The organism is Streptomyces sp. NPDC032940, assembly GCF_040636935.1.
In the GTDB taxonomy this organism is placed as follows: domain Bacteria; phylum Actinomycetota; class Actinomycetes; order Streptomycetales; family Streptomycetaceae; genus Streptomyces.
The window spans coordinates 1-56,692 of sequence record NZ_JBEZVJ010000026.1 but is presented as its reverse complement, the minus strand read 5'-3'; the positions used below and the strand labels follow the sequence as shown (position 1 = coordinate 56,692).

At 73.2% G+C, this 56,692-nt stretch carries 48 protein-coding genes and 1 pseudogene (1 of these 49 cut by a window edge); 25 read left to right on the top strand and 24 right to left on the bottom strand.

Annotation, left to right across the window (positions count from 1 at the left end):
* A protein-coding gene (locus tag AB0E77_RS26365; RefSeq protein ID WP_361574760.1) for a GPP34 family phosphoprotein crosses the window boundary here: on the bottom strand, nt 1-190 show its 5' end (the start). The gene continues 485 nt to the left of window position 1, outside the view; the window shows 190 of its 675 coding nt (coding positions 1-190); its start codon is at nt 188-190; its stop codon lies off the left edge, out of view.
* 324 nt (nt 191-514) lie between these two features.
* On the opposite strand from AB0E77_RS26365, the gene AB0E77_RS26360 reads away from it, so the two are divergent.
* A complete protein-coding gene (locus AB0E77_RS26360) occupies nt 515-2,158 on the top strand; it encodes an ATP-binding cassette domain-containing protein (RefSeq protein WP_361574757.1) in 1,644 nt (547 codons plus the stop codon).
* A gap of 201 nt (nt 2,159-2,359) precedes the next feature.
* Nucleotides 2,360-3,334 (top strand): acyl-ACP desaturase, encoded by a 975-nt coding sequence (locus AB0E77_RS26355; RefSeq protein WP_361574754.1) that lies wholly within the window; start codon nt 2,360-2,362, stop codon nt 3,332-3,334.
* Nucleotides 3,335-3,375: 41 nt separating this feature from the next.
* Here AB0E77_RS26355 and AB0E77_RS26350 read toward each other — a convergent pair whose 3' ends face one another.
* Nucleotides 3,376-3,621: a WhiB family transcriptional regulator gene (locus tag AB0E77_RS26350; protein ID WP_361574751.1), complete on the bottom strand. Its 246-nt coding sequence runs from the start codon at nt 3,619-3,621 to the stop codon at nt 3,376-3,378.
* Nucleotides 3,622-3,804: 183 nt separating this feature from the next.
* On the opposite strand from AB0E77_RS26350, the gene AB0E77_RS26345 reads away from it, so the two are divergent.
* Nucleotides 3,805-4,593, top strand: coding sequence for a VOC family protein (locus tag AB0E77_RS26345; RefSeq protein ID WP_361574912.1), 789 nt, complete (start codon nt 3,805-3,807; stop codon nt 4,591-4,593).
* A gap of 22 nt (nt 4,594-4,615) precedes the next feature.
* Here the strand turns inward: AB0E77_RS26345 and AB0E77_RS26340 are convergent, their stop codons facing one another.
* Both AB0E77_RS26340 and AB0E77_RS26335 read right to left on the bottom strand, forming a co-directional pair.
* Nucleotides 4,616-5,698, bottom strand: a complete 1,083-nt coding sequence (locus AB0E77_RS26340; RefSeq protein WP_361574748.1) for a LacI family DNA-binding transcriptional regulator — start codon at nt 5,696-5,698, stop codon at nt 4,616-4,618.
* Nucleotides 5,699-5,758: 60 nt separating this feature from the next.
* Nucleotides 5,759-6,757, bottom strand: coding sequence for a multicopper oxidase domain-containing protein (locus tag AB0E77_RS26335; RefSeq protein ID WP_361574745.1), 999 nt, complete (start codon nt 6,755-6,757; stop codon nt 5,759-5,761).
* 331 nt (nt 6,758-7,088) lie between these two features.
* On the opposite strand from AB0E77_RS26335, the gene AB0E77_RS26330 reads away from it, so the two are divergent.
* Nucleotides 7,089-9,434: a ThuA domain-containing protein gene (locus tag AB0E77_RS26330; protein ID WP_361574742.1), complete on the top strand. Its 2,346-nt coding sequence runs from the start codon at nt 7,089-7,091 to the stop codon at nt 9,432-9,434.
* 14 nt (nt 9,435-9,448) lie between these two features.
* A complete protein-coding gene (locus AB0E77_RS26325; RefSeq protein ID WP_361574739.1) occupies nt 9,449-11,641 on the top strand; it encodes a family 16 glycoside hydrolase in 2,193 nt (730 codons plus the stop codon).
* An 18-nt stretch (nt 11,642-11,659) separates the two neighbouring features.
* Here the strand turns inward: AB0E77_RS26325 and ligD are convergent, their stop codons facing one another.
* A complete protein-coding gene (ligD, locus tag AB0E77_RS26320) occupies nt 11,660-12,685 on the bottom strand; it encodes a non-homologous end-joining DNA ligase (RefSeq protein WP_361574736.1) in 1,026 nt (341 codons plus the stop codon).
* Nucleotides 12,686-12,759: 74 nt separating this feature from the next.
* Here ligD and AB0E77_RS26315 point away from each other — a divergent pair, with 74 nt between their 5' ends.
* Entirely contained in the window at nt 12,760-13,827 is a 1,068-nt protein-coding gene (locus AB0E77_RS26315) for an ATP-dependent DNA ligase (RefSeq protein ID WP_361574733.1), read from the top strand.
* 12 nt (nt 13,828-13,839) lie between these two features.
* Here the strand turns inward: AB0E77_RS26315 and AB0E77_RS26310 are convergent, their stop codons facing one another.
* Complete coding sequence (locus AB0E77_RS26310; protein ID WP_361574730.1) at nt 13,840-15,030, bottom strand: zinc-dependent alcohol dehydrogenase; 1,191 nt, start codon at nt 15,028-15,030, stop codon at nt 13,840-13,842.
* Nucleotides 15,031-15,239: 209 nt separating this feature from the next.
* Here AB0E77_RS26310 and AB0E77_RS26305 point away from each other — a divergent pair, with 209 nt between their 5' ends.
* A complete protein-coding gene (locus AB0E77_RS26305; protein ID WP_361574909.1) occupies nt 15,240-16,226 on the top strand; it encodes a DUF3048 domain-containing protein in 987 nt (328 codons plus the stop codon).
* Here the strand turns inward: AB0E77_RS26305 and AB0E77_RS26300 are convergent, their stop codons facing one another.
* Nucleotides 16,227-16,691 (bottom strand): MarR family transcriptional regulator, encoded by a 465-nt coding sequence (locus AB0E77_RS26300; RefSeq protein WP_361574727.1) that lies wholly within the window; start codon nt 16,689-16,691, stop codon nt 16,227-16,229.
* A gap of 260 nt (nt 16,692-16,951) precedes the next feature.
* Here AB0E77_RS26300 and AB0E77_RS26295 point away from each other — a divergent pair, with 260 nt between their 5' ends.
* Genes AB0E77_RS26295 through pcaD form a run of 7 tightly spaced genes read left to right on the top strand, consistent with a single transcriptional unit; the run spans nt 16,952 to nt 23,403 of the window.
* Nucleotides 16,952-17,707, top strand: a complete 756-nt coding sequence (locus tag AB0E77_RS26295) for a CoA transferase subunit A (RefSeq protein ID WP_361574724.1) — start codon at nt 16,952-16,954, stop codon at nt 17,705-17,707.
* Nucleotides 17,707-18,351: a CoA transferase subunit B gene (locus AB0E77_RS26290; RefSeq protein ID WP_361574721.1), complete on the top strand. Its 645-nt coding sequence runs from the start codon at nt 17,707-17,709 to the stop codon at nt 18,349-18,351. Before AB0E77_RS26295 ends, AB0E77_RS26290 begins: the two co-directional genes overlap by 1 nt.
* Entirely contained in the window at nt 18,348-19,550 is a 1,203-nt protein-coding gene (locus AB0E77_RS26285; RefSeq protein WP_361574718.1) for a thiolase family protein, read from the top strand. The genes AB0E77_RS26290 and AB0E77_RS26285 overlap by 4 nt, the downstream gene beginning before the upstream one ends.
* A gap of 25 nt (nt 19,551-19,575) precedes the next feature.
* The gene (pcaH, locus tag AB0E77_RS26280) at nt 19,576-20,349 is read left to right on the top strand and encodes a protocatechuate 3,4-dioxygenase subunit beta (RefSeq protein ID WP_361574715.1); all 774 of its coding nucleotides are present in this window, start codon (nt 19,576-19,578) and stop codon (nt 20,347-20,349) included.
* 5 nt (nt 20,350-20,354) lie between these two features.
* Nucleotides 20,355-20,960 (top strand): protocatechuate 3,4-dioxygenase subunit alpha, encoded by a 606-nt coding sequence (gene pcaG / locus AB0E77_RS26275; protein WP_361574712.1) that lies wholly within the window; start codon nt 20,355-20,357, stop codon nt 20,958-20,960.
* Entirely contained in the window at nt 20,957-22,285 is a 1,329-nt protein-coding gene (gene pcaB / locus AB0E77_RS26270) for a 3-carboxy-cis,cis-muconate cycloisomerase (protein ID WP_361574709.1), read from the top strand. The genes pcaG and pcaB overlap by 4 nt, the downstream gene beginning before the upstream one ends.
* A gap of 2 nt (nt 22,286-22,287) precedes the next feature.
* A complete protein-coding gene (gene pcaD / locus AB0E77_RS26265; protein WP_361574706.1) occupies nt 22,288-23,403 on the top strand; it encodes a 3-oxoadipate enol-lactonase in 1,116 nt (371 codons plus the stop codon).
* 9 nt (nt 23,404-23,412) lie between these two features.
* On the opposite strand, the gene AB0E77_RS26260 is transcribed toward pcaD, so the two are convergent.
* A complete protein-coding gene (locus AB0E77_RS26260) occupies nt 23,413-26,070 on the bottom strand; it encodes an AAA family ATPase (protein ID WP_361574703.1) in 2,658 nt (885 codons plus the stop codon).
* Nucleotides 26,071-26,310: 240 nt separating this feature from the next.
* On the opposite strand from AB0E77_RS26260, the gene AB0E77_RS26255 reads away from it, so the two are divergent.
* On the top strand, nt 26,311-27,450 hold the full coding sequence (locus AB0E77_RS26255; RefSeq protein WP_361574700.1) for a DUF2510 domain-containing protein: 1,140 nt from the start codon (nt 26,311-26,313) through the stop codon (nt 27,448-27,450).
* 145 nt (nt 27,451-27,595) lie between these two features.
* Here the strand turns inward: AB0E77_RS26255 and AB0E77_RS26250 are convergent, their stop codons facing one another.
* Nucleotides 27,596-28,207, bottom strand: a complete 612-nt coding sequence (locus tag AB0E77_RS26250) for a TetR/AcrR family transcriptional regulator (protein WP_361574697.1) — start codon at nt 28,205-28,207, stop codon at nt 27,596-27,598.
* A gap of 252 nt (nt 28,208-28,459) precedes the next feature.
* Here AB0E77_RS26250 and AB0E77_RS26245 point away from each other — a divergent pair, with 252 nt between their 5' ends.
* Together AB0E77_RS26245 and AB0E77_RS26240 are read left to right on the top strand one after the other, a co-directional pair.
* On the top strand, nt 28,460-29,326 hold the full coding sequence (locus AB0E77_RS26245; protein ID WP_361574694.1) for a phosphatase PAP2 family protein: 867 nt from the start codon (nt 28,460-28,462) through the stop codon (nt 29,324-29,326).
* Entirely contained in the window at nt 29,323-30,285 is a 963-nt protein-coding gene (locus AB0E77_RS26240) for a hypothetical protein (RefSeq protein WP_361574692.1), read from the top strand. Before AB0E77_RS26245 ends, AB0E77_RS26240 begins: the two co-directional genes overlap by 4 nt.
* A gap of 21 nt (nt 30,286-30,306) precedes the next feature.
* Here AB0E77_RS26240 and AB0E77_RS26235 read toward each other — a convergent pair whose 3' ends face one another.
* The gene (locus tag AB0E77_RS26235) at nt 30,307-32,361 is read right to left on the bottom strand and encodes a phosphocholine-specific phospholipase C (protein WP_361574689.1); all 2,055 of its coding nucleotides are present in this window, start codon (nt 32,359-32,361) and stop codon (nt 30,307-30,309) included.
* A 173-nt stretch (nt 32,362-32,534) separates the two neighbouring features.
* Here AB0E77_RS26235 and AB0E77_RS26230 point away from each other — a divergent pair, with 173 nt between their 5' ends.
* Complete coding sequence (locus AB0E77_RS26230; protein WP_361574687.1) at nt 32,535-33,830, top strand: MFS transporter; 1,296 nt, start codon at nt 32,535-32,537, stop codon at nt 33,828-33,830.
* Between the two features lie 31 nt (nt 33,831-33,861).
* Here AB0E77_RS26230 and AB0E77_RS26225 read toward each other — a convergent pair whose 3' ends face one another.
* The 10 genes from AB0E77_RS26225 to AB0E77_RS26180 form a co-directional block, all read right to left on the bottom strand.
* Entirely contained in the window at nt 33,862-35,205 is a 1,344-nt protein-coding gene (locus tag AB0E77_RS26225) for a hypothetical protein (protein ID WP_361574684.1), read from the bottom strand.
* A 1,014-nt stretch (nt 35,206-36,219) separates the two neighbouring features.
* A complete protein-coding gene (locus tag AB0E77_RS26220) occupies nt 36,220-37,089 on the bottom strand; it encodes a DUF4132 domain-containing protein (protein WP_361574682.1) in 870 nt (289 codons plus the stop codon).
* A gap of 165 nt (nt 37,090-37,254) precedes the next feature.
* The gene (locus tag AB0E77_RS26215; RefSeq protein WP_361574679.1) at nt 37,255-38,250 is read right to left on the bottom strand and encodes a LacI family DNA-binding transcriptional regulator; all 996 of its coding nucleotides are present in this window, start codon (nt 38,248-38,250) and stop codon (nt 37,255-37,257) included.
* Nucleotides 38,251-38,296: 46 nt separating this feature from the next.
* Nucleotides 38,297-38,977 carry a GntR family transcriptional regulator gene (locus AB0E77_RS26210; RefSeq protein ID WP_361574676.1) on the bottom strand — a complete coding sequence of 227 codons (681 nt, stop codon included), beginning with the start codon at nt 38,975-38,977 and terminating at the stop codon, nt 38,297-38,299.
* Nucleotides 38,974-39,975 (bottom strand): proline racemase family protein, encoded by a 1,002-nt coding sequence (locus AB0E77_RS26205; RefSeq protein ID WP_361574673.1) that lies wholly within the window; start codon nt 39,973-39,975, stop codon nt 38,974-38,976. Before AB0E77_RS26205 ends, AB0E77_RS26210 begins: the two co-directional genes overlap by 4 nt.
* A gap of 9 nt (nt 39,976-39,984) precedes the next feature.
* Complete coding sequence (locus AB0E77_RS26200; protein WP_361574670.1) at nt 39,985-40,875, bottom strand: dihydrodipicolinate synthase family protein; 891 nt, start codon at nt 40,873-40,875, stop codon at nt 39,985-39,987.
* On the bottom strand, nt 40,872-42,254 hold the full coding sequence (locus tag AB0E77_RS26195) for an FAD-dependent oxidoreductase (protein WP_361574668.1): 1,383 nt from the start codon (nt 42,252-42,254) through the stop codon (nt 40,872-40,874). Before AB0E77_RS26195 ends, AB0E77_RS26200 begins: the two co-directional genes overlap by 4 nt.
* Complete coding sequence (locus tag AB0E77_RS26190; protein WP_361574665.1) at nt 42,244-42,567, bottom strand: (2Fe-2S)-binding protein; 324 nt, start codon at nt 42,565-42,567, stop codon at nt 42,244-42,246. Before AB0E77_RS26190 ends, AB0E77_RS26195 begins: the two co-directional genes overlap by 11 nt.
* Nucleotides 42,564-43,715 carry an FAD-binding oxidoreductase gene (locus tag AB0E77_RS26185; RefSeq protein ID WP_361574662.1) on the bottom strand — a complete coding sequence of 384 codons (1,152 nt, stop codon included), beginning with the start codon at nt 43,713-43,715 and terminating at the stop codon, nt 42,564-42,566. The genes AB0E77_RS26190 and AB0E77_RS26185 overlap by 4 nt, the downstream gene beginning before the upstream one ends.
* Nucleotides 43,716-43,800: 85 nt before the next feature.
* Nucleotides 43,801-44,460 carry a hypothetical protein gene (locus AB0E77_RS26180; protein ID WP_361574659.1) on the bottom strand — a complete coding sequence of 220 codons (660 nt, stop codon included), beginning with the start codon at nt 44,458-44,460 and terminating at the stop codon, nt 43,801-43,803.
* 229 nt (nt 44,461-44,689) lie between these two features.
* Between AB0E77_RS26180 and AB0E77_RS26175 the strand changes: the two genes are divergently transcribed.
* Together AB0E77_RS26175 and AB0E77_RS26170 are read left to right on the top strand one after the other, a co-directional pair.
* Nucleotides 44,690-45,346, top strand: a complete 657-nt coding sequence (locus AB0E77_RS26175; protein ID WP_361574656.1) for a helix-turn-helix transcriptional regulator — start codon at nt 44,690-44,692, stop codon at nt 45,344-45,346.
* 213 nt (nt 45,347-45,559) lie between these two features.
* A complete protein-coding gene (locus AB0E77_RS26170; RefSeq protein ID WP_361574653.1) occupies nt 45,560-45,781 on the top strand; it encodes a hypothetical protein in 222 nt (73 codons plus the stop codon).
* A gap of 67 nt (nt 45,782-45,848) precedes the next feature.
* On the opposite strand, the gene AB0E77_RS26165 is transcribed toward AB0E77_RS26170, so the two are convergent.
* From AB0E77_RS26165 to AB0E77_RS26150, 4 genes are all read right to left on the bottom strand, one after another.
* Nucleotides 45,849-46,532 (bottom strand): 4'-phosphopantetheinyl transferase superfamily protein, encoded by a 684-nt coding sequence (locus AB0E77_RS26165; protein ID WP_361574650.1) that lies wholly within the window; start codon nt 46,530-46,532, stop codon nt 45,849-45,851.
* Entirely contained in the window at nt 46,529-47,389 is an 861-nt protein-coding gene (locus tag AB0E77_RS26160; protein ID WP_361574647.1) for a metallophosphoesterase, read from the bottom strand. The genes AB0E77_RS26165 and AB0E77_RS26160 overlap by 4 nt, the downstream gene beginning before the upstream one ends.
* Nucleotides 47,390-47,516: 127 nt before the next feature.
* Complete coding sequence (locus tag AB0E77_RS26155) at nt 47,517-48,854, bottom strand: 6-phospho-beta-glucosidase (RefSeq protein WP_361574644.1); 1,338 nt, start codon at nt 48,852-48,854, stop codon at nt 47,517-47,519.
* Between the two features lie 488 nt (nt 48,855-49,342).
* Nucleotides 49,343-50,257, bottom strand: coding sequence for an AraC family transcriptional regulator (locus tag AB0E77_RS26150; RefSeq protein ID WP_361574641.1), 915 nt, complete (start codon nt 50,255-50,257; stop codon nt 49,343-49,345).
* Nucleotides 50,258-50,414: 157 nt separating this feature from the next.
* On the opposite strand from AB0E77_RS26150, the gene tkt reads away from it, so the two are divergent.
* The 5 genes and pseudogenes from tkt to AB0E77_RS26125 all read left to right on the top strand — a co-directional run.
* On the top strand, nt 50,415-52,490 hold the full coding sequence (gene tkt / locus AB0E77_RS26145; RefSeq protein ID WP_361574638.1) for a transketolase: 2,076 nt from the start codon (nt 50,415-50,417) through the stop codon (nt 52,488-52,490).
* 42 nt (nt 52,491-52,532) lie between these two features.
* The gene (gene tal, locus AB0E77_RS26140; protein ID WP_361574635.1) at nt 52,533-53,678 is read left to right on the top strand and encodes a transaldolase; all 1,146 of its coding nucleotides are present in this window, start codon (nt 52,533-52,535) and stop codon (nt 53,676-53,678) included.
* On the top strand, nt 53,675-55,453 hold the full coding sequence (gene zwf / locus AB0E77_RS26135; protein ID WP_361574632.1) for a glucose-6-phosphate dehydrogenase: 1,779 nt from the start codon (nt 53,675-53,677) through the stop codon (nt 55,451-55,453). The genes tal and zwf overlap by 4 nt, the downstream gene beginning before the upstream one ends.
* Nucleotides 55,450-56,385: a glucose-6-phosphate dehydrogenase assembly protein OpcA gene (opcA, locus tag AB0E77_RS26130; protein WP_361574629.1), complete on the top strand. Its 936-nt coding sequence runs from the start codon at nt 55,450-55,452 to the stop codon at nt 56,383-56,385. Before zwf ends, opcA begins: the two co-directional genes overlap by 4 nt.
* Nucleotides 56,378-56,692, top strand: a pseudogene (locus AB0E77_RS26125) (glucose-6-phosphate isomerase); the annotation flags it as partial. The gene opcA and the pseudogene AB0E77_RS26125, both read left to right, overlap by 8 nt.

Below are 56,692 nucleotides of genomic sequence, written 5' to 3'. Positions count from 1 at the left end.
GGGAGTCCAGGTCGGCGGGCGTGGCGATGCCGTCGTCGTCGGTGAGCAGTCCGCGCCGGGCGAGTTCGGTGAGGGCGCCGGCGCGCACCAGGTGGTGCAGCCGCGCGGTGTCGGCGCCGCCGCCGGGGCGTTCGGAGTCCCAGGCCAGCAGGCAGAGCCGGGCCGGCAGGGAGAGTGAGCCGTCGGGCACGGGGCCTCCTCGGGGGCCTGTGAGCAGATGCGGGAAAAGGCGTTGACGCCCGGACCGGTCGTTCCTACCGTGTACAACGCTTCTGTTGCCGCCGATCGGAGAAGGACGTTGCTCGTCTGAGGTTCTGAGACACCGCGTCGCCCGCCCTGCGTGGGTGTACGTCGCGTGCGACCTCGGCGTTCGAGCCGTCCCGTGCGGAGCAGGGCCTTCCCCGCGCCCCGCACTCCGCGGACTCCTCCTTCCCCCGCCCGACGGCGGTCGCCGCTCCCGGTGTCTCGATACGCGTTTGCCCCTGACCGCATCAAGCAACCGCGGAGACCCCGTATGTCTGCATCCATCACCTGTACGGCCCTCTCCTTCGCCTGGGCCGACGGCACCACCGTCTTCGAGGACCTGGACACCGCGTTCGGTCCCGGCCGGACCGGGCTCGTCGGGGCCAACGGGTCGGGAAAGTCCACCCTGTTGAAGCTGCTCGCCGGGCAGCTCGCCCCCGCCGACGGCACCGTCCGCGTGGCCGGCGAGATCGGCCACCTTCCGCAGAACGTCACGCTCGACACCGGTCTGCGGGTCGACGAGGCGCTCGGCATCGCCGCGCAGCGGGCCGCGCTGCACGCCATCGAGGCCGGCGACGTGGCCGAGGAGCACTTCGAGACCGTCGGCGACGACTGGGACGTCGAGGAGCGCGCCCTCGCCACGCTCGGCGAGCTCGGCCTCGGCCACGTCGACCTCGACCGGACCATCGGCGAGGTGTCCGGCGGCGAGTCCGTCCTGCTCCGGCTGGCGGCCCTGCTGCTGCGCCGGCCGGACGTCCTGCTGCTGGACGAGCCGACCAACAACCTCGACCTGTACGCCCGCCGCCGGCTGTACGCGGCCGTCGCCTCCTGGCCGGGGGTGATGATCGTGGTCAGCCACGACCGTGAGCTGCTCGACCTCGTCGACCAGATCGCCGACCTGCGGTCCGGCACGATCACCCGGTACGGCGGCAACTTCTCGGCGTACGAGGAGGCACTGGCCGTGGAGCAGGAGGCGGCCGAGCGCATGGTGCGCGTCGCCGAGGCCGATCTGCGCCGGCAGAAGCGCGAACTGTCCGACGCCCACGCCGTCCTGGCCCGGCGCAGGCGGTACGGCCAGAAGATGTACGACACCAAGCGCGAGCCCCGGGCGGTGATGAAGATGCGCAAGCGCACCGCCCAGGAGTCCGCCGGAAAGTACCGGATCATGCACGAGGAGAAGCTCGCCGAGGCGAAGGAGCGGCTCGACGACGCGGTGGAGGCCGTGCGGGACGACGACGAGATCCGCGTCGACCTGCCGTACACGGCCGTCCCGCCGGGCCGGTCCGTGCTCACGCTGCGGGACCTGGAGCTGGCGCACGGTGCGCGGGTGGCGGGCGGTCTGGATCTGCACGGTCCCGAGCGGATCGCGCTGACCGGGCGCAACGGCGCGGGCAAGACCACGCTGCTGCGCACGATCGCCGGGGAGCTGGAGCCGGTCTCGGGCGAGGCGACGGCGCACGTCCCGCTGCGCTTCCTGCCCCAGCGCCTGGACGTCCTCGACGACGGGCTGACCGTCGCCGAGAACGTGGCGCGGTTCTCGCCCGGCGTGACCGACAACCGGATCCGGGCGCGGCTGGCCCGCTTCCTGTTCCGGGGCGCCCGGGCCGACCGGCGGGCGGCGACGCTGTCCGGGGGCGAACGCTTCCGGGCCGCCCTGGCCGCGCTGATGCTGGCCGAGCCCGCACCGCAGCTGCTCATGCTGGACGAGCCGACGAACAACCTGGACATGGCGAGCGTCCGGCAGCTCACCACGGCCCTGGAGTCGTACGAGGGCGCGCTGATCGTGGCCAGCCACGACATGGCGTTCCTGGACTCGATCGGCGTCACGCGCCGGCTGCTGCTGGAGGGAGGGGAGCTCAAGGACGTCACGGGGGACACCGGCCCGGCCACGGGAGCGCGGGCCCGCACCGCATGAGGGACGACCGGCGCCCGTCCGGCCCGTGACCTGGGGTCCGGGCCGGGCCCCGCCCCGGCGGACGGCGGCTGATCAGCGGCCTTTACAGTGCGTTTAACCTACGGTCTCGTAACCTACGGTTTCGTAGCCTACGATCCCGTAGGTTCCCGGCACCGCTCGCCGGTTCGCATTCCGCTCAGTCGCACGTCCCCTGGAGTACCCGTGACGATCACTTCCCCGCACCTCGGCACTTCCGCCGCTTGGACCGACGCCCGGCTGCTGTACGCCCTGGAGGAAGTGGTCGAGAAGGAACTCAACCGGCATCTGAAGGTCGCCAAGGACTGGATGCCGCACGAGTACGTGCCGTGGAGCGACGGCCGCAACTTCCCGGGCTTCTTCGAGGACGGCGAGGCCTGGGAGAAGGAGCAGTCCAAGGTCACGGAGATCGGCCGGATCGCCCTCGTGGTGAACCTGCTGACCGAGGACAACCTTCCCAGCTACCACCACGAGATCGCCAGCCTCTTCGGCCGCGACGGCGCCTGGGGCACCTGGGTGCACCGCTGGACCGCCGAGGAGGGCCGGCACGGCATCGTGATGCGCGACTATCTGCTCGCCTCGCGCGCCGTGGACCCGGACAAGCTGGAGCAGTTCCGCATGGCCCACATGAGCGAGGGCTTCGAGTCGGACAACCGGCACTCGATGCTGCACTCGGTGGCGTACGTCGCCTTCCAGGAGCTGGCCACCCGCATCTCGCACCGCAACACCGGCCACCAGTCCGGCGACCCGGTCTGCGACCGCATGCTGGCCCGCATCGCGACCGACGAGAACCTGCACATGATCTTCTACCGGAACCTGCTCAAGGCCGCCTTCGACCTCGCGCCCGACCTGACGATGCAGGCGGTGCGGGACGTGGTCGTGAACTTCCGGATGCCCGGCCACGGCATGCCCGGCTTCGAGCGGGCCGCCGCGCAGATGGCGATCGGCGAGGTCTACAACCTGCGCATCCACCACGACGACGTGATCCAGCCCGTGCTGCGCTTCCTGAAGATCATGGAGATCGACGGCCTCGGCCCGGAGGGCCGGCAGGCCCAGGAGGAGCTCGGGCTGTACATGGGCGGGCTGGACGCCGAGGCGTCCAAGTTCGACGAGAAGCTGGCGGCGCGCAAGGCGCGGATGGCGGCCCGCGCGGCGGGCTGAGCGCGGGCGCCGCGGTGCGTACGAAGTGTCGGCCCCCGGGCTCAGTACGTGCCGCGGCGCAGCGCCTGCCGCTCCTTCTCCGACAGCCCGCCCCAGACGCCGAAGCGCTCGTCGTGGGCCAGTGCGTACTCCAGGCAGGCCGGGCGGATCGGGCACAGGGCGCAGATCCGCTTCGCGTCCCGCACGGAGCTTCCGGGCTCGGGGAAGAAGAAGTCCGCCCCGGTCTGTGCGCACAACGCCTCCTGCTGCCAGGCCAGGTCGGGCGTCGCGATCGTGTCGATGTGCATGCGCAGGATCGTGCCGGGCGGTGAAAAACGTTCGATCAACGCCGGATCAACGCCGCCCGGCGGGGCCCGTCCATGGTCCCTCCGACACGGGCGGGTGCGCACGGCGGCGCGCGGGAGCGAAGGCCGGTGGTCGGTGGAAGACTCGGCAGGGCAGGCAACGGGACCCTTCCGAGGAGGGCGATGATGCTCACCACCCGTTTCGTCACCGGCGCCCCGAACTGGCTCGACGTCGGCACCGCCGACATCGACGGCGCCACGTCCTTCTACGGCGGCCTCTTCGGCTGGCGGTTCCGGTCGGCGGGACCCGAGGCCGGGGGCTACGGCTTCTTCGAACTGGACGGCCGGATCGTGGCCGGGGGCATGCGGACCACGCCGGAGCAGGGACCGCCGTCCTGGACGGTGTACTTCCAGACCCCCGACGCGGAGGCCACGGCCACGGCCTCGGAGGAGGCCCACGGCGGTGTGCTGATGCGGCCGACGGACGTCATGGGCCAGGGCACCATGGCGATCCTCGCCGACCGGGCCGGGGTGCCGTTCGGCGTCTGGCAGCCGGGGCGGCTGGGCGGCCTGGGCGTGGCCGGTGAACCCGGTGCGCTGTGCTGGGTCGAGCTGTACACGCCGGACGTCGCGGCCGCCGCCGCGTACTACCGGGCGACGCTGGGGCTGGAGACCTCCGCCGTGGCGTTCCCCGGCGCCGGGACGTACACGTGCGTGAATCCGGCCGGTGAGGGCGAGGAGGGCATGTTCGGCGGCGTCGTCCCGCTCGCCGACGACCCGTTGGAGACGGACGCCCACTGGCTGCCGTACTTCGCGGTCGCCGACGCGGACGACGTGGTCGCGCGGGCCGGTGGGCTGGGCGGCACGGTGCGGATGCCGCCGACGGACATCGAGGGCGTCGGACGCCTCGCCCGGCTCGCGGACCCGTACGGCGCCCGCTTCGCCGTGCTCAGGCCGGCGCCGCGGGAGGCGTGAGCGCCGCGGCGGTCCGGCCCGCTCAGGCGGAGGCGCGGCGGACCAGGGTGGTCGGTAGGATCAAGCCCGACTTCGCGTCCGGCACGGCTCCCGCGCCGTGCTCCCGGGCCACCGCGTCCGCGTCCCCGCCCTCCGCCCCGTCCGGCCCACGGTCCAGGCCGCGCAGCAGCAGGCGGGCCATCAGCCGGCCCATTCCCTCGATGTCCTGACGGACCGTGGTGAGCGGGGGGTCGGTCTGCTCGGCGACGGACAGCATGTCGTCGAAGCCGACCACGGCCACGTCGTCCGGCACCCGCCGGCCACGCTCGCGCAGCACCCGCAGGGCGCCCGCCGCGGTGAGGTCGTTCGCCGCGAACACGGCGTCCAGGTCCGGGCACCGGTCCAGCAGCTCGCGCATCGCCCGCTCGCCGCCGCCCGGCGTGAAGTCGCCGTGCGCGACCGGCGCCGCACCGGCGTCCGTCCGGACGTCCCGGAAGCCGGCGAGCCGGTCGACGGCGGACGTCTGGTCGAGCGGGCCCGCGATGTGCGCGACGCGGGTGCGGCCGAGGGCGGCCAGATGGCGCACGGCCTCGCGGGCGCCGCCCCGGTTGTCGCTGTCCACGTAGACCACGTCGTCGCGGTCGTCGTCCCAGTGGGGCCGTCCGCCGAACACGGTCGGCACCCCGGCGCGGCGGACGAGGCCGGGCAGCGGGTCGTCGAGGTGGAGGGAGAAGACGAGGGCGCCGTCGACGTGCCCGCCGGCCAGATAGCGGCCGACGCGGGCGTGGTCCTCGCGGCCCTCGGTGAGCAGCAGCACGAGCTGGCTGTCGTGGGCGGTCAGCTCCTTGCTGATGCCGCGGAGCTGCTGGGCGAAGTACGGGTCGGTGAAGACCCGGGTCTCCGGTTCGGCGGCGACGACGGCGACCGCGTCGTGGCGCCTCGTCACCAGGCTGCGGGCGGCCTGGTTGGGGACGTAGCCGAGCTCGTCCACGGCGCGCCGGACCCGCTCGGCCAGTTCCTCCCGCACCCCGTGGGCCCCGTTGACCACGCGGGACACGGTGGCCCGGGAGACCCCGGCCCGCGCGGCCACGGCCTCCAGCGTGGGACGCTGCGCGGTCTCGGTCACGGGCTCCTCCTCGGCGGCTGCCGCTCAGGATAGCGGCAGGCCGTCGGGCGGGAGCCGTCGTCAGTGGCGGTGCTCGGGGGCCGCCTCCTCGGACGTCGCGCCGTGCTCGTGCGGTTCGTACCCGGGGATGGTGCCGTCCGTCTTCTTCACCAGGAAGAGCCCCACCATCCCCATGTCGGAGTGGCTCTGCACATGGCAGTGGTACATCCACGCCCCGGCGCCGACCCCCTCCCCCGCGATCACCTGGAAGCCGAAGGAGTCCGCCGGGCCGGTGATCTTGTTGTCGATGATCTGGCTCGGGTCGTCGGGGCCGGTGAGCATGCCGGTGCGGTTGTCGGCCCAGCGGTGCCCGTGCATGTGGAAGGTGTGGTAGTACTCGCCGTGCGTGATCATGACGATCTCGACCCGGTCGCCCACGGTGGCCTCGAAGTTCGGACCGGTGTGCGGGGCCTGGTTGTTGATGGTCATGTCGTTGAAGACGATGGTGTGCGTGGCATCCGGCAGGATGTCTCCCTTGCGGCGCACGATCACCGGGCCGTAGAGACCCTTGCGGATGCCTCCGGTGCCGTGCTCTGTGCCGACGACGTGGTCGTGGTAGTGCCAGTAACCGGCGCTTCCCGCGCGCCAGGTGCCGTCCGCGCGGCGCCCCGGGGCGTGGGTGCGCCAGGTGTAGGTACGGGTGCCGCCGGGCTCGACGTCGCTCTTGTTCATGGCGGTGCCGTCGCTGGAGATCTCGTAGTCCAGGCCGTGGACGTGCAGACTGGCCCGCACGTCCGTCGTGTTCGTGAACTCGATGTGCAGTGTGTCGCCCTCGTTCAGCTCGATCAGCGGGCCGGGGATCGACGCCTTGCCCTTCTCGAAGCCGTAGCCCATCTGTCCGTCGGGCAGTTTCTCGGCGAACATGGTGATGTGCCTGACGGTGCCCCCCGCCGGTGCCGTCCGCGCGGTGACGCCCTTGGCCTCGGCGGTGGCACCCGCGGTCTCCGGTGCGACGGACAACGATGTCGCGACGGCCGCGCCGCCCAGCAGTACCCGTCGGTTGAAGCCTCGCCTGTCCATGCCGAACTCCCCACGCTGATACGGAAGATGCGAAGACGCAGAGCTGATGGGCCGTGATGAACCTGTGGGACCGTACCGGTTGCCGCCGCGTTTATCCACACTCAGGACAAAGTTTGTTGGATCCCGGTCATACCTATTGGCGAACCATGCAAAGAGGTCTAGCTTCCTTGGCGCTGCTGCCGTGACCGAGGAGGTGCCCATGCCCTTGAGAGGGTCGAGTGCGAGAAGAAGAGGCTGGGCGGCGTGTGCCACCGCCGCCTTCGTCGCCGCGGGACTGCTGGCCGGCCCCACCGCCAGCGCACGTCCGGCGCCGGACCCATCCCTGACAACGATGTCGATCAAGTCGCCACCGGGCGGCGCGAACGTACGGGTGCTGATCTTCTACGGCTCCGCCGCGGCCGGCGAGGAGTCCCCGGTGGTGAACGCCGGTATCGCGGCCATCGAGCGGATCGGCCAGACGGGACCGCAGAACCAGCGCTTCACGATCGAGGCCACGGACAACGCCTCGGTCTTCACCAACGAGAAGAAGCTCGGCCGTTTCAACGCCATCGTGTTCCTGACCGGGGGCGGCGACGTCCTCGATCCGGACCAGGAGGCGGGCCTGGAGGCGTACATGGAGGCCGGCGGCGGTTTCGTCGGCGTCCACGACGCGGCGCGTGCGGAGCCGTACTCGGACTGGTTCACCGGTCTGGTCGGCGCCCGCCCGGCGGCCGGCGCCCCGGCCAAGGTCCAGCGCGCCACCGTGGAGGTCGGCGACCGGCGTCATCCGGCCACCAAGGATCTGCCGCTGGAGTGGAAGCGCCCCGACGAGTGGCTGAACTGGCAGAAGAACCCGTCCGGCGACGTCCACACCGTGGCCCGGGTGCGCGAGTCGACGTACGCGCCCGGCGCGGGTGCCAACGGCGCGGACCACCCGGTCAGCTGGTGCCGTGACTACGACGGCGGCCGTTCCTTCTACACCGGGATGGGCGGCACGGTCTCGTCCTACGACGAGACCGACTTCCGGGCCCATCTGCGCGGCGCCCTGCTGTGGACGACACGTCTGGTGCAGGCCGACTGCAAGGCGACCATCACCGGAAACTACAAGGCCGAGCGGCTCACCCAGCCCAACCAGCCCGGCCAGAACGACCAGATCGGCGAACCGCACGGCCTGGTCACCGCCCCCGACGGCCGGGTGTTCTACATCGGCCGGGGCGGTGCCGACTCGTCGCAGCCCGTGATCACGGACTGGAACAACCCCGACATCGGCAAGGGCAAGGGCCAGATCCACGTCTGGGACCCGAAGACCGAGAAGGTCACGCTCGCCGGTGAGCTGACCGTCTTCGGCAACAAGGGCGGCGGCGACGAGCTGGTCAAGGTCGAGGAGGGCCTGCTCGGCATCGAACTGGACCCGGGGTTCGAGGAGAACGGGTGGGTGTATCTGCACTACACCCCGCACTCGCAGATCAACCGCGACACGCACATGGCCGAACGGCGGGTCTCCCGCTTCACGTTCGACCGGGCGACGAACAAGCTGGACCTGTCCAGCGAGAAGGTGCTGCTGAAGTGGCCGGTGCAGATCCACAGCTGCTGCCACGCGGGCGGCGGGATGGCCTGGGACTCCAGGGGCAACCTGTACATCGCGACCGGTGACAACAACTCCAGCCAGTTCAGCGACGGTTACTCGGGCAACAACCCGCAGCCCAACTTCAAGGGCGTGTCCTTCGCGGACGCGCGCCGCACCGCGGGCAACACCAACAACCTCAACGGCAAGATCCTGCGCATCCACCCGGAGCCGGACGGGACGTACACGCTCCCCGAGGGCAACCTGTTCACCGGCAAGGAGACCGCCGAGGGCGGCGGCAAGACACGCGGCGAGATCTACGTGATGGGCGTCCGCAACCCGGCGCGCATCTCCGTCGACAAGGCCACCGACACCCTCTACGCGGGCTGGGTCGGCCCCGACGCCGGCGCCCCGTCCACGACGTGGGGTCCGGCCAAGTACGACACGTTCGCCGTGATCACCAAGGCGAGCAACCGGGGCTGGCCGTACTGCATGGGCAACAAGCAGCCGTACCGGGACCGGAACCTGCCGGACCCGACCAAGCCGCTGGGCTGGTACGACTGCGACCACCCCAAGAACGAGTCGCCGAACAACGACGGCCTGGTCAACCTGCCGCCGGTGACCGGCAACAACATCTGGTACTCGCCGCAGGGCGGTGGCCCGGACTTCCCGCGCGACGCGAACGGCATCCCGTCGTACAAGGAGAGCGAGTCCGTGTACCGGCTGCCCTGGCTCAAGGGCGGCGGCCAGGCCGCGATGGACGGCCCGGTGTACCGCTACGACGCGGACAACGCCAGCGACACCAAGTGGCCGGCGTACTGGGACGGCAAGTGGTTCGTCGGGGACTTCTACGACTCCGACCAGCCGCGCAACGCGGTGCTGATGGACCCGAAGACGCAGGGTGACGGCGGTCTGCCGGTGCACTCGGAGTCGCTGAAGAAGATCGTGCCGGTCGGCAACGACGGCATCAAGAACCTGATGGACTGGAAGTTCGGTCCGGACGGCGCGCTGTACGCCCTCGACTACGGCCGCGGCTTCTTCACCTCGGACTCCAAGTCGGCCCTGTGGCGGGTCACCTACACGGGCGGCGGGCCGACCCCGGCCGCCGCACAGCTGGCGAGGGGGAGCGAGTGATACGTCAACGGAGAATGTGGGCCGCCCTGCTGGCCGGCCTGCTGATGCTGCTCGGCCTCCAGGCGACGTCCGCCTCCGGCCAGCCGGCCTCCGCGCCGGCCGAGGCCGCCGCCGAGCAGCAGGTGCTGACCTGGACCGCGGGCGACGACATCACCAAGTACGCGTCGGCGCCCGAGACGGCGGTGGCCGGTCCGGCCACGATCGTCTTCGAGAACAGTGAGGCGACCGGCAACACCACCGGCATGCCGCACACGCTGACCTTCATGACCAGCGACCCGGAGTACAACTCCGACGTGCAGCTGAACATCCTGGCCAATCCGGCCGACGACCAGGGCGGCAGGCACACCGCCGAGGTCACCCTCAGCCCCGGCCGCTACATGTACCACTGCACGATCCCGGGCCACGGCCAGATGACGGGCGTGCTCACGGTGACCGAGGGCGGGGGCGGCGACGACACCACCGCGCCGGCCACCTCGGCGAAGGTGGACGGCACGCGGAACGCCGACGGCGCCTACGTCGGTTCCGCGGCCGTGACGATCACCGCCACCGACGAGGGCGGCTCCGGTGTGGACCGCGTCGAGTACGCGATCGGCGCGGACGGTGCCTGGCAGCCGTACACCACGCCGGTCGTCGTCGACCAGGTCGGTGAACACACCGTGCGCTACCGGGCGTTCGACAAGGCGGGCAACGCCGCCGAGGAGAAGAGCGTCACGTTCGCCGTGGCCGCCCCGGACACCGACGACACGACCGCGCCGGAGACCTCGGCGACGGTCAGCGGCGAGAAGAACGGGGACGGCGCCTACGTCGACATGGCGACGGTGACCGTCACCGCCTCCGACACGGGTTCCGGCGTCAACACCATCGAGTACGCGGTCGGTGACGGCGCCTGGCAGGCGTACACCGCGCCGGTGATGGTGCACGCGGCCGGTGAGCACACGGTGCGCTACCGGGCCACCGACAAGGCGGGCAACGTCGCGGCGGAGAAGAGCGTCGCCTTCACCGTCGTCGCCGCTCCCCCGCAGGACACCACCCCGCCGGTGGCCGGCGCGACCGTGGAGGGCTCGAAGAACTCCGACGGCGCCTACGTCGGCAACGCCAAGGTGACGGTGAACGCCACCGACGAGGGCGGCTCCGGTGTCGCCGGGATCGAGTACTCGCTCGACGCCGGTCCCTATCTCGCGTACACCGCGCCCGTGGTCGTGGACCGGGCGGGCCGGCACACGGTGGCCTACCGGGCGAGCGACAAGGCCGGGAACACCTCCGAGCCGGTGTCCCTGAGCTTCACGGTCGTGGCCGGCGGGGTGCCGGCGCCGCCCTGCCCGGAGTACGACGAGCGGCTGACGGTGATCGTCGGCACGGTCGACTCGGGCGTGCCGAACCGGGTCACCAACAACCGGTGCCGGATCAACGAGCTGATCGAGGACGAGAAGGAGTGGACGTCCCAGGCGCTCTTCCTCAAGCACGTCGGGAACGTCCTGGACGCGCTGCGGGCCGAGGGGGTCGTCGACAAGCGCGAGGTCAAGGCGATCAACAGGGCCGCCAAGCAGTCGAAGATCGGGCTGCCCGGCCAGACCGAGGGCTACCGCTCGATCATGGACGGCACCCAGGACTCCTTCGCCAAGTGGGAGCAGGTCGGCGGTGGTTCGTTCGGGCTGAACGAGGACGGGTCGATCACGTCGAGCACCAGCACGCCCGGCATGGGCATGCTGTGGTTCCCGGAGCGCAAGTACGGCGACTTCTCCCTGAAGCTCCAGTGGCGTGACGACGCACCGGGCACCGGCAACGCCAACGGCGGTGTGTTCGTGCGCTTCCCGTGGGTCCACGACCACCCGGAGGAGTCCCGGCCGGAGTGGGTCGCCATCAAGTACGGGCACGAGGTGCAGGTGCTCGACAGCCCCACCGGCGACATGTACAAGACCGGCTCGCTCTACGGCTTCGACCGGGTCGGCCTCGCCGGCGCGGGCGTCACCGAGAAGGGCACCTGGAACGACTACGAGATCCGCGTGGTGGACCAGCACTACTCGGTCTACCGCAACGGTGTGCTGATCAACGAGTTCGACAACATCGGCGGTCAGGACTTCTATCCCGCGCGCTCGGACGACCCGGGCACCGACGGGCGGCGGTTCTCCTCGGGCTACATCGGGCTCCAGGTGCACAGCACGACGGACGTGGTCTCGTACCGGGACGTCCGGATCAAGGAGCTGTAAGGACAGGGGAGGCGCAGCTCAGCTCTTCTGCGGGCGCGGCTTCCTCGCACGGCTCGGCTGTACCCGGCTGGGTTCCCCCGGCATCTTCGGATACTCGGGCGGGTACGGCAGATCGCCGAGTCCGTGATCGCGCTCGTCCTTCGACGCCAGCTCCAGCAGGGCGTCGAGGGAGTACCGCACCTCGTCCATGCCCGCGTGCACGTCGCCGAGTTCGGCGAAGCGCGCGGGCATGGTCGTGATGTCGAAGTCCTGCGGGTGGGCGACCCCGACCTCCTCCCAGGTCAGCGGCGCGGAGACCGGCGCGTTCGGGCGGGGGCGCACGGAGTAGGCGGAGGCGATGGTGCGGTCGCGGGCGGTCTGGTTGTAGTCGAGGAAGATGCGCTCGCCGCGCTCCTCCTTCCACCACTTGATGGTCACCCGCTCGGGCATCCGCCGTTCCATCTCGCGGCCGACCGCGATGGCGGCCCGCCGCACCTGGGTGAAGGTCCAGCGCGGCTCGATCGGCACGAAGACGTGGATGCCGCGGCCGCCGGAGGTCTTGGGCCAGCCGCGCAGTCCGCCGAACTCCTCCAGGACACCCCGCAGTTCGTGGGCGGCGCGGGCGGCGTCGTCGTAGTCCGTGCCGGGCTGCGGGTCGAGGTCGATGCGGAGTTCGTCGGGATGGTCCACGTCGTCGCGGCGCACCGGCCAGGGGTGGAAGGTGAGCGTCCCGTACTGGGCGGCCCACACCACCGCGGCCTCCTCGGTCGGGCACATCTCGTCGGCGCTGCGCCCGCTGGGGAAGGTGATGTGCGCGGTCGGGATCCAGTCGGGCATGCCTTTGGGCGCCCGCTTCTGGTAGAACCACTCCCCCTCGATCCCGTCCGGGTACCGCTGGAGCGTGGTGGGCCGGTTCCGCAGGGCGCGCAGGATGCCGGGCGCGACGGCCTGGTAGTACCGGGCCACGTCGAGCTTGGTGTAGCCCCGCTCGGGGAAGAACACCTTTCCCGGGCTGGACAGCCGCACGGCCCGCCCGCCCACCTCCAGCTCCACCGCATCCGCCATGCGAGCCACGGTAGGCGCAGGGCGCGCGACGCGCATATCAGGCATCCGGGAGGATTCACGCGCAGAATCGGGGCATGGATCTTCCCGTCATGCCGCCCGTGAAGCCGATGCTCGCCAAGTCCGTGGCGAAGATCCCGCCGGGGATGCACTACGAGGCGAAGTGGGACGGGTTCCGGGCGATCGTGTTCCGGGACGGGGCCGAGGTGGAGTTCGGCAGCCGCACGGGCAAGCCGCTGACCAGGTACTTCCCCGAGCTGGTGGAGGCCGTGCGGGAGCTGCTGCCGGCGCGCTGCGTGGTGGACGGGGAGATCGTGATCGCGCGCGAGGGGCATCTGGACTTCGACGCGCTGACCGAGCGGATCCATCCGGCACAGTCACGGGTGCGGACGCTGGCGGAGCGGACGCCGGCGTCGCTGGTGGTGTTCGACCTGCTGGCGCTGGACGACGAGTCGCTGCTCGACGTGCCGCTCGCCGACCGGCGGGCGCTGCTGGTCCGGGCGCTGTCGGGGGTCACGCCTCCGGTGCACGTGGCGCCGGCGACGGACGACATCGAGGTGGCGCGGCACTGGTTCGAGCAGTACGAGGGGGCGGGTCTGGACGGCGTCGTCGCCAAGCCGCCCGATCTGCGCTACCGGCCGGACGAGCGGGCCATGTTCAAGATCAAGCACGAGCGCACGGCGGACGTCGTGGTGGCCGGCTACCGCCTCCACAAGAGCGGACCCGTGGTCGGTTCGCTGCTGCTCGGCCTGTACGACGACCACGGCCGGCTCCAGCACGTCGGAGTGAGCGCCGCCTTCACCATGAAGCGGCGCGCCGAGCTGGTGGAGGAGCTGGAGCCGCTGCGCATGGAGGACGTCCGGGGCCATCCGTGGGCGGCCTGGGCCGAGGAGGCGGCGCACGAGTCGGCGCGGCTGCCGGGGGCGCCCAGCCGCTGGTCGGGCAAGAAGGACCTGTCGTGGGTGCCGCTCAGGCCCGAGCGGGTCGCCGAGGTGGCGTACGACCACATGGAGAACGGGGCGCGCTTCCGGCACACGGCCCGGTTCCGCCGCTGGCGCCCGGACCGCACGCCGGAGAGCTGCACCTACGCCCAGCTGGAGGAGCCGGTCCGCTACGACCTGGCGGAGATCCTGGGCGGCCCCTGAGCCTCCGAGGCTCTACGGCTTCATGAGGACCTTGACGGCGCCGTCCTGCTTCTTCTGGAACATCTCGTACGCGTGCGGCGCATCGGTGAGCGGCACGCGGTGGGTGGCGAAGTCGTCAACGCCGAGCGGGTCCTCGTCGGTGAGGAAGGGGATGATCTCGTCGCTCCAGCGGCGCACGTTGGCCTGCCCCATCCGCATCTGGATCTGCTTGTCGAACAGGGTGAGCAGCGGCATCGGGTCGGCCATACCGCCGTAGACGCCGATGAGCGAGATGGTGCCGCCGCGCCGCACCAGGTCGATGGCGGTGTACAGGGCCGCGAGCCGGTCGACGCTGAAGCGCTCGGCGAGCGGGCCGCCGATGGACCGGGGCATCATGGCCGCGGACTGCTGGACCAGCTTGGCCACCATGCCGCCGTGCGCCTCGGTGCCGACCGCGTCGATGACGGCGTCGGGGCCCCGGCCGCCGGTCTCGTCCTGGATCGCGGCGACCAGCTCCTTCTCGTTGTCGAAGGCCCGCAGGTCGTACGTCTCCACGCCCCGTGCGCGGGCCCGCTCCAGCCGTTCCGGCACCAGGTCCACGCCGAACACGCGTCCGGCGCCCTTGGCCAGGGCGACCCGGCAGGCCATGTCGCCGATGGGGCCGAGCCCGAGCACGGCGACGCTGCCGCCCTGCGGGACGGCGGCGTACTCGACGGCCTGCCATGCGGTGGGCAGGACGTCGGAGAGGTAGACGAAGCGGTCGTCGGCGGGTCCCTCGGGCACCTTGATGGGCCCGAACTGGGCCTGCGGGACGCGCAGGTACTCGGCCTGGGCGCCGGGCACCGCGCCGTACAGGCGGGTGTAGCCGAACAGCGGGGCCCCCATGCCCTCGCCGGTGACCTGCGTCGTCTCGCACTGGGTCGGCAGCCCGGTGTCGCACATGTAGCAGTGCCCGCAGGCGATCTGGAACGGCACCACCACCCGGTCGCCGGGTTTGAGGTTCGCCACCTCGGAGCCGACCTCCTCCACGATGCCCATGGGTTCGTGGCCGAGGATGTCGCCCGGTGTCATGAACGGTGTCAGCACCTCGTACAGGTGCAGGTCGGAGCCGCACAGTCCGCTGGACGTGATGCGGATGACCGCGTCGGTCGGCTCCTGGATCCTCGGGTCGGGCACGTCCTCGACCCGCACGTCCCGCTTGCCCTGCCAGACCACTGCCTTCATCGTCTCGCGCTCCCTCCGTCGCCCGTGCGCGTCCTGTCCTGCGTCGCGGCCGAGTACCCCGGGGCGTCCCGGCCCAACCGGCGCCGGTTCGGCCGAACAGCGGATTGCGGGTGCGTTATCAGAATCAGTCGGGTATGGGCATAAACACCTCAATAAGGGGACAATCGGTGAACGAAGTGGGTGGGCGGGTGGTCGGGATGCGACACGGGATGCGCAAGCGGGTCCGCGGCGTGCGGCGCGGCACACGGGCCGGTGCCGTGCCGGTGCTGCTGGCGGCGGCGGTGACGGCCGCGCTGGCGGCCGGCTGCACGTCACCGGGCAAGGAGGACGACGGCCGGGCACCCCACCTGGAGCGGTCGCACACGCAGCCCCCGCACCCCGCGGGTCCCGTCCTCGCCGTCAAGGTCGACAACGCCCCCGAGGCCCGGCCGCAGCGAGGCCTGGACGCCGCGGACGTCGTCTACGTGGAACCGGTGGAGGGCGGGCTGAGCCGCCTCATGGCGGTCTACGCCACCAGGCTGCCGGAAGCGGTCGGACCGGTGCGCAGCGCCCGGGAGTCCGACCTGGAGCTGCTGCGCCAGTTCGACCGGCCGGTGCTCGCGTTCTCCGGCGCGCAGAGCAAGCTGCTCCCGCTGATCGACGCGGCACCCCTGCGGGCCGAGCCGCCGGCGACGGCGCCCGACGCCTATGTCCGCGACGACGGCCGCGCCGCGCCGCACAACCTCCTCCTGCGGCCGGACCGGCTGCTGCCGTCGCCCTCGGGCGCCGCCGCGCTGACCACGGGCTACCGCTACGGCGAGGCCCCCGGGGGCGGCCGGCCCGTAAGCTCGCGCACGGTGCGCTATCCCGCGGCGAGCTTCACCTTCACCTGGTCGGCGGAGCGCGGCCGCTGGCTGATCGCCATGGACGGCGGTCCGGTCCCGGCGGCCGGCGGCGGACGTCCGGAGCCGGCGACGGTCGTCGTCCAGCACGTGACGGTGCGCAAGTCGGCCTTCCGCGACTTCCTCGGCAGCAACTCGCCGTACGTGGAATCGGTGGGCTCCGGCCGGGCGGAGGTGCTGCGCGACGGCCGCTCCTACGAGGCGACGTGGAAGCGCGGGGCGGCCGAGGAGGGCACGGCCTTCACCGCCGGGGACGGCACGCCCGTGAACTTCGCCGAGGGCCCGGTGTGGGTGGTGTTCGCCGGGACGCCCTGATCAGCCGGGTGTCACCACGGGCTCGGACGGGTTGCGGAGCCCCTCGGCGGCGTCCGCGACCCGTTGGACGAGGTCGAAGAACACGGCCTGTTCGGCGGCGGAGAGCGGGGCGAGGAAGACCTGGTTCATCCGGGCCGTCCGCACGCTCAGCCTGCGGTGGACGCGCTGCCCCTCGTCCGTCAGGCGCAGCAGGAAGCGGCGGCCGTCCTGCGGATCGCGGACCTTGTCGAGCAGTCCGCGGCGGCCGAGCCGGCTGATCACCTCGGCGATGGTGGACCGGTCGAGCCCCACCCGCTCCCCCACCGTGCGCTGGTCGAGGCCCGGTTCGGCGACGAGCGCGTTGAGGACCGCGAACTGCGGCGAGGTGGTCTCCTCCGAGACCATCGTGTTCCACAGCAGGTAGTGCGCCTGCTGCAGCCGCCGGGCCAGATGCCCGGGGTGGGTGGTCAGGTCGACCGCGGCCATGTGCGCTCCCCTGGAGGCGAGATTCGTCCTGCACGATTCGTGAGTGCACTGACGATACAACGGCCGGGCTGAGAACACCCCCAGCCCCACCAGGCGATCCACCTCGTCCTTTTCGAGGTCTTGACGCCCCGACCGTGCGGTGGCAGCGTGTGGGCCATCTCGCTGAAATACTCAGTGCCCTGATTAATTCAGGACCCACGGATCTCCACGGAGCCGCGGATCCGGATCGCGGGGCGCTCGGAAGAGACGGGGCTTCTCGGATGGACAAGGTGGTGGCCACAGCCGCCGAGGCGGTGGCCGACGTACCGGACGGCGCATCGCTCGCCGTGGGCGGTTTCGGGCTCAGCGGCGTGCCGAACGTGCTGATCGAGGCGCTCCACGAGCGCGGCGTCGGCGGGCTGTCGGTCGTCTCCAACAACTGCGGCGCGATGGAGTCGGGGCTGGCCGTCCTGCTGGCCGCGGGGCGCATCGCCCGGGTGACCGGGTCCTACATCGGTGCGAACAAGGAGTTCGCGCGCCAGTACCTCGGCGGTGAGCTGGAGGTGGAGATGATCCCGCAGGGCACGCTGGCCGAGCGGCTGCGGGCCGGCGGCGCGGGCATCCCGGCCTTCTACACGCCGGCGGGCGTCGGCACGCAGGTCGCCGAGGGCGGGCTGCCGTGGCGCTACGACGGCTCCGGCGGGGTCGCGCTGGCCTCGCCGCCGAAGGAGGTCCGTGAGTTCGACGGCGCGCAGTACGTCCTCGAGCGCGGCATCCGCACCGACTTCGCGCTGGTCAGGGCGGCCAAGGGCGACCGGCACGGCAATCTGGTGTTCGCGAAGTCGTCGCGGAACTTCAATCCGCTGGCGGCCATGGCGGGCAGGGTCACCGTCGCCGAGGTGGAGGAGCTGGTGGAGCCCGGCGAGATCGACCCGGACGCCGTGCACCTGCCGGGCATCTTCGTGCAGCGGGTGGTCGCGCTGACGGCCGGGCAGGCGGCGGACAAGAAGATCGAGCGGCGGACGGTGAGTTCCTGATGGCCTGGACGCGTGAACAGATGGCCGCGCGGGCCGCGCGCGAGCTGGAGGACGGGCAGTACGTCAACCTCGGCATAGGTCTGCCGACGCTGATCCCGAACTACCTGCCCGAGGGCGTGGAGGTGACCCTGGAGTCCGAGAACGGCATCCTGGGCACCGGCCCGTACCCCACGGACGACCAGGTCGACCCCGATCTGATCAACGCCGGCAAGGAGACCGTGACGGTCCTGCCGGGTGCCTCCTTCTTCGACTCGGCGCTGTCCTTCTCGATGATCCGCGGGGGTCACATCGACGTCGCGGTGCTGGGGGCCATGCAGGTCTCGGCGCGGGGTGACCTGGCGAACTGGGCGATCCCGGGGAAGATGATCACCGGCATCGGCGGGGCGATGGACCTGGTCCACGGCGCCCGCACCGTCATCGTCGTGATGACCCACACCGCCAAGGACGGCTCCCCGAAGATCCTCGCGGAGTGCGCGCTGCCGCTGACCGGCAAGGCCTGTGTGAACCGGATCATCACCGATCTCGGTGTCCTCGACGTCACCGGCGACGGCCTGGTCCTGGTGGAGACCGCACCGGGCGTGGCCGCCGACGAGGTCGTCGCCAAGACGGACGCCGAACTCGTCGTCGCGGAGGGCCTGAAGTGAAGGACGTCTACGTCGTCGACGCGGTGCGCACCCCGTTCGGCAGGTACAACGGCTCCCTGGCCGGCGTGCGCCCGGACGACCTGGCCGCGCACGCCGTCCGCGAGCTCCTCGCCCGCACCCCCGCTCTGGACCCGTCCCGGATCGAGGACGTGTACTTCGGCAACGCCAACGGCGCCGGCGAGGAGAACCGCAACGTCGCGCGCATGGCCGCCCTGCTGGCCGGGCTGCCCACCTCGGTGCCCGGCGTGACCGTGAACCGGCTGTGCGCCTCCGGTCTGGAGGCGGTGATCCAGGCCGCCCGTGCCGTCGCGGCCGGGGACGCCTCGGTCGTGCTCGCGGGCGGCGTGGAGTCCATGACCCGGGCGCCCTATGTGCTGCCCAAGTCCGACCGGCCGTTCCCGGCCGGACACGCGGAGCTGTACTCCACCACCCTGGGCTGGCGCATGGTCAACCCGAGGATGGACCCGCAGTGGACCATCCCTCTCGGGGAGTCGGCCGAACTGATCGCGGACAGACACAGGATCGGGCGGGACCAGCAGGACGAGTTCGCCCTCGCCTCCCACCGCAAGGCCGCACGGGCGCGGGCCGACGGCCTGTTCGACGTCGAACTCGCGCCGGTGCCGGTGCCGCGGCGCAAGGGCGACCCGGTCGACTTCGCCGCCGACGAGTGCGTACGTCCGGACACGTCCCTGGAAGCGATGGCGAAGCTCGAGCCGGCCTTCCGCACGAGCGACGGCACCGTGACCGCCGGAAACGCCTCACCGCTCAACGACGGTGCCGCGGCGCTGCTGCTGGCCGACGAGGAGGGACTGAGGGCCACCGGCCGCGAGCCGCTGGCCCGGATCTCGGCCACCGGTGTCTCGGCCAACGACCCGCAGTACTTCGGGCTCGCCCCCGTCGAGGCGGTGAACCGCGCCCTCGCCAGGGCCGGCCGGACCTTCGCCGACCTGGACGTCCTGGAACTCAACGAGGCCTTCGCCGCCCAGGTGCTGGGCTGCGTCGCCGAGTGGCCCGAGTTCGACCCGGCGGTCCTCAACCCGCAGGGCGGCGCCATCGCCCTCGGCCATCCCCTCGGCGCCTCCGGCGCCCGCCTCGCCGGCACCGTCGCGCACCAGCTGGCCCGCAAGGGATCCGGCACCGGTGTCGCCACCCTGTGCATCGGCGTCGGCCAGGGCCTCGCCCTCGTCCTCGAACGCTAACCCCCTGTCACCCACGGGAACTCCCATGACTCTCACCCAGCACGACATCGACGCGGAGATCGCGGCCGAGCGCGCCGCGTACGTGAAGCGGGTCGCCGACGGCGCGCCCGTCGAGCACCACCCGCGCCGCGACTACGCCCCGTACCGGTCCTCGGTGCTGCGTCACCCCCTGCAGCCGCCGGTCGGCATCGACGTCACCAAGGACCCGGAGCTGGTGGAGCTGTCCTCCCCCGCCTTCGGGGAGCGGGACATCACCGAGATCGACAACGATCTGACCCGGCAGCACACCGGTGAGCCGGTCGGCGAGCGCATCACCGTCTCCGGGCGCCTCCTCGACCGCGACGGCCGGCCGGTGCGCGGTCAGCTCGTGGAGATCTGGCAGGCCAACTCGGCCGGCCGCTACGCCCACCAGCGCGAGCAGCACGACGCCCCGCTGGACCCGAACTTCACCGGCGTGGGCCGCACCCTCTCCGACGACGACGGCTTCTACCGCTTCACCACCATTCAGCCCGGCCCCTACCCGTGGCGCAACCACGTCAACGCCTGGCGCCCGGCCCACATCCACTTCTCGGTGTTCGGCTCCGCGTTCACCCAGCGGCTCGTGACCCAGATGTACTTCCCGAACGACCCGCTGTTCCCGTACGACCCGATCCTCCAGTCGGTGACGGACGACGCCGCCCGGCAGCGGCTGGTCGCGACGTACGACCACAGCCTGTCGGTGCCCGAGTTCTCCCTCGGCTACCACTGGGACATCGTGCTCGACGGGCCGGACGCCACCTGGATCGAAGAAGGACGCTGACCGCCATGACCAAGATCGACACCAGTAGCCCGGAGAACGTCCTGCCCACCCCGTCGCACACGGTCGGCCCGTTCTACGGCTACGCGCTGCCCTTCCGCGGCGGCGAGGACGTCGCGCCCCTCGGGCATCCTGACACCGTCACCGTGCACGGGTACGTGTACGACGGCGAGGGCCGGCCGCTGCCCGACGCCCTGCTGGAGGTGTGGGGTCCGGGCCCGGACGGCGAGCTCCCCACCGCCGACGGCTCGATGCGGCGCGACCCCGCCTCGGGCGGCTTCCTGGGCCGCAACGGCGTGGAGTTCACCGGCTTCGGACGCATCCAGACGGACGCCGACGGGCACTGGTACGTGCGGACCCTGCGCCCCGGGGCGCGCGGGCGGAACGCGCCCTACCTCAGCGTGTGCGTGTTCGCCCGCGGTCTGCTCGTGCACCTGTTCACCCGGATCTATCTGCCGGGCGACGACGCCGCGCTGGCCGCCGACCCGCTGCTGTCCCGGGTGGACGCGGAGCGCCGCGACACGCTGGTCGCCGGGGACGAGGGCCACGGCACGTACCGTTTCGACATCCGCCTTCAGGGCGAAGGCGAGACGGTCTTCCTGGAGTTCCAGTGACATCAGCTCCCGACGCCGGCCTGCTCGCCCCCGGCTGGGCGGGCTCGCCCGCGGCCGACGCGACCGACGACCGCGCCTGGCTGCGCGCGCTGCTCGACGCGGAGGCGGCGCTGACCCGGGCCCAGGCCGGGCTGGGGCTCGCCCCCGCCGAGGCGGCGGCCGCGGTGACCGAGGCCGCCGACCCGGCCCGCTTCGACGTGCGCTCCCTGGCCGAGCGGGCCCGCGGCGGCGGCAACCCGGTGATCCCGCTGGTCGCGGACCTGACGGCGGCGGTCGGCACGGAGTACGGGCCGTATGTGCACCGGGGCGCGACCAGCCAGGACATCATGGACACGGCGACGATGCTGGTCGCCGCCCGCACCCTCGGTCTGCTGCTGGCCGACCTCGCCCGCACGGAGCGGGCGCTGGCCCGGCTGGCGGCCGAGCACCGGGACACGGCGATGCCGGGCCGGACCCTGACCCAGCACGCCGTGCCGACCACCTTCGGTCTGAAGGCCGCCGGTTGGCGCGCGCTGGTGCTGGACGCGCGGGACCGGATCACGGCCGTGCGCGGCGCGCTGCCCGCCCAGCTCGGCGGCGCGGCGGGCACGCTGGCCGCCTTCGGGACGTACGGTGCCGAGGACCCGACCGCGCTGCCCGGGGCGTACGCCCGTGAACTGGGCCTGGCAACGCCGTTGTTGCCCTGGCACACGCTGCGCACCCCGGTCGCCGACCTCGCCGGCTGCCTCGCCTTCACGGCGGGGGCCCTCGGGAAGATCGCCGTGGACGTGCTGACGCTCTCCCGCACCGAGCTGGGCGAGCTCGCGGAGGGCAGCGGCGGCGGCTCGTCGGCGATGCCCCACAAGGCCAACCCCGTGCGCTCCACGCTCATCGCGGCTGCGGCCCGGCGCGCGCCGCAGCTCGCGGCGACGCTGTACGGGTCCCTGGCCGCCGAGGACGAGCGCCCGGCCGGGGCCTGGCACGCCGAGTGGGAGCCGCTGCGGGACCTGCTGCGGCTGACCGGCGGCGCGGCGCGCGACGCCGCCGAGCTGGCCGAGGGGCTGCGGGTGCGCCCGCAGGAGATGCGCGCGCACCTCGGCCTCACCCACGGGCTGATCGTCTCGGAGCGGCTCTCCGCCGAGCTGGCGCCGGTGCTCGGGCGGGCCCGCGCCAGGGAACTGCTCAGCGAACTCGCCCGGCGCACCTACGCCGAGGACCGCAACCTGGGCGAACTGCTCGCCGAGGTGCCGGAGTTGCGAGGTCTCGACCTCGGCTCCCTGACCGACCCCGCCCGCTGCACCGGCTCCGCCGGAGCCCTGACCGACCGCGCTCTGGAGCGACGTTGACCATGCTCGACCACCTGACCGAAGGCCCCGCCACCGCTCCCCCGCTGCTGCTCGGGCCCTCGCTGGGCACCTCGTACGCCCTGTGGGACGAGGTGGCGCCCGAGCTGTCCATCGGGCACCGGGTGATCCGCTGGGACCTGCCGGGGCACGGCGGTTCGGCGGCGGACCTCATCGGCCCCGGCGCCACCGTCGGCGACCTCGCCGCGCTGGTGCTGGCGCTCGCCGACTCGCTCGGTGTCGAGCGGTTCGCCTACGCGGGCGTGTCCTTGGGCGGTGCGGTGGGCCTGCATCTGGCCGTGCACCACCCGGAGCGGGTGTCCTCGCTCGCCGTCGTCTGCTCGTCGGCGCACTTCGACGGCGCGAAGCCGTGGGAGGAACGTGCCGCGAAGGTGCGCGCGGAGGGGCTGGAGGAGCTCGCGCGCGGCGCCGACGCACGGTGGTTCACGCCCGGGTTCACCGTGCCGCGGCTGGTGCGGGACCACCGGGAGGCCGACCCGGGGGCGTACGCGGCGTGCTGCGACGCGCTGGCCGCCTTCGACCTGCGGGACCGGCTCGGCGAGATCACCGCGCCCACGCTGCTGATCGCCGGCCGCGAGGACCCGGCCACGCCGCCCGCGCATCTTCGGGAGATCGCCGACGCCGTGCCGGGCGCGGCGCTGGCGGAGATCCCGGGCGCCTCGCACCTGGCGCCCGCCGAGCGTCCCGAGGCGGTGCTGACCGCGCTGCGCGGGCACTTCGGCGGGGGTGCCGGGCGCGGCATGGCGGTGCGGCGCGAGGTGCTGGGCGACGCGCACGTGGACCGGGCACAGGAGCGCCAGACGCCGTTCACCGCGCGGTTCCAGGACTTCATCTCGCGCTACGCCTGGGGGGAGATCTGGACCGACGAGACGCTCTCGCGCCGTGAGCGCAGCATGGTGACGATGACGGCGCTGGTGGCGCACGGCCACTACGAGGAGCTGGCCATGCATGTGCGGGCGGCCCGCCGCAACGGGCTCACGCCGGACGAGATAGGTGCCGTGCTGCTCCAGACGGCCGTGTACTGCGGGGTGCCGGCGGCCAACTCGGCGTTCGCGGCGGCACAGCGGGTGCTGGCCGAGGAGGACGGCGCCGCGGGCTGAGCGGGCCGGTCAGCCCGTGAGTGACTCCAGGGCGTCGCGGGCCTTCGCCACCAGCCCGTCCGAGCCGCACGACCGTGCCAGCGCCAGGCCCCGCTCGAGCTCCGCCCCGGAGCGGGCCGCGATGCCGTACTCGACGCGGGCCGCGGCATGTTCGTACTGGCAGGGCGAGGCTTCCAGGTAGGTGACCGCCTGCGCGGCTAGCCGGACCGCGCGCTGTCCCGTCTCCAGGGCGGCGGCGCAGCGCAGGGCCTCCCCTATCGCGGTGTCGGTGCCGAAGCGCTCGGCCTGGCGGCGCGCGTCGGAGGCGAGCTGGGCGGCGCGGCCGGGGTCCTCGGTGGCGAGGGCGCGGGCCAGGTCGGTCGCCCAGGGGACCACCACCGGGTTGTGCCGGCCGCGTGCGGCGGCGGCCTTCTCGGCGGCCTCCAGTTCGTTGACGCCCTCCTTGGTGCGGCCGGTGGCCAGGAGCAGCCGGCCGCGGACGGTGCGGGGGTCGGGCAGCACGATCGTGGACGGGTAGGGCGGGGCGAAGCCGTACTGGTCGGCGAGCGACCGGGCCTCCTCGACCCGGCCGCGGGCGAGCAGCGTGTCGATCAGGTTGCAGATGGCCGACCAGTACAGCGGCAGGCCGCGGCCGACGCGCTCGGCGATGCGCAGCGATTCCCGCAGGGACTCCTCGGCCTCGCGCAGCCGGCCCCGCCTGCGGTGGCCCAGGCCGACGTAGGCGTGCGCGAGGGCGAGGTGGCCGCCGCTCCAGCCCGCGGTCTCGTAGGCGCGCAGGGCTTCGGTGAACAGGGCCTCGGCGCGGTCGAGGCGGTCGCAGTAGGCGTAGGCGCTGGCCAGCATCATGGGCAGTTCCAGGCCCCACTCGGTGTCGGTCCAGCCGAGTCCGGGGGCGAGGCGGCCGTTGACGAGGGCGCGGTCGCACAGTTCGACGACCTCTTCGGCGTTCTCCCCGTGGGTCATGGCGTCGAAGCCGCGCAGGATGAGCAGGGCGCGTTCGGCGTTGTCGCGGCCGGTGCAGGTCGCCGCGAGTTCGGCGAGGCGCGCGGAGCGGTCCGGGGACGCCGTCTCGCCGGCGTGGATGCCCTCCCACATGTACTGGACGGCCTGGAGGCGCAGCCTCGCCGAAGGGTCCGGGTTGCGGGCGGACTCCGCCTCGACGGTACGGACGGCCTCCTCGAGCTGGTCGTTGTGGAGGAGGGCCTGGGAGAGCCGGAAGACGGCGTCGACGCGTTCGTCGCCGTCGAGGCCGGGCATGGCGAGCGCGGTGCGCAGATGGCCGATGGTGGTGGCGGGCGCGGTGAGCAGGGTGGCGCAGCCGAGTTCGTAGAGCACACGCGCGTGGGCCTCGGGCAGCGGCGGTTCCTGGAGGGCGCGTTCGAGGCAGCGCCGGGCGGCGTCGGGCGCGCCGACGGCGAGGTGCTCGCGGGCGGCTTCGCGCAGCTGCCGCACGACGTCCTGGTCGTCGTCGGGGTGGACCTGGAGGAGGTGGCGGGAGGCGGCCGCGGCGCCGAGTCCGGAGTCGGCGACGAGCTGGGCGGCGATGCCGTGCATGGCCCGGCGCAGCGCGTCGGGGATCGAGTTGTACACGGCGGTGGCGATCAGCGGGTGGACGAACTCCAGGTCGCCGTCGGCGCCCTGTCCGGCGGCCGGGTCGGGTGCGGTGAGGATGCGGGCGGTGCCGAGCAGGTGGGCGCAGCGGACGGCGTCGGCGCGGTCGAGGGTGGCGAGCCGGGCCACCATGTCGACGGTGATGCCGGTGCCGAGGATGGCGGCGGCCCAGGCGAACCGGGTGGCGTCGATGCCGAGTTGCTCCAGGCGGGCGACGAGTCCGCCGCCGCGGGCCGAGCGGTTCAGGGCGCGCAGTTCGCCGGCGCGGGCCTCGACCGGCTCCAGCTGGCTGTCCTGGACCTTGGCGAGGAGTTCGACGGTCTCGTACGGGTTGCCGTCGGTGACGGCCCACACCTCGCGGCAGAACGCGCCGTCGGCGTGGGCGCCCAGGGTGGCGCGGGTGAGTCCGGCCGTCGCCTCCGGGGTGAGGGCGCTGAGCGGGGCGAGGGGCCGGCCGGCGGCCTCGGCGACGTCCAGGTGGCGGGTGCTGTCGCCGGTGCCCTCGCCGGGGCGGCGGGCGATCACCAGCAGGGCGGAGGTCTCGTCGAGGCGCCCGGCGAGCGCGGCGAGCCAGCGCAGGGTCTCCTGGTCGGCCCAGTGGACGTCGTCGATGAGCAGGACGAGGGGCCACTCGCGGCGGGCCAGCCGGCGCACGGCGGCGACCAGTCCGTCGCACACGCCCTGCGGGTCGGCCTGCCGTTCGCCCGGTTCGGCTATGCCGAGGGCCGGGCCGGCGATGTCGTACCAGTCGCCGAGGTACTCGCGGGCCTCCTCCGGGAGCATGGAGACGAGGGCCGGCTGGAGCAACTGCCGTACGACGTTGAAGGGGACGGAGCGCAGGGTCTCGCCGCCGCGCGCCGACCAGACGGTGCAGCCGCGGGTCTCGGCCAGCAGCGCGGTCTTGCCCAGTCCGGCCTCGCCCCGGCAGACCAGCAGGGTGCCGCCGGACGAGCGGTCCGCGCACAGGGTGTCCACCGCCTTTGTGATGGCGGCGACTTCCTCTTCCCGCTCCCAGAGGGAGGCCGAGGCGGCGGCCGTGGGCCGAACCTCCGTCATCCCGCTACCTCCCCATGTCGCCCGAACGACGTACAGGGGTCGAGCCTAGCGGCCCGACCGGCACGGTGGTGGATGCTCGGGGCACCAGTTGCCGTGACGGGTGACATGCGGTAAAGCGTGGGCGACGCGCCGGGCCGGTCACCAGCGGGGGGACGCGGGCCGTACGTCAACGGGCGGAAGAGCGGGGGCGGTCGCGGGGTCTCTCATCCGGCTTTCACCGACGCCTCATACGGTGGGGTCATGACGCAGGTGACTCCTCCCGGGTGGTACCCGGACCCCGGGCAGAAAAGTGACGGTCCCGCCACCGAGCGCTGGTGGGACGGCAAGGCGTGGACGGACCAGGTCCGTCCGGCGGGGCCGGCCGCCGGGCAGGGGCCTGAGACACCGTCGGACACCGGCGCGGCGCCCGGACCGGCGGCTCCGCCGGCCGCGCCGCAGGCCGGCGCCGCACCCGGGCCGCACGACGCCCTGCCGGGGCCGTACGGCACCGCGCCCGGGCCTCATGACGCGGCGCCGGGTCCTCGCGACGCGGTGTCCGGACCGTACGGCAGCGTGTCCGGGCCGTATCCGGTGCACCCCGGGTATCCGGGACATCCCGTCCAGCCACCGCCGGGCCGGCGGCGCGGTCTGCGCACCGGTATAGCGGTGGCGGCGGCCGTGGCCGTGCTGGCCGGCATCGGCGCCGGCGTGTATCTGCTGGCCGACGACGGCTCGTCCGGCAGCAGCGCGGGGTCCCCGCGGCAGCAGGAGGGGCCCGGCTCCGACGACGGGAACGACCCCTTCGGCGGTCCGGGCGGAGGCGACCGGTCGCCGGCGCCGGACTCCCCGGACGGGTCGCAGCCGCCCAGGATCGAGAGCGGGTCGGTCACGGACCCGGTCAGCGGGATCAGCCTGCCGATCGTGGACGGCTGGTCGGGGCAGCAGTTGTCGGTCGGTGCCATGGTGTCCTCCGACGACGCCTACAAGTGCCCGGGCGACGCCTCGGCGACCTGCACCAAGGGCGGCGCCTACTCGGCGCCCGCGATGGTGCTCGGCACCGAGGGCAGCACCGCCGAGGAGGTCGCGAAGGCGGACATCGCGGCGAACGCCGAGGAGTCGTACGGCGGCAAGTCCTACGGCGGGATCACCTCGCACCAGGAGCTGGCCTCGAAGGAGGTGACGGTCGCCGGTCAGAAGGGGTACCTGGTCCGCTGGAAGGCGGTCACCAGCAAGGGTTCCGACGGATTCGTGGAGTCGCTGGCCTTCCCGTCGCCCGCCGACGCCAAGCGCATCGTCGTCGTCCGCTTCGGTGTCGACACGGAGGGCCAGGAGAAGCTGATCGACGAGATCACCGAGGGCATCGAGGTGTCCTCCGGCGGCGGCAGCGGACAGGACGTCTGAGGGGCCCCGGACGTCAGTCGGCCGGGTGGGGCGCCCCTCCGCTCAAAGGACGTCCCACCCGGCCGGGGGTGCGCGCCGCCCCCGTCCCCACGGTGCGGCGCGGGCAGGCCGCCGTCCAGTCATCCCGTGGACGGCGGCCTGAGTCTCAGGGCAGGCCGAGGGCCGGCAGCACGACGGCCTCCACGAACCGCACCAGGTACTCCGCGTCGGCGTACTCGCCCTCGATGACCGGCCGCATCCGCAGGGCGCCGAACATCTGCGCGGGCACGAACTCCAGCGCCGGGTGGCCGGCGGGGACCTCGCCCCGCTCGACCCCGCGCCGCAGGATCTGCCGCAGCGCGGCGATCTCCGGCTCGACCAGGGCCTCACGCAGCGCGCGCTGGAGCTCCGGGTCCTGCATGACCGCGTGGCCGAGGGCCTGGAGCAGCGTGTCCTTGCCGGACCACTGTCCCGCGGCCCGGGCTGCCTGGCGCAGGTCCTCGGCGAGCGACCCGGTGTCGATGCCGGCGAAGCGCACCCGGCGGCTGGAGCGCAGGGCCGCCGCCACGAACTGGGGCTTCGTCTTCCACTGCCGGTAGAGCGTGGACTTGCTGCACCGGGTGCTGGCGGCGATGCCCTCCATGGTCACGGCGTCGTAGCCGCACTCCCGGATCTGTTCGAGCACGGCGTCGAAGAACTCCTGCTCACGCTCGGGCGTGATCTTGGAGCGGCGCGAGGTGCCGACCGTCTCCGGTCGGTCCGCGGCCTGCGACGTCATGCTCTGCTCCTCACTCGTTCCCAGCGGCACTGCACCAAGGGTCGAGGGACCCGTGCTCCAGTGTGTCGCAAGTCTATCGATACGTCAGTGTACCGGTACCCGATCGTATCGGTACACTGACGTATCGGAACGGGGTCGTATCGATGAGAACCGTCACACGGCCCCCGGACCGGCGACCGCACCGCACCCGGTGAGCCGTCGGCCCGGACCGCACCACCGCACCGCACCACCGTCAGCGAAGGGGCCCCGGGGATGAATGCCCGCACTCGGCCTGCAGAAGCGGAGCCGGACGCGCCCGCGCGCCCGCCGCTCGTCCGTGAGCTCCTGCTCGTGGCAGGGCTTTTCCTCGTCTACAAGTTCGGCCGGCAACTGGCGACGGGCCACACCGACGAGGCCTTCCGCAACGCCCACCGCGTATGGGACTGGGAACGCGTACTGCGGCTGCCCGACGAGGCCACGGTGCAGTCCCTGCTGCTCCACGGCGACGTGCTGGTCCACGCGGCGAACACCTACTACGCCACCGTCCACTTCCCGGCCACCGTGGCCTTCCTGGTCTGGCTCTACCTGCGGCGTCCCGCGCACTACGTCTGGGTCCGCCGGGTGCTGGCGGCGCTGACCGGCGCCGCGCTGGTGCTGCACCTGGCCTTCCCGCTGGCCCCGCCGCGCATGCTGGACGCGACCGGACTGATCGACACGGCCCGGGTCTTCGGGCCCTCGGTGTACGGCCCGCCGCGCACCGACCAGCTGTCGAACCAGTTCGCGGCGATGCCCTCGCTCCACTTCGGCTGGGCGCTGATGCTGGCGGTCGGCATGATCGTCGCCACCCGGTCGCGGTGGCGGTGGCTGTGGCTGCTGCATCCGCTGGTGACGCTCCTGGTGATCGTGGGCACCGCGAACCACTACTGGCTCGACGTGCTCGTGGCGACCGCCCTGCTCGGCATCGCCCTCGCCGTCCTCCGCCCGCCGGCTCCCGCGTCCCGGCAGGAGCAGTCCCGGGAGGAGCAGTCCCGGGAGGAACAGGGGACGCAGGGGCCCCCGTGCCGCCTGCCGGTGTCCCGGCGACGGCAGGCCGGGCGGCGTGAGGCGGAGCGGCCCGAGCTGGTGGGGGCGGGCCGGTGAGCGCCGCGCTGATCGCCGTCCTGCTCTCCCTGGTCTCGGCCGTCGCCTATGCCGCCGCGGCCGTCGCCCAGGAGCGGCTGGCCGCCCGCAGCTCCGGGGCGGGCGTGCTGCGGATGCTGGGCAACGGTGCCTGGTGGTGGTCCGTGGCGCTCAACGCGGGGGCGGCGCTGCTGCACGTCGTGGCCCTCAAGTACGGCCCGCTGACGGTGGTCCAGCCGCTCGGCGCGCTCACCCTGGTCGCCGCGGTGCCGCTGGGAGCGCGGCTGGCCGGCCGGCGGGTGAGCGCCGTCGAGTGGCGGGGCACCGGACTGACCCTGCTCGGGCTGGGCGCGCTGCTGCTGACGGCGTCCGGCCCCGCGCCCGACGACGTGCTGAGCGTGCCGGAGGCGCTGACGGTCTCCGGTGCGACGGCGGCGCTGGTCGGCCTGCTGTCACGGCCCGGCGCGCGTCCGGGGCTGCGGCACGCGACGGCGTCCGGCATCGCCTCCGGGGTCGCCTCGGCGCTCACGCAGACCGTCACGGTCGCCGTCACGGACCGCTCGGGTCCGCTGCTCAGCGTCCAGGTGATCGGGGTGGCGGTGCTGGTGGCGGCCTTCGCGGCGGGCGGGCTGCTGCTGTCCCAGACGGCCTACCGGGGCGGTCTCGGCGCCCCGCTCGCGGTGGTGACGCTGGCCAACCCGGTGGCCGCCGCGGTGATCGGGGTGTCGCTGCTCGGCGAGCGGCTGCGCGGCGGTCCGGCCGGTGTGCTGCTCGCGCTGACCGGTGCGGCGCTGGCCGGCTGGGGCGTGGTCCAGCTGAGCCGGTTCGCACCCCCGCTGCCGGACGGCTCACGTCCAATGGCCCCCGCCGCGCCGGAGGCGGTGCGGGCTCCGGCGCCGGGTGGCGGGACGGTGGCGCCGGGGACCGATCCGGCGCCGGTGCCCCGGCAGCCGAGCCCGGGGCACCTGACCGCGCTGTGACGCCGGCGCCCGTCCCTGTGCCTACGCCGTGGCGATCGCCGGGTCGCTCACTCCCGGCCGGCCGTTCTCCACGTGCCCGGCGAAGCGCCGCAGGAAGGCCGGGTCGCCGTCGGCGGTCACGGTGAGGTCGTACCAGCGCCGGCTCGCCGCCAGGTCGACGGTGTGCCGCACGGTGGCGCCGGGGCGGACGGTGACCGTCCGGCCGGGGCCGCCGTAGCCGTCGGTGATGCGCAGGCGGACCGTGCCGGAACCGGCGTTGGTGAAGGTCAGCCGGACGTCGTCGCCGGTGTGCCGGGCGGTGACCTCGGGCCCGGCGGTCTTGTTCCCGCCCCGGAAGACGCGCAGGAAGCCGGCCGGACCGTGCACGGTCAGGTCGTACGCGCCGGCCGAGTACACCGAGTTCCAGGTGTCCGCGATGCTCTTGCCGGCCTCGGTGGTGTACGTCCACGGGCCGTCGCCGCGGTTGCCCGAGGTGACGAGGAACGCCGCACCGGCCCCGGCGCCGGAGGCGAAGGTGAGCGTGAACTTCCCGGCCGCCGCGTCCACGGCGCCGTCCACCTGCGGGGCGTAGCGCAGCGGGCGTGCGGGACGCGTGCCGGGCTCCTGGCGGGGCATGTCCGGGTCCGCCGGGGGCGTCGGGCGGTAGTCCGGATGGCGTTCGCGGTCCGGCGGCTCGTAGGCGTCGGTGTCCGGCAGCCGTGCGGGGCGGCTGTCCGGGCGGGAGAAGTCGAAGGCGGAGGTCAGGTCGCCGCAGACGGCGCGCCGCCAGGGCGAGATGTTCGGCTCGCGCACGCCGAAGCGGCGCTCCATGAAGCGGATGACCGAGGTGTGGTCGAAGGTCTCGGAGCAGACGTAGCCGCCCTTGCTCCAGGGCGAGACGACCAGCATGGGCACGCGGGGGCCGAGCCCGTAGAAGCCCTCGGTGTGGGTGGCGCTGCCCTTGAAGACGTCGAGGGACACGTCGACGGTCGACAGGCCCTGCGCGGCCGACTTCGGCGGGAGCGGCGGCACCACGTGGTCGAAGAAGCCGTCGTTCTCGTCGTAGGTGATGAACAGGGCGGTCCTCGCCCACACCGCCGGGTCGGAGGTGAGCGCGTCCAGGACCTGGGAGATGTACCAGGCGCCGTAGTTCGAGGGCCAGTTGCCGTGCTCGGAGAAGGCCTCGGGGGCGGCGATCCAGGAGATCTGCGGCAGCTTCCCGGCCTTGACGTCGGCGCGGAGCCGGTCGAAGTAGCCCTCGCCGCTCTTGGCGTCGGTGCCGGTGCGGGCCTTCTCGTACAGCGGGTCGCCGGGCTCGGCGCCCCGGTAGGAGTTGAAGTACAGCAGGGAGTTGTCGCCGTAGTTGCCGCGATAGGGGTCGTCGATCCAGCCCCAGCCGCCTGCCGCGTCGAGGCCGTCGCCGATGTCCTGGTAGATCTTCCAGGAGATCCCGGCCTCCTCCAGCCGCTCGGGGTACGTCGTCCAGTCGTAGCCGGCTTCGTCGTTGCCGAGGACCGGGCCGCCGCCCTTGCCGTCGTTGCCGGTGTGACCCGACCACAGGTAGTAGCGGTTGGGGTCGGTGGAGCCGATGAAGGAGCAGTGGTAGGCGTCGCAGACGGTGAAGGTGTCGGCGAGCGCGTAGTGGAAGGGGATGTCCTCGCGGGTCAGATACGCCATGGTGGTGGTGCCCTTGGCGGGCAGCCAGCGGTCGTACTTGCCGTTGTGGTAAGCCGCCTGCCCGTCGGGCCAGCCGTGCGGCAGGCCCTGGAGGAACTGCATGCCGAGGTCGTCGGCCTCGGGCCGGAAGGGCAGCACCTCGGTGCCGTCGGACTTGGTCTGGTGCCACACCGACTTGCCGCTGTCCAGGGTCACCGGGTGCGGGTCGCCGAAGCCGCGGACGCCGCGCAGCGCGCCGAAGTAGTGGTCGAAGGAGCGGTTCTCCTGCATCAGGACCACGATGTGCTCGACGTCCTCGATGCTTCCCGCGCGGTGGTTCGCCGGGAGTGCGGCGGCCCGCTCGATGCTCGCGGACAGCGCGCTGAACGCCGCGGTTCCGCCCGCGAGTTGGAGGAAACGACGCCGGTTGACTTCGGGCATGGGGTGGGAGACCTCTCGCCTCGGGAGTGGGGGGCCGTACCGGTCCGGGGCGGACCGATGACGGAATGTGCGCGAAGCGAGTGTTCCAGGAGCATCAAACGTCAGGGAAGGGTCTGGTGGCGCTGATGTGAAAGTCGCCGGTACGGGGGGTGTGCCGGACCCGTCGGACGGGGATGGTCGCGACCATGACAGGCATGCACACGGTCGCCCCGCCGACCCGACGGCCCGTACGCCAGCTCCTCGCCGCCTCGGTGGGCAACGCCGTGGAGTGGTACGACTGGTACGCGTACACGTTCCTGGCCACCTACATCGCCGACCAGGTCTTCCCCGACAGTGCGGACAACTCGCTGGTGCCGCTGCTGTCCACGTTCGCTGTGTTCGCGGTGGGCTTCTTCATGCGCCCGGTCGGCGGGCTGCTGATGGGGGCGATCGCCGACCGGCGCGGGCGGCGGGCCGCGCTGACCGTCACCATCCTGCTGATGGGCGGCAGCAGCCTGCTGGTCGGGCTGACCCCGACCTACGCGACGGCCGGTGTGCTGGCGCCGGTGGTGCTGGTCGCGGCGCGACTGCTCCAGGGGCTGTCGGTGGGCGGCGAGTTCGCGGCGTCGACGACCTTCCTGGTGGAGTCGGCGGGCCCCGGCAGGCGCGGTCTCTTCTCCAGCTTCCAGTACGTCTCGACGACAGCCGGGCAGCTCGTCGCCTCCGGTGTCGCGACGGTGCTGGTGGACACGCTGAGCGAGGAGCGGATGAACGGCTGGGGCTGGCGGGTGCCGTTCGTGTTCGGGGCCGTGCTCAGCCTCGTCGGCTTCTGGATCCGGCAGGGCGCCCAGGAGACCCGCAGCGCCGAGCAGCAACGGGCGCCGCGTCCGGGGCTGTTCGAGGCGCTGCGCCGCCATCCGCGCGAGTCGCTGCTGATCGGCGGCATCACGGCGGGCGGCACGATCGCCTACTACACCTGGACGTCGTACCTGCCGATGTACGCCGAGCTCAACACGGGGCTGGACAAGTCGGACGCGCTGCTCGCGGGCACGATCTCGCTGGCGTTCTTCGGGCTGCTCCAGCCGCTCGGCGGACTGCTCTCCGACGGTTTCGGCCGCCGTCCCCTGCTGCTGTTCTTCGGCGTGGGGTTCGCCCTGCTGAGCGTGCCGCTGCTGCACGCCCTGCGCGACTCGTTCGCCGTGCTGCTGCTGGTGCAGTGCGCCGGCATGATCCTGCTGACGGGCTTCACCTCGATCAGCGCGGCCGTCAACGCGGAGATCTTCCCGCCCCGGGTGCGGGCGGCCGGTATCGGCTTCCCGTACTCGCTCACCGTCGCCCTGTTCGGCGGCACCGCCCCGTACATGGGCACGCTGTTCAAGGAGATGGGGCACGCGGGGCTCTTCCCCTGGTACGTCGCCGTGCTGTGCCTGGTCTCCTCGCTGGTGTACCTGCGGCTTCCGGAGACGGCGCACAAGGAGCTGGCGCGGTGACGGCCGCGCGGGGCGGCCGTCACCACACAACTCAGCGGCGGCGCCCGCGCGGTCGCGGCACCTCCGGTTCCTCCAGGCGTGGACCGTCGCCGTCCTGGACGCGCCGCCAGGCCTCGCGGTAGAGACCGGCGACGGGCCGTGTGGGCACGACGACGCCGAGGGCGGGTGTCTCGCCGTCGAGCAGGTCGTAGAGCGGCAGCTTCCACCGCTCCAGCGGGAGGTGCGGGTTCGCGGGCCGGATCCAGCCGCCGGGCAGGAACAGCGAGCGTCCCGCCTTGGGCCGGCTGCCCTCCACCACGAGGCCGGTGGCGGCGAGTTCGGCGCCGGCGGCACGGAGCCGGGCGGTTCCCCCGCGTTGCCCGCCCCAGCCGGTCCAGCGCGCGGTGTTGCGGTCCGTGGGGTCGGGCAGGGTGAGCAGCATCAGATAGAGGACGGCGGCGTCCTCGCCGACGCCGTGCCGTCCGGCCACCTCGGCGACCAGGTCGGGCACCGAGCGGGCGGGGTCCTGCGGCCACCACGTCCCGTCGGCGTCGGGCCCGCCCGCCACCGGGTCGCCGGGGCCGGCGAGCAGCTCGGCGAACCTCGCGTCGTGGACCAGCCGCAGCGCGGCCTCCTGGGCGTTCGGCCGTGCGCCCGTGAACAGGGCCGTCAGGTCGGGGCCGAAGCCCGTGGTGTCCAGAAGTACCGGCCGGACAGCGGGGACCGGTGCGGGCCCCTCGGTGCCGAACAGGAGCGCGCCGTGGCGCACGAAACCCTGGCCGGTCTCGTCGGGGTCCCCGGCGGCCTGCCGGAACGCCTCCCAGTCCGCCCTCCTGTCGAGCCCGAGCAGCAGCCCGGGGTTGGCCAGCCGCTCACACAGCGCGGCCAGCACGCCGGGCAGGGCGGCCCGGACCGGGTCGCCCGCCGGAAGGCGGTGGGCGAGCCACGCGGCCAGAGCCACGGCACCCTTGAGGGTGTCGTTGGCGAAGCCGGGCGCCCGCTCGGCGGACTCGACCGCGTAGCGGCCGAAGGTCCAGGTCAGATCGCGGGTCAGCCGGGGCTCGGTGGCGAGATCGACGAAGCCTCGCAGGGCGTCGGCCGGGGCCCATCCGACGGGCTCGATCGTGCGGACCGCGTCGTGGAGCACCTCCTCGGGAAGGGGGGTGCGCCGGCCGAGGCGCTCGTTCCAGACCTCGGCGGCGCGGGCCGTTTCGGGGCCGTGCGTCCACAGCCGGGCCGGTTCGACGGGCAGCAGCGCCGCCACGACGGCCCGCAGGGCGTCCATGTCGAGGGCCCTCAGCCAGTCCTTGGCCACGCGGGCGTCGGCCGCCTTCACGCCGATGGTCTTCAGCGTCGCCGAGGGCACCGTCCGGCGCTTGTCGTCGATCTGCGGCATGCAGGTCCAGCCACTGGGGCAGTTCCTGCTGCTCCCACTCCGTGGGCAGCACCGCCAGCAGGGTGCCGCGGACCGCCGGCTCCTGCCGGGCCAGCTCCAGCAGCGCGGGGCGGTGCGCCTTCCACCAGCCGAGCGGGGCCCTGGCCGTGCCGGGCAGCGGCAGCATCTCGCGCAGGTAGGCCATCTCCTCGGCGAGCGCGTCCTTGCCCGCGACGGCCTTCGCCAGTCTGCGCAGGTCGCCCGCGCCCGGGCTGGACGGCGGCACACCGTGCGACGCGAGCCGCACGAAGAGGCCACGCAGATGCCGGAAGGCCGTGGCGGCCGGCACCCTCGGCGCCAGTCCCTTGGCATAGCCGGAGAGGATCTTCGTCGGGACGGCGTCGGCCACGGCGAACTCGAGGAACACCGCGTCCATGCGGGCCTCGTCGAAGGGCAGCGCGTGCGCCGTCTCGGCCTTGCGCGCGTCGACGAACATCTGGGCGGCGTAGGCCTTCTCGCCGGCGGCCAGGAAGACCCGGCCGGCCTGCTCGTAGAAGGTCGGCAGGAAGTGCGGGACGGAGCCGGCGAGCCGCTCTCCGATGGACTCGTAGGCGGCGCGGGCCCTCTTCGGCCGCGATCGCACCGTCCGCGCCACCTTGTTCATCTCCTCGACCACGGACATGGCCAGGTGGCCGTCCGAGGGGTGCCGGACCAGGACCCATTCGGGGAAGCCCATGGCCCGGGGCCGGCCGAGGCCGACCTCCACCGGCTCGCCCTCGGCTTCGAGGCCGAGGAACCCGCTGCCCGGCTCCACGCCCTGTTCCGCGGTGGTGAGGCGGACCACGGTCCGGCCGTCGAGGCCGGGGTGCCGGTAGGCCTGGGTGACCACGGGCACGGCGCGGTCGCCGACGCCGGTGGTGCCCGGCGGCAGCACGGCTCCGGCGCGCAGCAGTTCCTCCGTCCGTGCCGTCGCCCCGCCCGGTGTCGTCGCGTCGTTCATGAGGTGGGTGCCTTTCCCCGGGGTGCATGCGCCGTTCACTTGCCGTCGTCCGTGTCCGCCGTGCCGCCCGCGTGCAGGGCCGCGGCCATGCGCATGCCCTCGGACCAGGCCACGGGGCCGACGTCGGTCAGCGGGAGCGCGTGGTACCCGTCCTCGTCGCGCCAGGTCAGGCGGCCTGTCCAGGCCTTCTCCTCGGTGTACGGGTCACCGATGCCGACCGAGGCGGTGAAGATCCGTCCGGCGTCCCGGATCCGGTCGACGGCGTTCATGCCGGATACCCGGTAGCCGAGCGAGGTGGCGCGGGCGGAGAGGCGGTACCACGAGCGGTACTCGGCCCCCGCGTACCGGGTCACCGCGGTGGCGGCGGGGTCGATCCCGTCGGGCTTGTGCCAGACGGCGCGGTGGAGCTGGTCGACGCCCTGGGTCAGCCCCGACTCGGCGGCGAGGGTGCGCAGTTCGCCGAGGCGCGCGAGGAGGACAGGGTGCGGCATGGTCACCGTGCGCGGTGCCAGGCGGATGGTCTCGCCGTCGGCGGTCAGCACCCGCAGCGCGCCCGAGTCGTCCGCGTCCCGCAGGAATCCGGCCGTCTCCGGGCCGTCCGCGACGACGACGATGTCCCGCAGCGCCGCCCGCCATGCCTCGTCGGGCCAGACCCGAGCCAGCAGCACGGCCGGGACCGGCAGTGAGGACACCATCCAGTGGGTGACCTGTGCCGTGCACTCGGCCGCGTGCCGGTCGAGCCACTCGGCGAACCGCTCGAGTCCGCTCACCTCGGGGTGGTCCCGTAGCTCCGCCGGGACCTCTCGCACCCGCTCGTCCGGTGACTCACCCGACGCGGACCGGGCCATCACCCGCCCCTCCACCAGTGCGACCTCGTAGGTGTCGCCCGCTGCCAGCCAGCCCATCGCTGTCTCGTCCCTTCCCAGCCGGATCCGGCACGGCGGACCCCCGGCGGCCCCGATCGGCGCGCCACGCCGTGACGTCGATCGAAGACTAGGGGCACCCACCGACAGTCCCCGGCGCGCTCCGGGCGCCGGCGGAGGCCGCGGGTTGAGGTCGCGGGCGGCGGCTCAGGGGCGAGGCGCTTGCGCGGTCGAGCCCCGCACCACCAGTTCGGGTTCGAAGAGCAGTTCCTCTGCGGCGACGGAGCTGCCGTTGATCTGTGCGTTCAGCAGCTCCACGACGGCCCGGCCCATGGCCTCGATGGGCTGCCGGACGGTGGTGAGGGGCGGCTCGGTGCAGTTCATCAGCGCGGAGTCGTCGTAGCCGACGACGGAGATGCGTGACGGCACGTCGAGGCCCCTGCGCCGGGCGGCCCGTACGACGCCGAGGGCCAGGGGGTCGCTGGCGCAGATGAAGCCGGTGACGCCGCGGTCGATGAGGCGGGAGGCCGCCGCGTGGCCGCCCTCGATGGAGAACATGGCGCGTGCGACGTACTCGTCCGGCACCTCCCCGAAGGACCGGGCGGCGGCCAGCTTGCGGCCGGAGGGCATGTGGTCGCCGGGACCGAGCACGAGGCCGATGCGCTCGTGGCCGAGCGAGGCGAGGTGCCGCCAGGCCTGCTCCACGGCCACCGCGTCGTCGCAGGAGACGCCGGGGAAGCCCAGGTGCTCGATGCCGGCGTTGACCAGGACGACGGGGATGCTGCGTTCGGCGAGCCGCTCGTAGTGGTCGTGGGGCGCGTCGGCCTGCGCGTACAGTCCGCCGGCGAACACCACCCCGGAGACCTGCTGTTGCAGCAGCAGGTCGACGTAGTCGGCCTCCGAGACGCCGCCCTTGGTCTGGGTGCACAGCACCGGTGTGAGGCCGAGCTGGGCCAGGGCTCCGCCGATGACCTCGGCGAAGGCCGGGAAGATCGGGTTCTGGAGTTCGGGCAGGACGAGGCCGACCAGCCGGGCCCGCTCGCCGCGCAGTTGGGTGGGCCGCTCGTAGCCGAGCACGTCCAGGGCGGTGAGGACCGACTGCCGGGTGGCCTCGGAGACTCCGGGTTTGTTGTTGAGCACCCGGCTGACCGTGGCCTCGCTGACCCCGACCTTCCTGGCCACCTCGGCAAGTCGTCGCGTCATGCGCGCAAGCGTAGCGCAAGTTACGCAAGCCGTTTGCGTAACGGTGTCATGCGCCGGCCCACAGGCCCCGTATGTGTCCGAGGTGCCGGGCCATCACGTCCCGCACCGCCCGCTCGTCCCGGGCGAGCAGCGCGTCGAGGATCTCCAGGTGCTCCTGGGCCGACGCCTCCAGGCGCCCCTGCTCCACCAGCGCCGTCAGCCCGTACAGCCGGGAGCGGCGGCGCAGGTCCCGTACGACCTCCACCAGATGCCCGTTGCCCGCGAGGGCGAGCAGGCCGAGGTGGAAGCGCAGGTCGGCCTCGACGTAGGCGATGAGGTCGCCGGCCACCGCCGCCGCGACGATCTCCTCGGCGGCCGGGCGGAGCGCCTCGAGGGCGACCGGGTCGGCGGTGGCGGCCAGGGCGGCGGTGGTGGGGATCTCGATGAGCGAGCGGATGTGGGTGTACTCGTCGAGCTGCCGGTCGGAGACGGCGGTGACCCGGAACCCCTTGTTGGGGACGGTGTCGACCAGCCCCTCCTTGGCGAGGTCGAGCAGCGCCTCGCGCACGGGCGTCGCGGAGACGCCGAAGCGGGCGGCGAGGCCGGGCGCCGAGTACACCTCGCCGGGCCGCAGTTCGCCGGCGATGAGCGCGGCCCGCAGCGCGTCGGCGACCCGCTCGCGGTGGCTGGGTCTGCGGCCGCCCAGGTGGGGCAGGGACGGGCCGGTGCCCGTGCTGACGGCGTTCACAGGACGAAGCCTGCCGGGAAGGGGTCCTCCGGGTCCAGCAGGTACTGGGCGGTGCCGGTGATCCAGGCGCGGCCGGTGAAGCTGGGCAGGACGGCCGGGTGCCCGGCGACCTCGGTGGTGCCGAGCAGTCGGCCGGTGAACCGGGTGCCGATGAAGGACTCGTTCACGAACTCGGTGTGCAGCGGGAGTTCGCCGCGGGCGTGCAGCTGGGCCATGCGGGCGCTGGTGCCGGTGCCGCAGGGCGAGCGGTCGAACCAGCCGGGGTGGATCACCATGGCGTGCGGCGAGTGGCGGGCGGTGGCGCCGGGCGCGGTCACCTGGACGTGGTGGCAGCCGTGGATGGAGGGGTCCTCGGGGTGGACGGGCTCCGCCTCCTTGTCGATGGCCTCCATCAGGGACAGACCGGCGGCGAGGATGTCGTCCTTGCGGGAGCGGTCGAAGGGCAGTCCGAACTGTTCCAGCGGCAGGATGGCGTAGAAGTTGCCGCCGTAGGCGAGGTCGTACGTGACCGTCCGGCCGTCGGGCAGGGTCGCCTCGCGGTCGAGGGCGACGGCGAAGGACGGCACGTTGCGCAGGGTCACGGCCTTGGCCGCGCCGTCCTGGACGGCCACTTCGGCGACGACGAGGCCCGCGGGGGTGTCGAGGCGGATGGTGGTGACGGGTTCGGTCACCTCGACCATGCCGGTCTCCACGAGGACGGTCGCCACGCCGATCGTGCCGTGGCCGCACATGGGGAGGTAGCCGGAGACCTCGATGTAGACGACGCCCCAGTCGCAGTCGGGCCGGGTGGGCGGCTGGAGGACGGCGCCGCTCATGGCGGAGTGTCCGCGCGGTTCGTTCATCAGCAGCCGCTTGACGTCGTCGCGGTGCTCGCGGAAGTACAGCCGCCGTTCGTTCATGGTCGCGCCCGGGAGGGTGCCGATGCCGCCGGTGATCACGCGGGTGGGCATGCCCTCGGTGTGCGAGTCGACGGCGTGCAGGACGAGTCTGCTGCGCATCCGCCCCCCTCAGGCCGGTCCGGCCGCGAGGGCCTTCTCGGTGGCGGCGCGGACGGCGGTCTCCTGCTCGGGCAGGAGCGGCACGCGGGGCGGGCGGCACGCGCCGCCGTGGCGGCCCGCGATGTCCATGGACAGCTTGATGGCCTGGACGAACTCGACCCGCGAGTCCCAGCGCAGCAGGGGGTGCAGCTGCCGGTACAGCCGCCGGGCGGTGGCCAGGTCGCCGGTCGTCGCGGCGCGGTACAGCTCCACGCAGGGGGCGGGCAGGGCGTTGGGGTATCCGGCGATCCAGCCCTTGGCGCCGGCGAGCGACAGTTCCAGCAGGACGTCGTCGGCGCCGGTCAGCAGGTCGAGGTCGGGGGCGAGTTCGGCGATGCGGTAGGCGCGGCGGACGTCGCCGGAGAACTCCTTGACGGCCCGGACGTGTCCCTCGCCGTGCAGCCGGGCGAGCAGTTCGGGCACCAGGTCGACCTTGGTGTCGACGGGGTTGTTGTAGGCGACGACGGGAAGGCCGGCCTTCGCGACCTCGGCATAGTGGGCGAGGACGGAACGCTCGTCGGCGCGGTAGGCGTTGGGCGGCAGGAGCATGACGGCGCCGCAGCCGGCCTCCCGGGCCTGCTCGGCCCAGCGGCGGGCCTCGGCGGACCCGTAGGCGGCGACGCCCGGCATCACCCGCTGCCCGCCGATCGCGGCGACGGCGGTCTCGACGACGCGGGTCCGCTCCTCGGGGGTGAGCACCTGGTACTCGCCGAGCGAGCCGTTGGGGACGACGCCGTCGCAGCCGTTCGCCACGAGCCAGGAGCAGTGCTCGGCGTAGGCGTCGAAGTCCACGCGGAGGTCGTCGGTCAGCGGGAGCGCGGTGGCGACGAGCACGCCGCGCCAGGGGCGGTGGTCGGTCATGGGTGTCCTTCCTCCGGGGGTTCGGGCTGTGGTCGCGCGAGGACGCCGAGGGGTACGGGGCGGGCGAACGGTCGCCGGGACGGGGTGGGTCCGCATCCGGTGAGGCCGGCGACGGCGGGGGCGCACATCCGTCCCTGGCACCAGCCCATCCCGGCGCGGGTCAGCAGTTTCACGGTGCGGACGTCGCCCGCGCCGAGGTGGCCGACGGCCTCGCGGACGGCGCCGGCCGTGACCTCCTCGCAGCGGCAGACGACGGTGTCGTCGGTGACGTGGTCGGTCCAGTGCGCGGGCGGCGCGAAGGCGGCGTCGAGGGCGGCTGCCGACGTCCGCAGCGCCTCGCGCGTCCGGGCGGCCGGCGCCCATCCGGCCGGGTCGGGTGCGGTGCCGCGCAGCCGGGCGGCGATCGAGCGGCCGGCGATGTGGCCCTCGGCGAGCGCGAGGCCCGCGCCACCGATGCCGGTGGCCTCACCGGCCGCCCACACCCCCGGCACGCTGGTGCGCTGCTCGCCGTCGACGGCCGGCGTCGTCCCGTCCTGCTCGCAGCCGAGGCCGTCGGCGAGGTCGGTGTGCGGGAGCATGCCGTGGCCGACGGCCAGGGTGTCGCAGGGCAGGTGCCGTTCGGTGCCGGTCCGGGTGCGGCCGTCGGCGTCGAGGGCGGCGACGGTGACGCCGGTGAGCCGGTCGCCGCCGTGCGCGCGGACGACGGTGTGCCGGGTGAGCGTGCGCACGCGGTGGCGCAGCAGCCGGGCCGCGTACCCGGCGCCCTCGGGGAGCTTTCCGGCCAGCGCGCGGGCGTGGCGGGCGACGTGTCCCGGCGCGGCCGACTCGACGAGCGCCGCCACCCGCACGCCGGCCCCCGCGAGTGCGGTCGCCACGGGGAGCAGCAGCGGCCCGGTGCCGGCGACGACGGCGGTCCGGCCCGGCACCACCAGGGCGCCCTTGAGCATGGCCTGGGCGCCCCCGGCCGTGAGGACGCCGGGCAGGGTCCAGCCGGGGAAGGGCAGGACGTACTCGTATCCGCCGGTGGCGAGCAGGACGGCGTCGGCTCGCACGGCGACCGGTTCGTCCTCGCCGGGACCGCACAGGGCGTGCACGGTGAAGGCGCCGGAGTCCCGCTCCACGAACCACACCTGATGCTCCGACAGAACACGCACGTCGCTCGCGGCGAGTCCGTCGCGCAGCCGCTCCCAGGTGCGCCACTGGTGGTGGAGGACCTCGGGGCGCCGGGCGCCGAGTGCGCGGGCGGGCTGCCGGTAGTACTGGCCGCCCGGCTCCGCCGCCCCGTCGACCACCGTGACCCTGACGCCGCGCGCGGACGCGGCCAGCGCCGCGGCGAGCCCGGCGGGTCCCGCGCCGATCACGGCGAGTTCAGTCCGCATGTCCGGTCCCCTCCTGGCTGCGGATCACGTCGCCCGGCCGTGCGGGCACCAGGCAGGCCCGCTGGTTGGGGCGGCCGTTGACCGTGACCAGGCAGTCGAAGCACACACCGATCCCGCAGAACACCCCGCGGGGGCGGCCCGCGCCCCGGGTGGTGCGCCAGGAGGTGATGCCGGCCGTCCAGAGCACCGCGGCGACGGTCCGGCCGGGCAGCGCCTCGATCTCCCGGCCGTCGAAGGTGACCGTGCGGGCGGGCCGGGGCTCGGCGCGGACCAGGCGGAGCGGGTTCGTACGCCTTTCTCGGCGGAAGATCACGCGGCCTCCTCGGCGAAGCGGTCGGGGCGGAACGGGGTGAGGTCGAGGGCGGGCCGCTCGCCGCACAGCACCTGGGCGATCAGCTGTCCGGTGCCGGTGGACAGGCCGATACCGGCGCCCTCGTGACCGCAGGCGTGCAGCAGACCGGGCACCCGCGGGTCGGGGCCGATCGCGGGCAGGTGGTCCGGCAGATACGGCCGGAAACCGGTGTACGTCCGCATGGCCCGCACCTCGGCGAGGAACGGGAACAGGCGCGTCGCGCCGGCCGCCAGTGCGCGCAGCGCCGGGAGCGACAGCGACCGGTCGAAGCCGACCCGTTCGCGGCTGGCGCCGATGAGGACGGGCCCGGCGGCAGTGCCCTCCACCACCGGGGAGGTCTGGAGGTCCGCCGAGTCGCTGGCGACGTCGGCGACATAGTCGGCGGCGTACACCTTGTGCCGCACCCGGCGCGGCAGCGGCTCGGTGACCAGGACGTGGCCCCGCCGGGGCAGCACCGGCAGCCGTACCCCGGCCAGGGCCGCCACCTCGCCGCCCCAGGGGCCGGCCGCGTTGACGACCGCCGGGGCGTGCAGCTCGCCCCGGTCCGTGCGCACCCCGCGGACGGCGCCGTCCGGGCCGCGCAGCACGCCGGTCACCGCGCGGCCGGTGTGCAGCCGGGCGCCGGACGCGCGCAGCAGGTGCGCCGCGGCCAGGGCGGGCATGACCTGGGCGTCCTGCGGATAGTGCACGGCGCCCGCGAGGCCGGGGGCGAGATGAGGTTCCAGGTCGTGCAGCCGGTCCGCGGGGACGGGCACGGCCGCCACGCCGGCCGCCCGCTGGCCCGCGGCGAAGTCCTCCAGGCCGGTCAGCGCCCCGGGGGTGCCGGCGACGACGAGACCGCCCTTGGCCTCGTACTCGACGGCCCGGCCCAGCTCACCGGCCAGCCGGGTCCACAACCGGGCGGAGAGCAGGGCGAGTTCCAGCTCCGGTCCGGGTTCCTTGTCGGAGACGAGGAGGTTCCCCTCCCCCGCTCCCGTGGTGCCGCCGGCCACCGGGCCGCGGTCCACCACCCTCACGTCGAGCCCGGCGCGGGCGGCGAACCAGGCACATGCGGCGCCCACCATGCCGGCCCCGACCACTACGACATCGCAGGTCGGCGACTCGATCACGCCAGTACTATGTCACACATCACACGGGACGGGAACGGTGCCGCAGCGGACTTTCCGGTGCTGCGCCGGGCACGGCCCGACGCGCTCAGTCGGTCGCGGGGACGACCCTCAGGTGGGTGGCGGGGCGCCGGGCGCGGCCGGGCCGGTGCGGGGTGCGGCGCGTCTCGCGCAGGACCAGGGTCAGCCGGGTGTAGCCGAGTTCCTCCAGCGACCTGGGCGTCTCGACGACGACGCGGCACTCGGTGTCGCCCCAGCGGGGATCGGGGTGGTGCAGCGGCCGTACGGCGCCGTCGTGCTCGACGGCCTCCACGCCCACGACGCGGACCCAGTGCGGCAGGCCCTGCCGGTAGGCGGCCTCCATGATCGGGTCCTGGGCGATGTCGCGGCGGACGGCCTGCAGCCCGGCGTCGTGTCCGTACGTCTCCAGGGCGGCGGCGAACTGCGCCAGCAGCGGCAGGCACCAGCTCGCCTCGTGGTCCGCGAGCACCGCGGACGCGTCCGGGTGGAAGAGGACGAACCGGAGGAAGTTGTCGGCCGGCATGGCCGTCGGGTGGGGGCCCACGCCCCGGAAGAGTGTCCGGAAGGCGCCGTTGGTGAGGACCACGTCCCAGCGGTGGTCGACGACGAGGGACGGATAGGGGACGGCCTCCAGAAGACCTGCGTAGTCCTGGAGATACGCCTGGGCGTCGGGGGTCGCGGGGACGGGCCGCGGTGCCGGCCGCTGCCCTCCTGCCTGAAATGCCATCGGGAGGTCACCCCTCTTGCCTATGCGGCCTTCTCGCGGCGTCCCGATCCTGCTGCCCCGACGCGAGGTGTGTCAACTATCGTGGCATTTCGTGCCTGTTGACGGCTGAAATAGGCCACAGTTGTGGCGAGACCTGGATGTGAGTTCGAGCGGCAGGCTACTCTCCGGGAAGTTCACGGCTACCGCTTGTGAGAAGCCTGTGAGGGCGAGAGACGTAGGAGATCTGTCGGTGACCGGTGGCTTCGAGGCTCAGGGTGCCAGTCCGACGGCCGCGCTGCCGGCCGTGGTCGCCCGCGTCACCGCGCTCGCGGACCGGCTCGGCGTGCCGCATGCCGAGGTCTTCGACGTCGGCGTCCTCTCCGTCGCATCCGGGGTCCCCGAGCCCGTGGTGGGTGCCCTGCTGAGCGGCCGGCCCTCGGGCGAGCCCGATGTGCAGGCACGGTTCGTGCAGCGGCTGGACCTGCTGCGCCGCACCCGGCTCAAGCCCAACGGCCGCAAGTACACCCAGCAGGAGATCGCCGACGGCGCGGGCATGTCACGGCAGCAGGCCGGCGCCCTCATCAACGGCGACCGGCGGCCGACCATGGAGCACTGCGACGCCATCCAGCGCTTCTTCGGCGTGCACGCGGGCTTCCTCACCGCCGAGGACCCCGAGGCGCTCGTCGGCGCCCTCCAGCACACCGAGCAGGAACTGCTCCAGCAGCTCGCCGACCGTGAGCGGGCGGCGGCGGACGCCGCCGACGATCCGCTGGAGCGGCTGCTCCAGGACCACGGCGTGCGGGGAATCGCCTGGCGGGCCGCCCAACTGCCCACCGACCAGCACCGGGACAAGGTCGCGGAATGGCTGGACATGCTCCTGGAGAGCGTCAAGCGGCCCGAGTCGTGACGGGCGCACACGGACTGACGGGGCACGCGGACTGACGGGGGCACGCGGACTGACGGGGCACACGGGCCCGACAGCGCTCGCGGGCTGACGGAGCGACAGGTTCCGGAGCGCGGCTCGGCGGGATTGTCAGTGGTGCACGGCAAGCTGGTGGAAGTGCGCCACCGCGGTGCGGGGGCGCGTGACCGCCGACGTCGTTGTGGGGAGAGCCGACCGATGACCACCGCCGTGCTGACCGACCGCGAGCGCACCGCCGTCCAGGCCTATCTGCGCCTCCTGCACACCGTCCGGGCCGGCTTCGACACGGAGGGCGGCCCGCCCTGCGTCCCGCCCTCCGTGCTCACCGAGGCGGAGCAGGCGCTCGAGGCCGCCGGCCTGGCCGGGAACGAGGACGCCTTCTTCCGGCTGGTGGGGAGCTGGTGCCCACCGCACCGGTGACGAGCCGGGCCCGATGACCCGGGCCCCGTGACCCGAGCCCGGGGAGCCGGTCCCGCGGGGCGCGCCGTCAGGCGGCGTGCGGGACCGTGACGGCCGTCGCGACCAGGCCCTGCCGGGCGGCCCAGCGGCCCTCGAAGCGGGCCAGCCGGCGCCCGCCCACCACCGGCCCCGGCACCAGGAGCGCGGCGTGCAGCCGGCCGCGGCGGCCGTCGTCGGGATCCACGGTGATCTCGATGTCGGCCTCCGAGAAGTCGAGCCACCGCCCGGTCAGGGGGAACCACGCCTTGTAGACGGACTCCTTGGCGCTGAACAGCAGCCGCTCCCAGTGGATGCCGGGACGCTGCCCGGCCAGCCGGCGCAGCCGCTCCGCCTCGCCGGGCAGCGACACGGCGGCCAGCACGCCCTCGGGCAGCGGGCCGTCGGGTTCGGCGTCGATGCCGAGGGAGGCCAGATCGCCGGCGCGGGCCAGGGCGGCGGCGCAGTAGCCGTCGCAGTGGGTCATGCTGCCCACGAGACCGTCGGGCCAGCGGGGTGCGCCGCGTTCTCCGGGCAGGACGGGCCCCGGGGGCACACCGAGCTTCTCCATGGCCCGGCGGGCGCAGGAGCGTACGACGGTGAATTCGCGGCGCCGCTTGGCCACCGCCCTGGCCACGAGCGGCTCCTCCTCCGGGTGGAGGGGGGTGTGTCCGGCGTCGTCCCTGCCGTGGGCCTCCACGGCGACGACGGTGTCGGGCAGCAGTTCCTCGATCAACGGGCGTCGTCCTCTCCGGGCAGGATGCGCCGCAGCCGTCCGGGCGGCTGTTCTCGTCTGCGCCACTCGCGTGGGTAGCCGACCGAGACTTCCTCGAAGCGGACGCCTTCGTGCCAGGTGGTCCGCGGGATGTGCAGATGGCCGTAGACCATGGTGTCGACCCGGAACCGGCGGTGCCAGTCGGCGGTCAGCCGGGTGCCGCACCACATGGCGAACTCGGGGTACCACAGGACCTCGGTGGGGTGCCGGTCCAGCGGGTAGTGGTTGACCAGGACGGTCGGCACGTCGTCGGGCAGCGCGGCGAGCCTGCGTGCGGTCTCCTCGACCCGTGCCCGGCACCACGCCTCCCGGCTCGGGTAGGGGTCGGGGTGCAGCAGGAACTCGTCGTTGCAGACGACTCCGGTGCCGTGGGCGTACTTCAGCCCCTCGTCCTTGGTGGCACAGCCGGCCGGCAGGAACGAGTAGTCGTAGAGCAGGAAGAGGGGGGCGACGACCACCGGTCCGCCGGCGCCGTGCCAGACGGGGTAGGGGTCCTCGGGCGTGGTCACGCCGAGCTCGCGGCACATCTCGACGAGGTGTTCGTAGCGGGCGACGCCGCGCAGGGTGACGCTGTCCTTCGGGTGGGTCCACAGTTCGTGGTTGCCGGGGACCCAGACGACCTTGGAGAAGCGGCCGGCGAGCGTGCGCAGGGCCCAGCGGACGTCGTCCACCGTCTCCGCCACGTCCCCGGCGACCAGCAGCCAGTCGTCGTCCGACTCGGGACGCATCTTCTCGACCAGGTCGCGGTTCTCCGCGTAGCCGATGTGCAGGTCGCTGATGGCCCACACCTGTCCGGAACCACCGGCCGCGGACGTCATCTCCCGCTCTCCCCCTCCGAGTACGCCACCCGTGTCCGGGCCCGAGGACCCGTCATACTCATGTTCGACACCAAGAGATCACATCCGGCGACGGCGGACAAGGCCGGTCCGGCCGCCCCCCGGCGCGTCACCTCAGGTAGGCCAGGCCGGGGTGGACGGCGGTGTAGCCGTCGACGAGGCGGCGGGCGACGTTCACCGAGTCGACGAGCGGGTGCAGGGAGAAGGCCTTGACGGCCGTGGCGCGTGAGCCGGTGGCGGCCGCCTCCAGGATCTCCCGCTCGACGGCCTTGACGGCGCAGACCAGCCCGGTGGCGTGTCCCGGCAGCGGGTCGGCGGTCACCGGGTGGGCGCCGCTCGCGTCGACCACGCACGGCACCTCGATCACGGCTTCGGCGTCGAGGGCGGACAGGGTGCCGCGGTTGCGGACGTTCAGGATGAGGACCGCGCGTTCGTCGCGGGCGACGGCCCGCATCAGGGCCAGGGCCACCTTCTCGTAGCCGCCGGACAGGTCGTCCGCCTCGCGCTCCCCGGCGCCGGCCGCCTCCCGGTTCTCGGCCATGTAGGTGGCCTCGCGCTCGGCGCGGGTGCGGTCCCAGGCGGCGAGGGCGGGGGTGCCGGGGCGGCGCATCTCCTCGTAGAAACGGGCCTGCTGGTCCCGCAGGAACGCGCCCCGGGTGCGTTCCGCCTCCTGGTAGGCGCGTACGGCCTCCCGGTTGAAGTAGTAGTAGTGCAGGTACTCGTTGGGGACGGCGCCCAGCGAGCGCAGCCACTCGGCGCCGAAGAGCCGGCCCTCCTCGAAGGAGCCGAGCAGGACGGGGTCGGCGAGCAGGCGCGGGAGCTGGTCGCGGCCGGCGACGCGCAGTCCGCGGACCCAGCCGAGGTGGTTGAGGCCGACGTAGTCGATCCAGGCCTCCTGCGGATCGGCGCCGAGCACGCGGGCGATGCGGCGGCCGAGGCCGACCGGGGAGTCGCAGATGCCGATGACGCGGTCCCCGAGATGCCGGGACATGGCCTCGGTGACCAGGCCGGCCGGGTTGGTGAAGTTGATGACCCAGGCGTCGGGCGCCAGCCGGGCCACGCGGCGCGCGATGTCGACGGCGACCGGGACGGTGCGCAGCCCGTACGCGATGCCGCCCGCACCGACCGTCTCCTGGCCGAGGACGTCCTCGGCGAGGGCGACCCGTTCGTCGTCCGCGCGGCCCTGGAGGCCGCCGACGCGGATCGCGGAGAACACGAAGTCGGCGCCGCGCAGGGCCTCGTCCAGGTCGGTCGTGGCGGTCACCTCGGGGGCGTCCGGCACCCCGGCGGCCTGCTCGGCGAGCACGCGGGTCACGGCGGAGAGGCGGTCGGGGTCCAGATCGTGCAGGACGACGCGGGTGACGCGCCCCTCGGCGCGGTCGGCGAGGAGCGCACCGTACACGAGCGGGACCCGGAAGCCGCCGCCGCCCAGAATCGTCAGCCTCATGCCGGTGCCTTTCGTCGCGGCTCGTCCGTCTGGCGCCGATCATGGCACGGTCTGTCGTGTGGTGGGCGGGGGTTGGGGCGCGTGGGCCGGTGCTGCGGAGTGCCCGGCGTGGGGCTGCTGGTTGGCGCGTGGGCCGGCGCTGCGGAGTCCCCGGCGTGGGGCTGCGGGTTGGGGCGCGTGGGCCGGCGCTGCGGAGTGCCCGGCGTGGGGCTGCGGGTTGGGGCGCGTGGGCCGGCGCTGCCGGGTGCCCGGCCTGCGGCGGGACGGAGGTGGGTGGCGTGGGCCGGCGCTGCCGGGTGCCGCTGCGCCCACCCTCACCCACTCTCGGCTTCTCCCCCACGCCCGGCTTCGCTCGCGCGGGGGGACCCCCATGCGCGGGGGGACCCCCATCGCCCCTGGGGGTACCTCCCAGGCCGTTGGGCACTGGGGGAGGCACGACTGCCCGCAGCTACGTGGGTGCTGTGTCCCGGCACCCAGCGGCGTGACTCTCAGCGCAGCTCCGCCCGGAAGGCCGCCGGGGTCAGGTCGGTGTGCTGCTGGAAGAACTTGGAGAAGTTCGCGGCGTCCGGGAAGCCGACCGCCGCCCCGACCCGGCCGATCGGCATGTCGGTGTGGGCGAGGAGCCGCTTGGCCTCCAGCACCACCCGTTTGTCGATGAAGCCCTTGGGCGTCTCGCCGGTCGCGGCGCGCACCGCGCGCACGAGGGTGCGGCGGGAGTAACCGAGCGCGTCGGCGTAGGCGCTGACGCTGTGGTTGGTGGCGAAGTCCCGTTCGACCGCGTTCCGGAAGAGCGTGAAGGTGGTGTCCCCCGGCGCGTCGGCCTGCCCGCGCCCCTGCCGGGCCTCCTGGGCCGCGCCGGCGGCGAGATGGGCGAGGCGCAGCAGGAACGCGGTGAGCGTGTGGCGCAGTACGGCGGTGTGCAGGCTGAGCGGGAGGGTCGTGGCGTCCTCGTACTCCCGTCGCAGCTGGTCGAGCGAGGCGGTCAGCGCGGCGAGCCGGGCCTCGTCGGGACGGAGCAGGGGCGGCAGGTCGTAGCGGTAGAGGCCGGTGGCCTCCACGGTGGCGCGGGGCAGGAAGCCGGGCTGCATGGTCAGCACCGTTCCGCGGTACTCGCTGTCGGGCGAGAAGCGGTGGACCTGGCCGGGACGGATCCACAGCAGATCGCCGGCCGTCGCCTCGTACTCGGCGAAGTCGATCATGTGACGGACCGGTCCGCCGGTGAAGAGCATGACGACGTGGAAGTCGATGCGGTGCACGCGGTGCAGCGGGGCGTGCGCGTGCCAGGTGCGGCCGGCGCCCATGGGGCCGACCTGCATGCCGACGCCGAGGAGGCTGAGATCGACCGGGAAGGGGAAGGTTCTGATCCCGTCACCGTCGCCGTGTTGCGTGTGTTCGTCCGCCATGTCCTTCTCGCGCCGTGCCGCCCGTGCGCCGTGCCGCCGGGCCGTGTCCCAGTTTCACCACAGGCTGGCACACCTCGACCTTCACTCTCAAAAGTCAGACTTTTAAGTTTGAACACGTCAGACCAGTCACTCCGCTCCCATCGAGGATTTCTTGAAGATGAGCACGCAGACCCCGGACCGCTTCGAATGGACCGAACTCGACCGGCGTGCCGTCGACACCGCCCGTGTTCTGGCGGCCGATGCGGTGCAGAAGGTGGGGAACGGCCACCCGGGCACGGCGATGGCCCTCGCCCCGGCGGCGTACACGATCTTTCAGAAGGTGATGCGGCACGACCCCGCGGACCCGGAGTGGGCCGGCCGTGACCGATTCGTCCTGTCCCCCGGCCACACCTCGCTGACCCTCTACACCCAGCTCTACCTCGCCGGGTACGAGCTGGAGCTGGAGGACCTCAAGGCGTTCCGCACGCAGGGCTCGAAGACGCCGGGCCACCCGGAGTACGGGCACACCGCGGGTGTGGAGACCACCACCGGCCCGCTCGGCCAGGGCGTCGCCAACGCGGTGGGCATGGCGATGGCCGCCCGCTACGAACGCGGCCTGTTCGACCCCGAGGCCCCCCGGGGGGAGTCCCCCTTCGACCACACCATCTGGGCGATCGTCTCCGACGGGGACCTCCAGGAGGGCGTCTCCGCCGAGGCGTCGTCGCTCGCCGGCCACCAGAAGCTGGGCAACCTGGTCTTCCTGTACGACGACAACCACATCTCCATCGAGGGCGACACCGCGACCGCGTTCTCGGAGGACGTGCTGAAGCGGTACGAGGCCTACGGCTGGCACGTGCAGCGCATCGAGCCCGCCGGGAACGGCGACGTCGACGTGCACGCCCTGTACGCGGCGCTGACGGCGGCGAAGGCCGAGACCGGCCGCCCCTCCATCATCGCCATGCGCACGATCATCGCCTGGCCCGCCCCGAACGCGCAGAACACCGAGGCCTCCCACGGCTCCGCCCTCGGCGCGGACGAGGTCGCCGCCACCAAGCGCGTCCTCGGCTTCGACCCGGAGAGGAGCTTCGAGGTCGCCGACGAGGTCCTCACCCACACCCGCGCGGCCCTGGACCGGGGCGCGGAGGCGCACGCCGCGTGGGACAAGGAGCTCGACGCGTGGCGCGGCGCCCAGCCGGACCGCGCCCGGCTGTTCGACCGGGTCGTCGCGGGCCGGCTGCCCGAGGGCTGGCAGGACGCGCTGCCGGTGTTCGAGCCCGGGAAGTCGGTCGCCACCCGCGCCGCGTCCGGCAAGGTGCTCCAGGCCCTCGGCCCGGTCCTGCCCGAGCTGTGGGGCGGCTCCGCCGACCTGGCCGGCTCGAACAACACCACGATCGACAAGACGTCGTCCTTCCTCCCGGCGGGCAACCCGTTGCCCGAGGCCGACCCGTACGGGCGCACCGTGCACTTCGGCATCCGCGAGTTCTCGATGGCCGCGGAGATGAACGGCATCGCGCTGCACGGCAACACCCGCGTCTACGGCGGCACCTTCCTGGTGTTCTCCGACTACATGCGCAACGCGGTGCGGATGTCCGCGCTGATGCAGCTGCCGGTGACGTACGTGTGGACGCACGACTCCATCGGCCTGGGCGAGGACGGACCGACCCACCAGCCGGTCGAGCACCTGGCCTCGCTGCGCGCCGTCCCCGGCCTCAACGTCGTCCGCCCGGCGGACGCCAACGAGACGGCCGTCGCGTGGGCCGAGATCCTCCGGCGCCACTCCACCGCCCCGGCCCCGCACGGCCTCGCGCTGAGCCGCCAGGGCCTGCCGGTGTACGAGCCGAACCCGGACGCCGCCCGCGGCGGCTACGTCCTGGAGGAGGCCTCCACCGGCACCCCGGACGTGATCCTGATCGCCACCGGCTCCGAGGTGCAGCTCGCCGTGGCCGCCCGGGAGGCGCTGGAGGCGGAGGGCACCCCCGCGCGGGTGGTGTCGATGCCGTGCGTGGAGTGGTTCGAGGAGCAGCCCCGCGAGTACCGCGACCGGGTGCTGCCGCCGTCGGTGAAGGCGCGGGTGGCCGTGGAGGCCGGGATCGGCCTGACCTGGTACCGCTTCGTCGGCGACGCGGGCCGCATCGTCTCCCTGGAGCACTTCGGTGCCTCCGCCGACGCCAAGACCCTGTTCACCGAGTTCGGCTTCACCGCCGAGCACGTCACCGCCGCCGCCCGGGAGTCCCTGGCCGCCGTCCGCGGCTGAGCCGGCCGGATCCGCACGCCGGAAGAACCGCAGAAAGAGAAGATGATCACTGTGACCGAAGCAACCGCGCCCGCGGGAGCCCTGCGACGCCTGTCCGAGGCGGGCGTCTCCATCTGGCTGGACGACCTGTCGCGGCGGCGGATCGAGTCCGGCAACCTCGCCGAGCTGATCGCCACGAAGAACGTCGTCGGCGTCACCACCAACCCGTCGATCTTCCAGGCCGCCATCGGCTCCGGCGAGGGCTACGAGGAGCAGCTCGCGGACCTCGCGACCCGGGGCGTCACCGTCGACGAGGCGGTCCGCATGATGACCACCGCCGACGTCCGCGCCGCCGCCGACGTGCTGCGCGGGGTGTACGACGCCACCGGCGGCCGGGACGGCCGGGTCTCCATCGAGGTCGACCCCCGCCTGGCGCACGACACGACGGCCACGATCGCCGAGGCCCGGCAGCTGGCCTGGCTGGTCGACCGCCCCAACGTGATGATCAAGATCCCGGCGACCAAGGCCGGCCTCCCGGCGATCACCGAGGTCGTCGGCGCGGGCATCAGCGTCAACGTCACACTGATCTTCTCGCTGGAGCGCTACCGCGAGGTCATGGACGCCTACCTCGCCGGGCTGGAGAAGGCGCGGGCGGCCGGCATCGGCCTGTCGGGCATCCACTCCGTGGCCTCCTTCTTCGTCTCCCGCGTCGACAGCGAGATCGACAAGCGGCTGACGCTGCTGGGCACGGACGAGGCCCTCGCCCTCAAGGGCAGGGTGGCGCTGGCCAACGCGCGACTGGCGTACGAGGCGTACGAGGAGGTCTTCGCGGGCGACCGGTTCACCGCCCTCGCCGGTGCCCGGGCCAACGTCCAGCGCCCCCTGTGGGCCTCGACCGGGGTGAAGGACCCCGCATATCGGGACACCCTGTACGTGGAGGAGCTGGTCGCTCCCGGCACCGTGAACACGATGCCGGAGGCCACCCTGGACGCCGCCGCCGATCACGGCGACGTGCGGGGCGACACGGTCACCGGTGGGTACGCCCAGGCCCGGGCCGACCTCGCGGCCGTGGAGCGGCTCGGCATCTCGTACGACGAGGTGGTGGAGCAGCTGGAGCAGGAGGGCGTCGCGAAGTTCGAGGCGGCCTGGCAGGACCTGCTCGACGCCGTGACGAAGTCCCTCAACAGCAAGGGAGTTGACGGGGAATGAGCGAGGACCTTCCCGCTACGACGGTCCACGAGACCAAGGCGACGAAGGAGGCCAAGGAGGCGCAGGCGTCCCGGGAGGCCGCCGGGGAGCCGGCGTCCGGGGAGACCGGCGGGTCCCGGACGGCCGGGGCCCCGAAGGCCGCCGCGCGGGGCGGGTCCGCCCGGTCCGCGAAGAAGTCCGGGGCGTCCCGCGCCGCCGGGAAGGCGAAGGCCGGCAAGGCGGACGAGGACGCCGTGGAGCCCGTGGCGCCCCTCGACTGGAGCAATCCCCTGCGCGATCCGCGCGACCGCCGCCTCCCGCGCATCGCGGGCCCCTCCGGCCTGGTCATCTTCGGCGTCACCGGCGACCTGTCCCGCAAGAAGCTGATGCCGGCCGTGTACGACCTCGCCAACCGGGGTCTGCTGCCGCCGGGCTTCTCGCTGGTCGGCTTCGCGCGCCGCGACTGGGAGAACCAGGACTTCGCCGAGGTGGTGCACGACGCCGTCAAGGAGTACGCGCGCACGCCGTTCCGCGAGGAGGTCTGGCAGCAGCTCGCCGAGGGCATGCGCTTCATCCCCGGCGACTTCGACGACGACGAGGCGTTCGAACAGCTGCGCAAGGCCGTCGAGGACCTGGACGCCTCCCGCGGCACCAGCGGCAACTACGCCTTCTACCTGTCGGTGCCGCCGAAGTTCTTCCCGAAGGTCGTCCAGCAGCTCAAGAAGCACGGGCTGGCCGACGCCCCCGAGGGCTCGTGGCGCCGCGCGGTCATCGAGAAGCCGTTCGGCCACGACCTGGCCAGCGCCCGCGACCTTAACGCGCTCGTGCACGACGTATTCGACCCGGAGCAGGTCTTCCGCATCGACCACTACCTGGGCAAGGAGACCGTCCAGAACATCCTGGCGCTGCGCTTCGCCAACCAGATGTACGAGCCGATCTGGAACCGGTCCTACGTGGACCACGTGCAGATCACCATGGCCGAGGACATCGGCATCGGCGGCCGGGCCGGCTACTACGACGGCATCGGCGCCGCCCGCGACGTCATCCAGAACCACCTGCTCCAGCTGCTCGCGCTGACCGCGATGGAGGAGCCCGCCTCCTTCGACGCGGCGTCGCTGCTCACCGAGAAGCTGAAGGTGCTGCGGGCGGTGCGGCTGCCGGACGAACTCGGCGAGCACACCGTGCGCGGGCAGTACGCGGGCGGCTGGCAGGGCGGCGCGAAGGTGCCCGGTTATCTGGAGGAGGAGGGCATCGACCCGGCCTCCACGACCGACACCTACGCCGCGATCAAGCTGGGCATCGACAACCGCCGCTGGGCGGGCGTCCCCTTCTACCTGCGCACCGGCAAGCGCCTGGGCCGCCGGGTCACCGAGATCGCGGTCGTCTTCCAGCGCGCCCCGCACTCCCCCTTCGACTCCACCGCGACGGAGGAGCTGGGCGAGAACGCGATCGTCATCCGCGTCCAGCCCGACGAGGGCATGACGGTGCGGTTCGGCTCGAAGGTGCCGGGCACGTCGATGGAGATCCGGGACGTGTCCATGGACTTCGCGTACGGCGAGTCCTTCACGGAGTCGAGCCCGGAGGCGTACGAACGGCTGATCCTGGACGTCCTTCTGGGCGACGCCAACCTGTTCCCCCGTCACCAGGAAGTGGAAGAGTCCTGGCGGATCCTCGATCCGATCGAGGAGTACTGGGCCACGCACGGCAGGCCCGCGCAGTACGCCTCGGGCGGCTGGGGCCCCCGGGAAGCCGACGAGATGCTCGCACGAGACGGACGGAGCTGGCGCAGGCCATGAGGATCGACCTGACCGACACCACGGCAAGCAAGATCAACAAGGCACTGGTGCAGGGGCGCCGCGCCATCGGCAGCCCGGCCGTGGGCATGGTCCTGACGATGGTGATCGTCACGGACGAGGAGAACGCCTACGACTCGATGAAGGCCGCCGAGGAGGCCTCGCACGAGCACCCCTCGCGGACGCTGGTCGTCATCAAGCGGCACGCCCGCAACCTGCGCGACCGCACCCGCTCGCACCTCGACGCCGAGGTCCGGGTCGGCTCGGAGGCCGGCACCGGCGAGACGGTCGTGCTGCGCATGTACGGCGAGGTGTCCGAGCACGCCGACTCGGTCGTGCTGCCGCTGCTGCTGCCGGACGCCCCGGTCGTCGTGTGGTGGCCGGTGGAGGCGCCGGACAACCCCGCGAAGGACCCGCTGGGCGCGCTGGCCCAGCGCCGCATCACCGACCTGTACGCGGTCGAGCGGCCGATGGAGACCCTGGAGAAGCGGGTCCGGTCCTACGCGCCCGGCGACACCGACCTCGCCTGGACCCGGCTGACGCTGTGGCGCTCCATGCTGGCCGCCGCGCTGGACCAGGCCCGGGTGCCGGTGACCTCCGCGGTCGTGGAGGCCGAGGCCGACAACCCGGCCGCCGAGCTGCTGGCCCGCTGGCTGGAGGCCCGGCTGCACGTGCGGGTCGACCGGGTGGTCACCGACGGGCCGGTCGTCACGGCCGTCCGCCTGGGCACCGCGAACGGCGAGATCGTCATCGACCGGCCCGAGGGCCCGCTCGCCACCCTCACCCTGCCGGACCAGCCGCCGCGTTCGCTCGCGCTGAAGGTCCGCCCCACCTCCGAACTCATCGCCGAGGAGCTCAGGCGCCTCGACGCCGACGAGATGTACGCCATCGCCCTGCGCGGCGAGGCCGAGAAGGAGAAGCCCGTCCATGTCTGACATCCCCGAGCTCACCGACCGGCCCGAGTGGACGGCGCTGAAGGACCACCGTGCCGAGGCGCTCGCGCGCCCGGACCTGCGCGAGCTGTTCGACCGGGACCCGGGACGGGCCGAGCGGTACGTCGTGCGCGTGGGTGACCTGCGCATCGACTACTCCAAGCACCTGATCACCGACGAGACCCTGGCCCTGCTGCGCGAACTGGCCTCGGCCACCGACGTGTTCGGGCTGCGCGACGCCATGTTCCGCGGTGAGCGGATCAACATCACCGAGGACCGCGCCGTGCTGCACACCGCGCTGCGCGCCTCG

Excerpts from the sequence above, each read along its gene's own strand:
- pcaH (WP_361574715.1), top strand. The coding sequence starts at position 19,576 with ATGACTCTCACCCAGCACGACATCGACGCGGAGATCGCGGCCGAGCGC.
- tkt (WP_361574638.1), top strand. The coding sequence starts at position 50,415 with ATGAGCACGCAGACCCCGGACCGCTTCGAATGGACCGAACTCGACCGG.
- AB0E77_RS26215 (WP_361574679.1), bottom strand. The coding sequence starts at position 38,250 with ATGACGCGACGACTTGCCGAGGTGGCCAGGAAGGTCGGGGTCAGCGAG.
- AB0E77_RS26260 (WP_361574703.1), bottom strand. The coding sequence starts at position 26,070 with ATGACGGAGGTTCGGCCCACGGCCGCCGCCTCGGCCTCCCTCTGGGAG.
- pcaG (WP_361574712.1), top strand. The coding sequence starts at position 20,355 with ATGACCAAGATCGACACCAGTAGCCCGGAGAACGTCCTGCCCACCCCG.
- AB0E77_RS26290 (WP_361574721.1), top strand. The coding sequence starts at position 17,707 with ATGGCCTGGACGCGTGAACAGATGGCCGCGCGGGCCGCGCGCGAGCTG.
- AB0E77_RS26200 (WP_361574670.1), bottom strand. The coding sequence starts at position 40,875 with ATGACCGACCACCGCCCCTGGCGCGGCGTGCTCGTCGCCACCGCGCTC.
- AB0E77_RS26325 (WP_361574739.1), top strand. The coding sequence starts at position 9,449 with ATGTGGGCCGCCCTGCTGGCCGGCCTGCTGATGCTGCTCGGCCTCCAG.
- AB0E77_RS26155 (WP_361574644.1), bottom strand. The coding sequence starts at position 48,854 with ATGAGGCTGACGATTCTGGGCGGCGGCGGCTTCCGGGTCCCGCTCGTG.
- AB0E77_RS26180 (WP_361574659.1), bottom strand. The coding sequence starts at position 44,460 with ATGGCATTTCAGGCAGGAGGGCAGCGGCCGGCACCGCGGCCCGTCCCC.
- ligD (WP_361574736.1), bottom strand. The coding sequence starts at position 12,685 with ATGGCGGATGCGGTGGAGCTGGAGGTGGGCGGGCGGGCCGTGCGGCTG.
- AB0E77_RS26330 (WP_361574742.1), top strand. The coding sequence starts at position 7,089 with ATGTCGATCAAGTCGCCACCGGGCGGCGCGAACGTACGGGTGCTGATC.
- tal (WP_361574635.1), top strand. The coding sequence starts at position 52,533 with ATGATCACTGTGACCGAAGCAACCGCGCCCGCGGGAGCCCTGCGACGC.
- AB0E77_RS26230 (WP_361574687.1), top strand. The coding sequence starts at position 32,535 with ATGGTCGCGACCATGACAGGCATGCACACGGTCGCCCCGCCGACCCGA.
- AB0E77_RS26245 (WP_361574694.1), top strand. The coding sequence starts at position 28,460 with ATGAATGCCCGCACTCGGCCTGCAGAAGCGGAGCCGGACGCGCCCGCG.
- AB0E77_RS26315 (WP_361574733.1), top strand. The coding sequence starts at position 12,760 with ATGGATCTTCCCGTCATGCCGCCCGTGAAGCCGATGCTCGCCAAGTCC.
- zwf (WP_361574632.1), top strand. The coding sequence starts at position 53,675 with ATGAGCGAGGACCTTCCCGCTACGACGGTCCACGAGACCAAGGCGACG.
- AB0E77_RS26360 (WP_361574757.1), top strand. The coding sequence starts at position 515 with ATGTCTGCATCCATCACCTGTACGGCCCTCTCCTTCGCCTGGGCCGAC.
- AB0E77_RS26250 (WP_361574697.1), bottom strand. The coding sequence starts at position 28,207 with ATGACGTCGCAGGCCGCGGACCGACCGGAGACGGTCGGCACCTCGCGC.
- opcA (WP_361574629.1), top strand. The coding sequence starts at position 55,450 with ATGAGGATCGACCTGACCGACACCACGGCAAGCAAGATCAACAAGGCA.
- AB0E77_RS26345 (WP_361574912.1), top strand. The coding sequence starts at position 3,805 with ATGCTCACCACCCGTTTCGTCACCGGCGCCCCGAACTGGCTCGACGTC.
- AB0E77_RS26160 (WP_361574647.1), bottom strand. The coding sequence starts at position 47,389 with ATGACGTCCGCGGCCGGTGGTTCCGGACAGGTGTGGGCCATCAGCGAC.
- AB0E77_RS26295 (WP_361574724.1), top strand. The coding sequence starts at position 16,952 with ATGGACAAGGTGGTGGCCACAGCCGCCGAGGCGGTGGCCGACGTACCG.
- pcaD (WP_361574706.1), top strand. The coding sequence starts at position 22,288 with ATGCTCGACCACCTGACCGAAGGCCCCGCCACCGCTCCCCCGCTGCTG.
- AB0E77_RS26220 (WP_361574682.1), bottom strand. The coding sequence starts at position 37,089 with ATGGGCTGGCTGGCAGCGGGCGACACCTACGAGGTCGCACTGGTGGAG.
- AB0E77_RS26310 (WP_361574730.1), bottom strand. The coding sequence starts at position 15,030 with ATGAAGGCAGTGGTCTGGCAGGGCAAGCGGGACGTGCGGGTCGAGGAC.
- AB0E77_RS26150 (WP_361574641.1), bottom strand. The coding sequence starts at position 50,257 with ATGGCGGACGAACACACGCAACACGGCGACGGTGACGGGATCAGAACC.
- AB0E77_RS26305 (WP_361574909.1), top strand. The coding sequence starts at position 15,240 with ATGCGCAAGCGGGTCCGCGGCGTGCGGCGCGGCACACGGGCCGGTGCC.
- AB0E77_RS26170 (WP_361574653.1), top strand. The coding sequence starts at position 45,560 with ATGACCACCGCCGTGCTGACCGACCGCGAGCGCACCGCCGTCCAGGCC.
- AB0E77_RS26235 (WP_361574689.1), bottom strand. The coding sequence starts at position 32,361 with ATGCCCGAAGTCAACCGGCGTCGTTTCCTCCAACTCGCGGGCGGAACC.
- AB0E77_RS26195 (WP_361574668.1), bottom strand. The coding sequence starts at position 42,254 with ATGCGGACTGAACTCGCCGTGATCGGCGCGGGACCCGCCGGGCTCGCC.
- AB0E77_RS26255 (WP_361574700.1), top strand. The coding sequence starts at position 26,311 with ATGACGCAGGTGACTCCTCCCGGGTGGTACCCGGACCCCGGGCAGAAA.
- AB0E77_RS26300 (WP_361574727.1), bottom strand. The coding sequence starts at position 16,691 with ATGGCCGCGGTCGACCTGACCACCCACCCCGGGCATCTGGCCCGGCGG.
- AB0E77_RS26350 (WP_361574751.1), bottom strand. The coding sequence starts at position 3,621 with ATGCACATCGACACGATCGCGACGCCCGACCTGGCCTGGCAGCAGGAG.
- AB0E77_RS26335 (WP_361574745.1), bottom strand. The coding sequence starts at position 6,757 with ATGGACAGGCGAGGCTTCAACCGACGGGTACTGCTGGGCGGCGCGGCC.
- AB0E77_RS26205 (WP_361574673.1), bottom strand. The coding sequence starts at position 39,975 with ATGCGCAGCAGACTCGTCCTGCACGCCGTCGACTCGCACACCGAGGGC.
- AB0E77_RS26225 (WP_361574684.1), bottom strand. The coding sequence starts at position 35,205 with ATGCCGCAGATCGACGACAAGCGCCGGACGGTGCCCTCGGCGACGCTG.